The 53,458-nt window shown below is 73.0% G+C and carries 52 protein-coding genes and 4 pseudogenes; 17 read left to right on the plus strand and 39 right to left on the minus strand.

Going from position 1 to position 53,458, the window contains the following annotated elements; translation table 11 throughout:
• The 7 genes and pseudogenes from ACFW6P_RS04130 to ACFW6P_RS04160 form a co-directional block, all read right to left on the minus strand.
• Positions 1-1,720, minus strand: a pseudogene (locus ACFW6P_RS04130) (5,6-dimethylbenzimidazole synthase); the annotation flags it as partial.
• Between the two features lie 368 nt (positions 1,721-2,088).
• Positions 2,089-3,309 carry a precorrin-6y C5,15-methyltransferase (decarboxylating) subunit CbiE gene (gene cbiE / locus ACFW6P_RS04135; protein ID WP_386356297.1) on the minus strand — a complete coding sequence of 407 codons (1,221 nt, stop codon included), beginning with the start codon at positions 3,307-3,309 and terminating at the stop codon, positions 2,089-2,091.
• A gap of 135 nt (positions 3,310-3,444) precedes the next feature.
• On the minus strand, positions 3,445-4,077 hold the full coding sequence (locus ACFW6P_RS04140; RefSeq protein WP_386356300.1) for a GNAT family N-acetyltransferase: 633 nt from the start codon (positions 4,075-4,077) through the stop codon (positions 3,445-3,447).
• A gap of 140 nt (positions 4,078-4,217) precedes the next feature.
• On the minus strand, positions 4,218-5,036 hold the full coding sequence (locus tag ACFW6P_RS04145; protein WP_386356303.1) for a MetQ/NlpA family ABC transporter substrate-binding protein: 819 nt from the start codon (positions 5,034-5,036) through the stop codon (positions 4,218-4,220).
• A gap of 62 nt (positions 5,037-5,098) precedes the next feature.
• A complete protein-coding gene (locus tag ACFW6P_RS04150) occupies positions 5,099-5,806 on the minus strand; it encodes a methionine ABC transporter permease (protein ID WP_386356306.1) in 708 nt (235 codons plus the stop codon).
• Positions 5,803-6,837, minus strand: coding sequence for a methionine ABC transporter ATP-binding protein (locus ACFW6P_RS04155; RefSeq protein WP_386356309.1), 1,035 nt, complete (start codon positions 6,835-6,837; stop codon positions 5,803-5,805). The genes ACFW6P_RS04150 and ACFW6P_RS04155 overlap by 4 nt, the downstream gene beginning before the upstream one ends.
• A gap of 372 nt (positions 6,838-7,209) precedes the next feature.
• A pseudogene (locus ACFW6P_RS04160) lies at positions 7,210-7,332 on the minus strand (HAD family hydrolase); the annotation flags it as partial.
• A 139-nt stretch (positions 7,333-7,471) separates the two neighbouring features.
• On the opposite strand from ACFW6P_RS04160, the gene ACFW6P_RS04165 reads away from it, so the two are divergent.
• On the plus strand, positions 7,472-7,831 hold the full coding sequence (locus ACFW6P_RS04165) for a hypothetical protein (protein WP_386356312.1): 360 nt from the start codon (positions 7,472-7,474) through the stop codon (positions 7,829-7,831).
• Positions 7,812-8,243 carry a hypothetical protein gene (locus ACFW6P_RS04170; protein ID WP_386356315.1) on the plus strand — a complete coding sequence of 144 codons (432 nt, stop codon included), beginning with the start codon at positions 7,812-7,814 and terminating at the stop codon, positions 8,241-8,243. The genes ACFW6P_RS04165 and ACFW6P_RS04170 overlap by 20 nt, the downstream gene beginning before the upstream one ends.
• Positions 8,244-8,336: 93 nt before the next feature.
• Here ACFW6P_RS04170 and ACFW6P_RS04175 read toward each other — a convergent pair whose 3' ends face one another.
• The 3 genes from ACFW6P_RS04175 to ACFW6P_RS04185 all read right to left on the minus strand — a co-directional run bounded on the left by ACFW6P_RS04175 (position 8,337) and on the right by ACFW6P_RS04185 (position 10,650).
• The gene (locus ACFW6P_RS04175) at positions 8,337-8,834 is read right to left on the minus strand and encodes a GNAT family N-acetyltransferase (RefSeq protein WP_386356317.1); all 498 of its coding nucleotides are present in this window, start codon (positions 8,832-8,834) and stop codon (positions 8,337-8,339) included.
• A gap of 57 nt (positions 8,835-8,891) precedes the next feature.
• Entirely contained in the window at positions 8,892-9,386 is a 495-nt protein-coding gene (locus ACFW6P_RS04180; protein WP_386356319.1) for a sigma-70 family RNA polymerase sigma factor, read from the minus strand.
• Between the two features lie 100 nt (positions 9,387-9,486).
• Positions 9,487-10,650 (minus strand): glycerophosphodiester phosphodiesterase, encoded by a 1,164-nt coding sequence (locus tag ACFW6P_RS04185; protein WP_386356322.1) that lies wholly within the window; start codon positions 10,648-10,650, stop codon positions 9,487-9,489.
• Positions 10,651-11,036: 386 nt separating this feature from the next.
• Between ACFW6P_RS04185 and ACFW6P_RS04190 the strand changes: the two genes are divergently transcribed.
• Positions 11,037-11,711 carry a lysophospholipid acyltransferase family protein gene (locus tag ACFW6P_RS04190; RefSeq protein WP_386422977.1) on the plus strand — a complete coding sequence of 225 codons (675 nt, stop codon included), beginning with the start codon at positions 11,037-11,039 and terminating at the stop codon, positions 11,709-11,711.
• Positions 11,712-11,792: 81 nt separating this feature from the next.
• Here ACFW6P_RS04190 and ACFW6P_RS04195 read toward each other — a convergent pair whose 3' ends face one another.
• The 4 genes from ACFW6P_RS04195 to argH all read right to left on the minus strand — a co-directional run bounded on the left by ACFW6P_RS04195 (position 11,793) and on the right by argH (position 16,532).
• Complete coding sequence (locus ACFW6P_RS04195; RefSeq protein WP_386422893.1) at positions 11,793-13,325, minus strand: MFS transporter; 1,533 nt, start codon at positions 13,323-13,325, stop codon at positions 11,793-11,795.
• On the minus strand, positions 13,322-13,873 hold the full coding sequence (locus ACFW6P_RS04200) for a TetR/AcrR family transcriptional regulator (protein ID WP_386356328.1): 552 nt from the start codon (positions 13,871-13,873) through the stop codon (positions 13,322-13,324). The genes ACFW6P_RS04195 and ACFW6P_RS04200 overlap by 4 nt, the downstream gene beginning before the upstream one ends.
• Before the next feature lie 89 nt (positions 13,874-13,962).
• Positions 13,963-14,934 carry an aldo/keto reductase gene (locus ACFW6P_RS04205; RefSeq protein ID WP_386356331.1) on the minus strand — a complete coding sequence of 324 codons (972 nt, stop codon included), beginning with the start codon at positions 14,932-14,934 and terminating at the stop codon, positions 13,963-13,965.
• 164 nt (positions 14,935-15,098) lie between these two features.
• Positions 15,099-16,532, minus strand: coding sequence for an argininosuccinate lyase (gene argH, locus ACFW6P_RS04210; protein WP_386356334.1), 1,434 nt, complete (start codon positions 16,530-16,532; stop codon positions 15,099-15,101).
• A 288-nt stretch (positions 16,533-16,820) separates the two neighbouring features.
• On the opposite strand from argH, the gene ACFW6P_RS04215 reads away from it, so the two are divergent.
• The 3 genes and pseudogenes from ACFW6P_RS04215 to ACFW6P_RS04225 form a co-directional block, all read left to right on the plus strand.
• A complete protein-coding gene (locus ACFW6P_RS04215; RefSeq protein WP_386422894.1) occupies positions 16,821-17,717 on the plus strand; it encodes a hypothetical protein in 897 nt (298 codons plus the stop codon).
• A 141-nt stretch (positions 17,718-17,858) separates the two neighbouring features.
• Positions 17,859-18,280: pseudogene (locus ACFW6P_RS04220) on the plus strand (pyridoxamine 5'-phosphate oxidase family protein); the annotation flags it as partial.
• A gap of 5 nt (positions 18,281-18,285) precedes the next feature.
• A pseudogene (locus ACFW6P_RS04225) lies at positions 18,286-18,468 on the plus strand (hypothetical protein); the annotation flags it as partial.
• Here the strand turns inward: ACFW6P_RS04225 and ACFW6P_RS04230 are convergent.
• Entirely contained in the window at positions 18,455-19,912 is a 1,458-nt protein-coding gene (locus ACFW6P_RS04230; protein ID WP_386422896.1) for a sensor histidine kinase, read from the minus strand. The pseudogene ACFW6P_RS04225 and the gene ACFW6P_RS04230 sit on opposite strands and share 14 nt — an antisense overlap.
• Entirely contained in the window at positions 19,909-20,649 is a 741-nt protein-coding gene (locus ACFW6P_RS04235) for a response regulator transcription factor (RefSeq protein ID WP_386359894.1), read from the minus strand. Before ACFW6P_RS04235 ends, ACFW6P_RS04230 begins: the two co-directional genes overlap by 4 nt.
• A 148-nt stretch (positions 20,650-20,797) precedes the next feature.
• Here ACFW6P_RS04235 and ACFW6P_RS04240 point away from each other — a divergent pair, with 148 nt between their 5' ends.
• From ACFW6P_RS04240 to ACFW6P_RS04260, 5 genes are read left to right on the plus strand one after another with little or no spacing between them, the layout of a single operon-like run.
• Positions 20,798-22,150 (plus strand): ferric reductase-like transmembrane domain-containing protein, encoded by a 1,353-nt coding sequence (locus ACFW6P_RS04240; protein WP_386359897.1) that lies wholly within the window; start codon positions 20,798-20,800, stop codon positions 22,148-22,150.
• Between the two features lie 10 nt (positions 22,151-22,160).
• Positions 22,161-22,613, plus strand: a complete 453-nt coding sequence (locus tag ACFW6P_RS04245) for an FMN-binding protein (RefSeq protein WP_386422898.1) — start codon at positions 22,161-22,163, stop codon at positions 22,611-22,613.
• Between the two features lie 59 nt (positions 22,614-22,672).
• Positions 22,673-24,055 (plus strand): ferric reductase-like transmembrane domain-containing protein, encoded by a 1,383-nt coding sequence (locus ACFW6P_RS04250; protein ID WP_386422900.1) that lies wholly within the window; start codon positions 22,673-22,675, stop codon positions 24,053-24,055.
• A 40-nt stretch (positions 24,056-24,095) separates the two neighbouring features.
• Complete coding sequence (locus ACFW6P_RS04255) at positions 24,096-24,932, plus strand: FMN-binding protein (protein ID WP_386422901.1); 837 nt, start codon at positions 24,096-24,098, stop codon at positions 24,930-24,932.
• Positions 24,933-24,975: 43 nt separating this feature from the next.
• A complete protein-coding gene (locus ACFW6P_RS04260; protein ID WP_386359909.1) occupies positions 24,976-25,716 on the plus strand; it encodes an FAD:protein FMN transferase in 741 nt (246 codons plus the stop codon).
• 79 nt (positions 25,717-25,795) lie between these two features.
• Here ACFW6P_RS04260 and ACFW6P_RS04265 read toward each other — a convergent pair whose 3' ends face one another.
• The 5 genes from ACFW6P_RS04265 to argC are packed head-to-tail and all read right to left on the minus strand — an operon-like array spanning position 25,796 to position 30,629.
• Positions 25,796-26,341 carry an arginine repressor gene (locus ACFW6P_RS04265; protein WP_309096230.1) on the minus strand — a complete coding sequence of 182 codons (546 nt, stop codon included), beginning with the start codon at positions 26,339-26,341 and terminating at the stop codon, positions 25,796-25,798.
• Between the two features lie 7 nt (positions 26,342-26,348).
• Complete coding sequence (locus ACFW6P_RS04270) at positions 26,349-27,551, minus strand: acetylornithine transaminase (RefSeq protein ID WP_386360090.1); 1,203 nt, start codon at positions 27,549-27,551, stop codon at positions 26,349-26,351.
• Complete coding sequence (argB, locus tag ACFW6P_RS04275) at positions 27,548-28,456, minus strand: acetylglutamate kinase (protein ID WP_386360087.1); 909 nt, start codon at positions 28,454-28,456, stop codon at positions 27,548-27,550. Before argB ends, ACFW6P_RS04270 begins: the two co-directional genes overlap by 4 nt.
• Positions 28,453-29,604 carry a bifunctional glutamate N-acetyltransferase/amino-acid acetyltransferase ArgJ gene (argJ, locus tag ACFW6P_RS04280; protein WP_386360084.1) on the minus strand — a complete coding sequence of 384 codons (1,152 nt, stop codon included), beginning with the start codon at positions 29,602-29,604 and terminating at the stop codon, positions 28,453-28,455. The genes argB and argJ overlap by 4 nt, the downstream gene beginning before the upstream one ends.
• Complete coding sequence (argC, locus tag ACFW6P_RS04285) at positions 29,601-30,629, minus strand: N-acetyl-gamma-glutamyl-phosphate reductase (RefSeq protein WP_386360081.1); 1,029 nt, start codon at positions 30,627-30,629, stop codon at positions 29,601-29,603. Before argC ends, argJ begins: the two co-directional genes overlap by 4 nt.
• Positions 30,630-31,906: 1,277 nt before the next feature.
• On the opposite strand from argC, the gene ACFW6P_RS04290 reads away from it, so the two are divergent.
• Positions 31,907-32,350, plus strand: a complete 444-nt coding sequence (locus ACFW6P_RS04290; protein WP_386358195.1) for a DUF6314 family protein — start codon at positions 31,907-31,909, stop codon at positions 32,348-32,350.
• On the opposite strand, the gene ACFW6P_RS04295 is transcribed toward ACFW6P_RS04290, so the two are convergent.
• The 3 genes from ACFW6P_RS04295 to ACFW6P_RS04305 all read right to left on the minus strand — a co-directional run bounded on the left by ACFW6P_RS04295 (position 32,332) and on the right by ACFW6P_RS04305 (position 34,136).
• The gene (locus ACFW6P_RS04295) at positions 32,332-32,925 is read right to left on the minus strand and encodes a histidine phosphatase family protein (RefSeq protein WP_386422902.1); all 594 of its coding nucleotides are present in this window, start codon (positions 32,923-32,925) and stop codon (positions 32,332-32,334) included. The genes ACFW6P_RS04290 and ACFW6P_RS04295 overlap by 19 nt on opposite strands.
• 73 nt (positions 32,926-32,998) lie before the next feature.
• Positions 32,999-33,439: a GNAT family N-acetyltransferase gene (locus ACFW6P_RS04300; protein WP_386358199.1), complete on the minus strand. Its 441-nt coding sequence runs from the start codon at positions 33,437-33,439 to the stop codon at positions 32,999-33,001.
• 40 nt (positions 33,440-33,479) lie between these two features.
• Positions 33,480-34,136, minus strand: a complete 657-nt coding sequence (locus tag ACFW6P_RS04305) for a hypothetical protein (protein WP_386358201.1) — start codon at positions 34,134-34,136, stop codon at positions 33,480-33,482.
• On the opposite strand from ACFW6P_RS04305, the gene ACFW6P_RS04310 reads away from it, so the two are divergent.
• A complete protein-coding gene (locus tag ACFW6P_RS04310; protein ID WP_386422903.1) occupies positions 34,041-34,781 on the plus strand; it encodes a DMT family transporter in 741 nt (246 codons plus the stop codon). The genes ACFW6P_RS04305 and ACFW6P_RS04310 overlap by 96 nt on opposite strands.
• A gap of 92 nt (positions 34,782-34,873) precedes the next feature.
• Positions 34,874-35,074, plus strand: a complete 201-nt coding sequence (locus ACFW6P_RS04315; protein ID WP_356444346.1) for a DUF1918 domain-containing protein — start codon at positions 34,874-34,876, stop codon at positions 35,072-35,074.
• A 1-nt stretch (position 35,075) separates the two neighbouring features.
• Here the strand turns inward: ACFW6P_RS04315 and ACFW6P_RS04320 are convergent, their stop codons facing one another.
• The gene (locus ACFW6P_RS04320) at positions 35,076-36,326 is read right to left on the minus strand and encodes a glycoside hydrolase family 10 protein (protein ID WP_386358205.1); all 1,251 of its coding nucleotides are present in this window, start codon (positions 36,324-36,326) and stop codon (positions 35,076-35,078) included.
• A gap of 180 nt (positions 36,327-36,506) precedes the next feature.
• Here ACFW6P_RS04320 and ACFW6P_RS04325 point away from each other — a divergent pair, with 180 nt between their 5' ends.
• On the plus strand, positions 36,507-37,379 hold the full coding sequence (locus tag ACFW6P_RS04325; protein WP_386358206.1) for a 3-hydroxybutyryl-CoA dehydrogenase: 873 nt from the start codon (positions 36,507-36,509) through the stop codon (positions 37,377-37,379).
• A 32-nt stretch (positions 37,380-37,411) separates the two neighbouring features.
• Here the strand turns inward: ACFW6P_RS04325 and ACFW6P_RS04330 are convergent, their stop codons facing one another.
• Complete coding sequence (locus ACFW6P_RS04330) at positions 37,412-37,639, minus strand: hypothetical protein (protein WP_386358208.1); 228 nt, start codon at positions 37,637-37,639, stop codon at positions 37,412-37,414.
• 219 nt (positions 37,640-37,858) lie between these two features.
• Here ACFW6P_RS04330 and ACFW6P_RS04335 point away from each other — a divergent pair, with 219 nt between their 5' ends.
• Positions 37,859-38,116, plus strand: a complete 258-nt coding sequence (locus tag ACFW6P_RS04335) for a hypothetical protein (protein WP_386422904.1) — start codon at positions 37,859-37,861, stop codon at positions 38,114-38,116.
• Between the two features lies 1 nt (position 38,117).
• On the opposite strand, the gene ACFW6P_RS04340 is transcribed toward ACFW6P_RS04335, so the two are convergent.
• The 10 genes from ACFW6P_RS04340 to infC all read right to left on the minus strand — a co-directional run bounded on the left by ACFW6P_RS04340 (position 38,118) and on the right by infC (position 49,128).
• Positions 38,118-38,663 (minus strand): NUDIX hydrolase, encoded by a 546-nt coding sequence (locus ACFW6P_RS04340; RefSeq protein WP_386358212.1) that lies wholly within the window; start codon positions 38,661-38,663, stop codon positions 38,118-38,120.
• A 104-nt stretch (positions 38,664-38,767) separates the two neighbouring features.
• Positions 38,768-40,108, minus strand: coding sequence for a transcriptional regulator (locus tag ACFW6P_RS04345; RefSeq protein WP_386358214.1), 1,341 nt, complete (start codon positions 40,106-40,108; stop codon positions 38,768-38,770).
• A 255-nt stretch (positions 40,109-40,363) separates the two neighbouring features.
• A complete protein-coding gene (locus ACFW6P_RS04350) occupies positions 40,364-41,395 on the minus strand; it encodes a PP2C family protein-serine/threonine phosphatase (RefSeq protein WP_386422905.1) in 1,032 nt (343 codons plus the stop codon).
• Between the two features lie 348 nt (positions 41,396-41,743).
• Complete coding sequence (pheT, locus tag ACFW6P_RS04355) at positions 41,744-44,281, minus strand: phenylalanine--tRNA ligase subunit beta (RefSeq protein ID WP_386422906.1); 2,538 nt, start codon at positions 44,279-44,281, stop codon at positions 41,744-41,746.
• Complete coding sequence (gene pheS, locus ACFW6P_RS04360) at positions 44,281-45,402, minus strand: phenylalanine--tRNA ligase subunit alpha (RefSeq protein ID WP_386358219.1); 1,122 nt, start codon at positions 45,400-45,402, stop codon at positions 44,281-44,283. The genes pheT and pheS overlap by 1 nt, the downstream gene beginning before the upstream one ends.
• A gap of 157 nt (positions 45,403-45,559) precedes the next feature.
• Positions 45,560-46,702, minus strand: a complete 1,143-nt coding sequence (locus ACFW6P_RS04365; RefSeq protein ID WP_386358221.1) for an ATP-binding protein — start codon at positions 46,700-46,702, stop codon at positions 45,560-45,562.
• A 53-nt stretch (positions 46,703-46,755) separates the two neighbouring features.
• A complete protein-coding gene (locus tag ACFW6P_RS04370) occupies positions 46,756-47,616 on the minus strand; it encodes a TrmH family RNA methyltransferase (protein ID WP_386358223.1) in 861 nt (286 codons plus the stop codon).
• A gap of 90 nt (positions 47,617-47,706) precedes the next feature.
• Entirely contained in the window at positions 47,707-48,090 is a 384-nt protein-coding gene (gene rplT, locus ACFW6P_RS04375; RefSeq protein ID WP_386422908.1) for a 50S ribosomal protein L20, read from the minus strand.
• A 98-nt stretch (positions 48,091-48,188) separates the two neighbouring features.
• Complete coding sequence (gene rpmI, locus ACFW6P_RS04380; RefSeq protein WP_003977225.1) at positions 48,189-48,383, minus strand: 50S ribosomal protein L35; 195 nt, start codon at positions 48,381-48,383, stop codon at positions 48,189-48,191.
• A gap of 106 nt (positions 48,384-48,489) precedes the next feature.
• Positions 48,490-49,128 carry a translation initiation factor IF-3 gene (gene infC / locus ACFW6P_RS04385; RefSeq protein ID WP_229906527.1) on the minus strand — a complete coding sequence of 213 codons (639 nt, stop codon included), beginning with the start codon at positions 49,126-49,128 and terminating at the stop codon, positions 48,490-48,492.
• Between the two features lie 404 nt (positions 49,129-49,532).
• Here infC and ACFW6P_RS04390 point away from each other — a divergent pair, with 404 nt between their 5' ends.
• Positions 49,533-49,889, plus strand: a complete 357-nt coding sequence (locus ACFW6P_RS04390) for a DUF1844 domain-containing protein (RefSeq protein ID WP_386358225.1) — start codon at positions 49,533-49,535, stop codon at positions 49,887-49,889.
• Positions 49,890-50,078: 189 nt separating this feature from the next.
• Here the strand turns inward: ACFW6P_RS04390 and ACFW6P_RS04395 are convergent, their stop codons facing one another.
• From ACFW6P_RS04395 to ACFW6P_RS04405, 3 genes are read right to left on the minus strand one after another with little or no spacing between them, the layout of a single operon-like run.
• The gene (locus ACFW6P_RS04395; protein WP_386422909.1) at positions 50,079-50,807 is read right to left on the minus strand and encodes an SseB family protein; all 729 of its coding nucleotides are present in this window, start codon (positions 50,805-50,807) and stop codon (positions 50,079-50,081) included.
• Between the two features lie 44 nt (positions 50,808-50,851).
• Entirely contained in the window at positions 50,852-52,033 is a 1,182-nt protein-coding gene (mycP, locus tag ACFW6P_RS04400) for a type VII secretion-associated serine protease mycosin (protein ID WP_386358229.1), read from the minus strand.
• On the minus strand, positions 52,030-52,944 hold the full coding sequence (locus ACFW6P_RS04405; RefSeq protein ID WP_386422911.1) for a hypothetical protein: 915 nt from the start codon (positions 52,942-52,944) through the stop codon (positions 52,030-52,032). The genes mycP and ACFW6P_RS04405 overlap by 4 nt, the downstream gene beginning before the upstream one ends.
• Between the last annotated feature and the right edge of the window lie 514 nt (positions 52,945-53,458).

Below are 53,458 nucleotides of genomic sequence, written 5' to 3' on the forward strand. Positions count from 1 at the left end.
GCTCGCCGGGGGCCTCCGGGGCGGCGGAGCCGGCCTCGGGGGTCGCCTCGCCGGGCAGCTGGGCCGGCGTCTCGGCGGCAGCGGCTTGCGGTTCCTGCGCCGGGGTGGGCGCAGCAGGCTCGTCAGCGGGCTCTGCCGCGGCTGCATGCGGCTCCGGTGCCGCGGCCCGGGCGGCGGGCGCGGCCGGAGCCGATGCGTCGGCCTCGGGGGCGACTGCCGGGGCGGCCTCGGCGGGAGGCTGCTCGGCGGCCGGGACGTCGGGCGCCTGGGCGGCGGTTTCGGGCGTCTCGGGGACCGGAACCTGCCCGCCGGCGGCCACGGGTGCGGGGGCAGCGGCAGGGGCCGTGCCGTCCGCGGTCGGCACCTGGTCGGCGGCGGCTGCCGGACCCTCGGTGTCAGGAGCCGGGGCAGCGCCTTCCGCGTCCTCGGTGCTCACGGCCTGCGGGGCCGCCTCGGGGAGAGCCTCGGTGTCCTGCTCGGGCCCGGTGACCGCCTCCGCCCCGGAGGCCCGCCCGGCCTCCGGGGCCACGGTGGGTGCGGCGGGCTGTTCCCCGGCGGCAGCCGCAGGGTCCGCCGCGCCGCCGTCGGCGGGAGCATCGGCCGCAGGCGCCTGGGGGTCCGCGGCACCGGCTTCGGCCGGAGCCGCCTCACCCGCGCCGGGGGCGACGCCGACAGGCTCGGCAGCGGCAGCGGCAGCGCCCTGCCCCGCGTCCGGGACAGCCCCGGCGGGATCACCGGCCGCACCCTCCGCGTGCACGACCGCACCCTGCCCGGTCCCGTCGCCCGCCGCCGGTCCGTCGCCCACGGCGGGTACGGCAGCGGCGGGAGCACCCGCGACCGCCGTGCCCGGCCCCGTTTCGGCGGGAGCCGTCGGCGCGTCGGGAGCCGTCTGGCCGACAACGGCCGGCTGCCCGGCGGCGGCAGCCGCCTCAGCCGCGGGTCCCGTGGACTGCGCGGGCTGCCCGGCTTCGGGCGCCAGGGCGGATACGCCGGGCGCGGCCTCGGGCGCCTGCACCGGCACGGCCTGCGCGGCCGCGGGCACGGACGCCCACGCGTGCACCGCGTCCCCACCCACGGCCACTTGGGCCTGCTCCTGCGCCTGTTCCTGGGCCTGCGCCGCCTCGGCCGCCACGCGGGTGGCGACAGCCTGGGCCATGCTCATCGGCCCCACACCCGGAACAACCGTTTCCGCGGCCGTCGCCCCGGCGCTCACCTGGGGCGCGGGCTGCGCGCCCCACGCCGCGGCCGGAGGCGCCGGCTCGGGCGCACGCGGGGCGTCGAGGTACTCGGGGCCGGACGACGCGGCGGCCGGCTGACGCATCGGCACCTCCGCGGGGCCGCGGTCGGCGAGGGAACGGACCGGGCTGGCGGAGCTGTCGGGAAGCGGCGGGCCGAGGTGGAGCGGACGGCGTGGCGTCACCGGCGGGATCGGCGGCGGGTCGGGCAGGCGGACACCGCCGAGGTCGACGGAGCCGCTGTCGCGGCCGGAGAGCTCGTGCGGACCCGGCTGGTGCACGGTCTCGACGACCGGCTCCGGCGCGGGCGGGGCGACCTCGTTGCCCCAGGCGCCCTGCGCGGCCGGCAGCAGCAGGTCTTCTTCTTCCTCGGCGGGGTGCTCGGAGAGGTAGGTGTACGCACCGTGCGCGGGGGCGCCCGGCTGTTCCACCATGCCTGCGTTCTCCGGCAGCCCCTCGCCCGGGACCTGGCCGGTGTCGGTCATGCGTACCCCTCGCCCATCGGTTAATGCTCCTACGACCAGCTCACCCGGAACGGCGCACCGACCGCCCCACAGTCAAGAACGAGCGTGCGTCCTCAGCGGCACGAACGGCCCGCCCCGAAAAGGCGACAAAGCCATTCACTGGCATTGTTGCGGCCGCGGCACCCTCACGGCAGCTTGATCCGCGACGGTTCCGCTGTGGACTGCGCCACGTTGCGCGCCCTCCGGTATCTGCCGTACCACACGCACCCCAAAACGGGTGGGTTTTCCGGATATTGACCGACGAAGTGCCGGGCGTCCGCGTGTGGTGCAACGATCGGCCAGCCTACCGCGAGCGGTACGACAACCCGATCACGGGGACGGCGGGAGGGTCAGGCGCCGCGCTTCGGCAGCACCCCGCTGAGCAGGAACGCGACGCTGCGTTCCTTCTCCGTCCAGGCCCTGGTGTCGAGTTCGACGGACTGGAGGAGGGCGCACTCGACGGTGTAGCCGTGCTCGGTCAGGTCGCGGCCGACGAGTTCGGCGGCGTCGCGGGTGGCGGCGTGCGTGACGATGCGCTGCGGCCGGCGGTCGGCCACCGCCGAGACGACGGCCGCTCCCCCGCCGCCGACGCGGACGACGTCGGGTTCGGGGAGGTTCTCCAGGATCTGGGGGGCGGTTCCGTGGACGATCTGGAGCTGGACACCGAGGCGGCGGGCGGCGGTGTCGGTGCGGACGCAGGCGTTCAGCTCGCTGTCGACGGCGAGGACCGCGGCGCCGGCGCGCGCCGCCTCGACGGCGAGGGCGCCGCCGCCGCACCCGACGTCCCACACGAGGTCCCCGACCCGGGGCCCGAGGCGGGCGAGTTGGGAGGCGCGCAGCAGGTGGGTCTCGCCCTCGCCGAGGTCACCGTCGTGGGCGTCGGCGGGCAGGGTCCAGCCGCGCGGTCCGGCGGACGGGTCGCGGCCGGCGATCCAGCCGCCGGTCTCCCCCGCGGTGTCGGGGCGCGCGGGGCCGCCGAGGACGATGACGACGTTGGGGTCGCGCCAGGTGTGGTCGGCGGCCTTGTCTGAGGTGACGACGGAGACGCGTTCGCGTGCGGTGCCGAGTTCCTCGCAGACCACGAAGGAGCGGTGGACTCCTTCGAGGAGCAGGCCGAGTTCGGCGGGGCCCGCGCCGGGTGCGGTGAGGACGGCCACCTTGGTGTGGGCCCGGCATACGTTCACCGCGCGGCGCAGCGTGCGGGGGTGTGCGACGACCACTTGTGCGTCGTCCCAGGGCATTCCGGCACGGGCGAAGGCGGCGGCGACTGGGGAGACGGCGGGGACGACCTCGACCTCAAGGCCGAACTCGGGGACGCGCAGGGTGCGTACGATGCCGAAGAAGCCGGGGTCGCCGTCGGCGAGCAGCACGGCCGTTCCGCGGTGGGCGGCGATGCGGCGGGCGGCGAGGGCGACGCTGCCGAGGCGGATGCGCTCGGCGCCGGCGGGGATCTCCGGGAGCGCCAGGTGGTGGGCGGCGCCGGCCACGAGCGTGGCGGCCTGGAGGGCGGCGCGCGCCGCGGTGGTCAGCGGCGAACCGTCCCAGCCGATCACCGTGACCCGGTCGGCCATCGTCCTCAGTCTCCAGGGGTTTTCGCAGGTGGTCTGCGTGTCGTGTGATGAGCTGCCCGCGGTCGGGCTCCGTGAGAGTACCCGGTGCGGCCGGCCCGGGGCGCGGCGGCGGGGTCGCGTTCGGTGTGCGGGAGGTCAGTTCCAGTCGCCGGGGGAGGTGAAGCCGCCGGGCAGCTGGTCGCCGACGCCCTCCAGGTCCTCGGGGAGCAGGCTCCAGACGATCAGGTCGGTGCGGACCTCGGTCCACTCGCCGCTGTCCGTCCGGGCTCTGGCTATCCAGGCGCCGCGCAGCACTCCCTCGCTGATGCAGCCGATCTTCTGGGCCACTTGCTGGGAGGCGGTGTTGTCGGCCGCGGTGCGCAGTTCCAGGCGTTCGAACTTCTGGTCGTCGAAGAGCCACCGCGCGGTGACGAGGGCCGCTTCGGAGGCGTAGCCCTCGCCGCGGGCCCAGGGGGCGGTGACGTAGGAGATCTCGCTGGAGCGGAGCCGCCAGTCGGTGTTCTTGAGGTGGACGACGCCGACGAGGCGCTGGGTGAGGAACTCGGTGACGGCGAAGACGATGCCGCGGCCCTCGGTCCGTTCGGCGGGGGCCTGTTCGGTGATCCAGGAGCGGGCGTGGGCGTGGGTGTAGGGCCGCGGTACGGAGGTCCAGGCGGTGACGAGCTCGTCGTTCATCATGTCGGCGAAGGCCTGGATGTCCGGCTCCTCGAAGGGGCGCAGGACCAACCGCTCCGTACTGATGGAGATGTGGGGAAAGGTGCTCCTCATGCGCGCTCCGTTACCTTCGGTGAACCTTCAGGGCCTGCTGAACTGCCCAGCATGCAGCATGAAAGCACCGATCCGCACCACGGGGTCCTCCCCCTTCCGGGTGAGGGAGGACCCCGTGCGCGACGGTGCCGGGTGCGGCCTCAGAAGGAGGCGAGCACGGAGCCGGCGTACTTGTCCTGGATGAACTTCTTGACCTCGGGCGAGGTGAGGAGCTCGGCGAGCTTCTTCACGCGCGGGTCGTCCTCGTCGCCCTTCTTCACGGCGAGGAAGTTGCCGTAGGGGTTGTCGTCCGGGGACTCCAGGACGAGGGCGTCCTCGGAGGGCTCGAGGTCGGACTCCAGGGCGTAGTTGCCGTTGACGACGGAGGCGTCGACGTCGTCGAGGGAGCGCGGGGTCTGGGCCGCCTCCAGCTCCTTGAAGGTGAGCTTCTTGGGGTTCTTGACGATGTCGGCCGGGGTCGCCTCGTTGCCGACGCCCTCCTTGAGGGTGATCAGCCCGTTGTCGGAGAGGAGCTTGAGGGCGCGGGCCTCGTTGACGGTGTCGTTGGGGATCGCGACGGTGGCACCGCTCTTGAGGTCGTCGGCCTTCTCGACCTTGTTGCTGTAGAGGCCGAGCGGTTCCAGGTGGACCGTGACGACGGGCACGATGTCGGTGCCGTTCTTCTTGTTGAAGTCGTCGAGGTACGGCTTGTTCTGGAAGTAGTTGGCGCCCACGGAGCCGTCCTGCGTCGCCGTGTTCGGGGTGACGTAGTCGGTGAACTCCTTGACCTCGAGGTCCAGGCCCGCCTTCTTGGCCAGGTTGTCCTTGACGTAGGTGAGGATCTCGGCGTGCGGGGCGGGGCTCGCGGCGACGACGAGGGGTCCGCCGGAGCCTGAGTCGCCGGCGCCGCAGGCGGTGAGCCCGAGGGTGAGGGCTCCGGCGGCGAGGGCGGCGGTGGTGATCTTGGCGGTGTTACGCACGAAAAGTGCCTTTCCTTGTGGGCCTTGCGGGTGGTGCGACCCCGTTGCGGGTGACGGGGAGTTCAGGAGGTGGCTTTGAGCAGCCGCAGTTTCGGGGCGGGGCCCGCGTGGGCGCCGCGGCGGTGCAGGGAGCGGGCCGCGTGGTCGCCGGCGAACTGGATGAGGGAGATGACGACGGCGAGGATCGCGACGGTGATCCACATCAGCCGGGTCTCGAACCGCTGGTAGCCGTAGCGGACGGCGATGTCGCCGAGGCCCCCGGCGCCGACCGTGCCCGCCATCGCGGAGTAGCCGATGAGGGCGACGACCGTGGTGGTGGTGCTGGAGATCAGCGACGGCAGGGACTCGGGCACGAGGACCTTGCGGACCACGGTCCAGGTGTTGCCGCCCATGGCCTGCACGGCCTCGACGAGCCCGTGGTCCACTTCGCGGACGGCCGTCTCGACCAGGCGCGCGAAGAAGGGGATGGCGCCGACGGCGAGCGGCACGATGGCGGCCTCACGGCCGATGGTCGTACCGGTGATCCAGCGCGTGAAGCTCATCAGCGCGACCATCAGGATGATGAACGGCAGCGAGCGGGCGATGTTCACGACCTGCCCGATCACCTTGTTGGCGGCGAGGTTCTGGAGCAGGCCGCCACGGTCGGTCAGGACCAGCAGCATGCCGAGCGGGAGTCCGCCGACGACGGCGATGAGGGTGGACCAGCCGACCATGTAGAGCGTGTCCCAGCACGCCTGCTCCAGCAACGGCCGCATCGCGGACCAGGTCACTTGGCACCTTCCTTCACCAGTACGGACTCGTGGCCCAGGACGTCGATGTGCAGGCCCTGTTCGCGCAGGAAGCCGATCGGCACGACGTTGTCCTCGTAGCGGCCGGGCAGTTCGATGCGCATCCGGCCGACCTGGAGGCCGCCGACCGTGTCGATGGCGGCGCCGAGGATCGATATGTCGATGTTGTAGGTGCGGGCGAGCTGCGAGATGACGGGCTGGGTGGCGCTCTCTCCCTGGAAGGTGACGTCGACGACGGTGCGGTCGGCGCCGGAGGCCTCGCCGCCGAGCGGGAACAGGGCGGCGGCCAGCTCGGATCCGGGGGTAGCGAGGAGCTCGCTGACCGTGCCCGACTCGACGATGCGGCCGTTCTCCATCAGCGCGGCCGAGTCGCAGACCGACTTCACGACGTCCATCTCGTGCGTGATGAGCAGCACGGTCAGGCCGAGCTGCCGGTTCAGGTCGCGCAGCAGCGCCAGGATCGAGCGGGTGGTCTCCGGGTCGAGGGCGCTGGTGGCCTCGTCGGAGAGCAGCACCTTGGGGTCGCCGGCCAGGGCGCGGGCGATGCCGACGCGCTGCTTCTGGCCGCCGGACAACTGTGCGGGGTAGGCGCCCGCCGTGTCGGCGAGACCGACCAGGTCGAGCAGCTCCAGAGCCTTGCGGGAACGTTCCTTCCCGGACTTGCCGAGGATCTCCAGGGGTAGTTCGACGTTGTCCTGGACGGTCCGGGAGGACAGCAGGTTAAAGTGCTGGAAGACCATGCCGATCCGGCTGCGCGCCGCGCGCAGTTCCCTTCCGGCGCGCGGGCCGCGGCCGGCCAGGGCGGTGAGGTCCCGCCCGGCGACGGTCACGGTGCCGGAGGTGGGGCGCTCCAGCAGGTTGACGCAGCGGATGAGCGAGGACTTGCCGGCGCCGGACTGGCCGATGACGCCGTACACCTCGCCTTCGCGCACGTGCAGGTCGACGCCGTCCAGGGCGGTGACCTCGCGGCCGCGTGAGCGGTAGACCTTGGTCAGGTCCGTGGTGGTGATCACGTGGGTATCCGTCACAGTCGAGTGCGCGGGCACGGGTGGTCCCGGGCACGGGTGCGTTCGTTCGGGGACGCGCCACGGTTCTCGTGAAGGAGGGAACCGGGGAGAACATGTGCGCGGGCGGCGGTGGTCGCGCGGCGCTCAGGGCGCGCGGACGGGCCGCGGTCTCGCTTCGGGGCGCGAGCTCGGGGTGGTGCGGGGGCCCTCTAGAAGGCGCACATTCGACACGTACCACGAGCACCGGGCGTCATGGTCGCCTCGGTCGCGGGGATGCGGTCGCTCGTCGTGGTCATGCGGCAAGTAAAACACGTGTACGGTCCTGACAAACCGCCGCTGTCCGGATGCTGGACGGCGGTGGACAGGCCGCGGCGCCGGTCAGGGGCGCGTCGAGATCTCCACTCCCTCGGCGGTGACCAGCACCGACAGGGCCGACAGGTCCTCGACCACGAGGTCGGCGTCGAGCTCGTGGGCCCGGTGGGTTGTGGTCAAGGCCACGGTCACCGAGGCGAGGGAGGAGACGAGGGTTCCGTCGTTGTCGAACAAGCAGGGCGTGCGCGTGGCTCTTCATGTCCTCGACCCTGCGGTGCGGGCCGGGGCCGGGAGCATCGGGCCTTTTCGGCCGTAATAAGGTCGCTGCATGCTGAACGCCCTGACGCTGGTGACCGGCGTCGCCGCGCTGCTGCTCGCCGCCTGGTGCGGCTGGGCGGCCTACCGTGACCAGCCGACGAAGGACTGGCACTTCATCGGGATGGCCGTGGTCACCCTGCTGTCGCTGATCCAGCTGGTGGTGGGGATCGTGCTGCTGGCGCGGGGCGAGGAACCCGCGCAGGGCACGACGATCTTCGTGGCGTATCTGCTGGGGGCGTTCGCGTGCGTCCCGGCCGCGGGGTTCATGTCGCTGGCCGAGCGGACCCGGTGGGGTTCGGTGACGGTCGCGGCCGGTGGTGTCGTGCTTGCGGTACTGGAGGTGCGTCTCTATGACATCTGGGGAGGCTGAGGTGAGCCGCCGGCGGCTGACCAGCGGGCCGGGCACGCTGCTGGTGTGGCTGTACGGCGTGATGGTCGTCGGGGCCGTGTCGCGCTCGGTGTACCAGATCGCGACGGAGTTCGACCGGGCGCCGCTGGCGTACTCGCTGTCGGCCGTGGCCGGTGTCGTGTACGGGTTCATCACCTACACGCTCGTGCGGGGCGGGGAGAGGGCCCGACGGGCGGCGCTGGTGTGCTGTGCCGCGGAGTTGGCGGGCGTGCTGACGGTGGGGACGTGGACGCTGGTGGAGCCGTCGGCGTTCCCGGACGCGACCGTGTGGTCGGACTTCGGGATGGGATACCTGTTCATCCCGGTGCTGCTGCCCGTGTCGGCCATCTACTGGCTCAGGGCTTCGCGTTCGCGGGACGGGGACGCCGCCTGAGGTGATCAGGCGGCCGCGGGCCGTGCGCGGTCGCTCGCGCCCACGCGGCGGAGCCGCACCCCGACACGGCCCCGCGCCCTGCGGGGGCGATGGTCAAGCCGTCGCCGCGTACGTACCGGCCGGCTTCTCCAGGACGATCATCGGGACGCCGTCCGCGCCCTGGGAGGTGCCCACCGTCTGGTAGCCGACCTTGCGGTAGAGGCGGAGGGTGCCCTCGCTGCGGTGACCGGTGTGGAGGCGGAAGCGGGTCGCGCCGTGCTGCTCGGCGAGGGCGGACTCGGCGGCGCGCAGCAGCCGGGCGCCGATGCCGTGGCCCTGGAGGCGGGGGTGGACGCACAGCTTGCCGATCGCGGCCGCGCCGTCCTCGGTGACCGAGCCGCGGACCGAGCCGACGACCTCCTCGCCGAGGCGGGCCACGAAGACGCAGTCCCGCGCGACCTCCTCGCGGACCGAGTCGAGCGTTTGGACGAGCGGGTCGATGCGGTAGTTCCCGTACAGCGCCGCCTCCGTCTGGAAGCACAGGTACTGCAGCCTGAAGATCTGCTCCGCGTCCTGCTCGGTCGCCGCAGAGATGGTCACACTCATGCCCATGTGCGCACGCCTCCCGCTCATCTGATCACCGGTGGTCCCCCACTCCTATCCCCGTCCTCAACGGGCCGCAACCTCCGATGTGAGCAATCTGCGGAGACATCCCAGACATCTGGAACGTTCCGGTCCAAGACTGCCCTGTGAGATACCCAACTCCCCTGCGATTTCCCGGTATGTCAGGTCCTTCGGGGAGAGCAGGGCCTCCATGATCCGGGGGCAGCGGCCGGGCAGGCGCCGGACGGCCTCGCGCAGGGCACGGCCCCGGGCCGCGGCGAGGGCGAGTTGTTCGGGGTCGCGGTCACCGTCGTCGACCGGCTCCGCGGCGTACGGCCGCTCGAGGCGGCTCGTCCGGCGGGTGCGGCGGGCTTCGGAGCGGACGGCGCGGCGCAGCCACTCCCGGGGCTCTGCGGGCGGGTTCCCGCCGTCGAGGCGTTCCAGCAGGCGGAGCCAGACCTCCTGCTCCAGGTCGCCCGGCTCGGCCCCGGCGGCATAGGCCTCCGCCGAGGCCTCGGCGGTGAGCAGCGGGTGCAGCGCGGTGACCAGCTCGTGCGTCATACGCGGAGCGACGCGGCCGCCCGGGCGGAGGGTTGCCCGGGCGGCCGAAGCTCACTCGACCGAGTGGGCCCGGCGCGGACGTTGACGCGCCGGGGTCCGCTCAGCCGTTGCGGTAGTCCTCACGGGCCAGCAGACCGGTGTCCGGCTGGTCGGTGAAGACGCCGTCGATGCCGGTCGCGAAGTACGCCCGGTAGGCGCCGAAGACGTCGCCGTAGGCGTCCGCGTCCGTGCCCCTGCGGAACTCCGCCGGGAGGAAGGGGTTCTCGTTGCGCACGGTGTAGGGGTGCAGGAGCAGGCCCACCCGGTGCGCGTCCGCGACGAGCGTGGTCGGCTCGGTGAGCCTGCCCTGGGCGTCGCGCGGGACGACCAGGTCCAGGGTCGGGCCGATGCCCTGCGCGTAGGAGGCGATCTCCCGCAGACCGGCCGGCTTGATCAGGTCGGCGACGGTGCGCGGGTCGCCGTTCTCCACGAAGTCCCAGGGGCGGGAGCCCGCCGACGACAGCAGGACGACCAGGGGGTTGTCGACGAGCTTGTTCATGCGCTCGATGCTCGTCGGCTCGAAGGACTGCAGGACGACCGGGGAGGTGCGCCGGTCCCTGCGGTGCTTGCGCAGCAGCTTGGCGACGCGCTCCTCCAGCGGCAGGCCCTGCTTGCGGAAGTAGGTGGGGTGCTTGAGCTCGGGGTAGATCCACACCTGCCGGCCGCGCGCCCGGCTCTGCTCGTCCTGCCAGCGCAGGACCTCCTCGAAGGTGGGGATCTCCCAGCGGCCGTCGTACAGGGTGTTGTGCGGGCGGTTGGCCGGGATGCGCTCGGTCGCGCGCAGGGTCTTCAGCTCGGCGAGCGTGAAGTCCTCGGTGAACCAGCCGGTGGTGGAGACGCCGTCGAGGAGCTTGGTCCTCTTGCGGTCGGCGAACTCGGGGTGGTCGGCGACGTCGGTGGTGCCGCCGATCTCCGGCTCGTGGCGGCAGACCAGATGGCCGTCCTTCGTCGGCACCAGGTCGCCCGCCTCCACGATGTCGGCTCCCATGTCGAGGGCCAGCTGGTACGAGCCGAGGGTGTGCTCCGGGCGGTAGCCGCTGGCTCCGCGGTGGCCGATGATCGTCGGTCGCGGCAGGCTCTCCAGCCCGCCGCCGTGCCGGGCTCCCTCGGCACGCGCCGTGCCGGTCACGCCGAGCACCGCCCCGCCGGCGCCGAGCACCGCCGCGCCGAGCAGCGCCCGCCGTCCGGTCCCGCCCGTGTTCTCGTTCGACTCCCGCGTTCCCATGAGCGCCCTTTCCTGCCGTCGGCTCGTCAGTGCGGGCCGATCGTAGGGGTGCGCACATGACCGGCGGGAGACCGCGTGCGGAACACGCGGGTGAATCGGGATGTCGTAGTGGCTGGTGGGAGCGGTGAATTGATGGTCCATCGCATCGTGTTCGATTCGGCGTGGCGGTTCTGGGAACGCGTCCGGCAGGCCCGGGGCGATGTGCGTCACATCATGTCGGTCGCGTTACGGACCGTCCGCCGCACACCACCGCAGGTAAACACGCGTCAACACCGAGTAAGACCTCGGTGAAGTCGCCGTGCCCGATGTGCACGATCCCCGGGGCCGCGAGTATCGTCCTCACCTGCACAGACTCATACAGAATCCCCTTGACACCGGAGGGTCCGTTGTCCCGCTTCGCGCTCATCAAGGCAGTGCTCGGCCCGATCATGCGCCTGATGTTCCGCCCACAGGTGGAGGGCGCGGAGCACATTCCCGGCGACGGCCCGGTCATCCTGGCCGGAAACCACCTGACGTTCATCGACTCGATGATCCTGCCGCTGGTCTGCGACCGGCAGGTCTTCTTCATCGGCAAGGACGAGTACGTCACCGGCAAGGGCCTCAAGGGCCGGCTGATGGCGTGGTTCTTCACCGGCGTCGGCATGATCCCCGTGGACCGCGACGGCGGACGGGGCGGTGTGGCCGCGCTGATGACCGGGCGCCGGGTGCTGGAGGAGGGCCGGGTGTTCGGCATCTACCCCGAGGGCACGCGCTCGCCCGACGGGCGGCTGTACCGGGGACGGACGGGTATCGCCCGGCTGACCCTGATGACCGGCGCGCCGGTGGTGCCGTTCGCGATGATCGGGACGGACCGGCTGCAGCCGGGCGGGGCGGGTCTGCCGCGCCCGGGCAAGGTCAGGGTGCGGTTCGGTGAGGCCATGGAGTTCTCCCGGTACGAGGGCATGGACCGGGACCGCTATGTGCTGCGGGCGGTGACCGACTCGGTGATGACCGAGGTCATGCGCCTGTCCGGGCAGGAGTACGTGGACATGTACGCGAGCAAGGCGAAGGAAGCGGCCTAACCGGGCCCGGCCCCGGAGCGAGGGCCGCAGCAGGCGTGCGGGGTGGTGAGGGTGATGATCCCTCACCACCCCGCCGCGCTGTCACGGGTGGTGCGCCCCGCCGCCGTCCAGTCGCTGCCCCCGCAGCAGGAACCACGCCGCCCCGGCCGCGGCCAGCAGGACCGCGGCACCCGCTCCGGCCGCCAGGGCCAGTCCGTCGACGAAGGACGCGCGGGCCGCGTCCAGCATCACCCGGGCGCTGTGGGCGGGCATGTGCGCCGCCGCCTCGACCGCCCCGCCCAGCGACTCGCGCGCCGCGGCCGGCGTGCCCGCCGGGCCTGCGAAGTCGCGGTAGACGCCGGTCACGATCGAGCCGAGCACGGCGATCCCCAGGGCCGCGCCGAGTTCGTACGCCGTCTCGGACACGGCGGACGCGGAGCCAGCCCGCTCCTTGGGCACGCTGGAGAGGATGACGTCGGCGGTGACCGTGAACGACAGTCCGGCCCCGGCCCCGACGACCAGCAGCGCGGCTCCCAGCAGCGGATAGCCGGTGGACCGGTCGATCACGGTGAGCACGGCCAGGGCGAGACCGATCGCCGCGAGACCACCGGAGACCGCGGAGCGGACCGAGAAGCGCCTGGCCACGTGCCCCGCGACCAGGCCGGCCACCACCGCACCGAGCGCGGCGGGCAGTTCGGCCAGGCCCGCTTCGAACGGACGCCTGCCCTGCACGAGTTGCAGGTACTGCGAGAGGAAGAACACCAGTCCGGACAGGCCGAGGATGGTCAGCAGGTCGGCCAGCACCGCCCCGCTGAAGCCGCGGTGCCGGAACAGCCGCATGTCCAGCAGCGGGGCGGGGAGCGTCAGCTGGCGGCGGACGAACCCGTACAGGGCGGCCAGGCCCAGCAGGCAGGCGGCCGCGGCGGTCCAGGACGGGCCGTGCGTCGCGGCCTCCTTCACCGCGTACACGACGCCGACCATGCCGACCAGGGACAGCACGACGCTGACCAGGTCCCAGGGGCCGGGCTCCGCGGTGCGCGACTCGGGCAGCAGCCTGCTGCCGACGAGGACCAGGACGGCCATCACGGGCAGGTTGATCAGGAACACGGAGCCCCACCAGAAGTGCTCCAGCAGGAAGCCCCCGACGATCGGTCCCACGGCCGTACCGGCGGAGGCCGTGGCGCCCCAGATGCCGACGGCGAGACTGCGCTCGCGCGGATCGTGGAAGAGGTTGCGGATCAGGGCCAGCGTGGCCGGCATCAGGGTCGCGCCGGCGACACCGAGCAGCGCCCGGGCGACGATCATCGTCCCGGCTGTGCCGGCGTAGGCGTTGAGCACGGAGATCGCGCCGAACGCCGTGGCGCCCACCAGCAGGATCCGCTTGCGGCCGATGCGGTCGCCGAGGCTGCCCATGGAGACGAGCAGACCGGCGATGACGAACGAGTAGACGTCGCCGATCCACAGCAGCTGCGTGCCGGAGGGCTTCAGGTCCTCGCTGATGTAGGGGGTCGCGAGACCGAGGACGGTCGCGTCGACGGCCACCAGCAGCACGGCGAGCACGAGGACGCCGAGCGCGAGCCAGCGGCCCGGGCGCTTCACCGCCTCGGTCGTCGTCGGCTGCAGGGTGCTGGTCATGATTCCTCTCTTCTGAGTGCGCCGCCGAGCAGCAGCTCGACGATCATGTGCGGGAAGTCCCTGGGGGCGCCCTTGCCGCTCTGCACCAGCCAGGCGGCGGAGGCCAGCAGGCCGTAGAGCGCCTCGGTGAGCCAGGCGGGCGTGAGGTCGATGCGGAACTCGCCGTCGAGCTGGCCGCGGCGGAACAGGGCGGAGATCCGGTCGTCGATCTCGGCCCAGCCCGCGTTCTGCTCCTCGCCCTCGAACAGCTGGTTCTCGGTGTAGAGGAACGCCAGGAGTCCGGCGACCGGCTCGACGCGCACGACCAGGCGGCGTACGGCCTCGCTCGCCGCGCCCTCGTCGAGCCGGGCGGCGTCCAGGGCGGCGCGGCACTCCGCGATGCCGAGGGACTCCAGCGCGCGGACCAGGGCGTCCCGTCCGGCGAAGTTCCGGTGCAGGGTGGCGCGGCTGATCCCGGCGGCCCTGGCGACCTCGTCCATGGTCGCGGTGGACTTGCGGGTCAGCAGGGCGGCGGCGGAGCGCAGCACGTGGTCGGGATCGACAGCCATGAGACGATCGTAGCCCATATGAGACATCACTGTCTCACCCTGGGCGTGGATGACTCACGGCTGCCGTGGCCGGCGGGAGAGGTCGCCGGTCAGTGCCAGGGCAGCTGTGCGCGGCGCTCCCAGTAGGCGTGCGGTTCCTCCGCCAGCGCGGCGAGGCGGTCGAGCTGGTCGTCGTCGAGGTCCACGGCGGCGGCGTGCAGGTTCGAGGCGAGCTGGGTGGTGGTCGCGGCGCCGGAGAGGACGACTCCGGCCCAGGGCCGGCGCAGGACGACGGCCAGCGCGACGGCGTCGCAGCCCAGTCCGGTCCGCGCGGCCACGTCCTTCAGCGCGTCCGGGGCGTGCGGGCCCGCCAGCCGGCCGTTGGCCATGCCTTCCTTGACGATCACGGTGAGGCCGGCGTCGTGGGCCTCCGCGAGGGCGGGGGCGGCGGACGTCTCCAGGGCGTTGTACGTGGACTGGACCGTGCGGAACAGGGGCTCGCCGTCGACGGTCACGGCCAGGGCGGCGCGGACGGCGTCCGCCTGGGCGGGGCCGCTGGTGGAGAAGCCGACGGTCAGACCCTGCGCGGCGGCCTCCGCGAGCCGGGCGTGGAGTTCCTTGTCGGTGAGGGCCGGGCTGTCCGGGGTCACCGAGTGGATCTGGTAGAGGTCGAGCCGGTCGCCGAGCAGCGCGTCGCTCTCGGCGCGCTGCCGTTCGTAGGTGGCGAGGGAGTGGTCCTTGACCTCGTGGGTCTCGGCGTCGGTCGACCAGCCGGCGGTGTAGGTGTAGCCCCACTTACTGCCGACGACGATGTCGTCGAGGCCGGGCCTGCTCCCCAGCCAGTCGGCGAGGAACTCCTCGGAGCGGCCGTAGGAGCGGGCCACGTCGAAGTAGCGGACGCCCTGCGCGTAGGCGGCGTCGAGGAGTTCGTGGGTGCGGGTGCGGAGCGTCTCGACGCTGCGGTCCTCCCCGAGGTCCTCGTCCCGGCCGAGGTTGATGTAGCCGGGGCGTCCGACCGCGGCCAGACCGAGACCGATGTGGCAGGTGGGGGTGGTCGCTGCGGCCAGGCGGGCGAAGGGCATCGGGGGCTCCGTTCGGTCGGCTCCGGTTCGGCTCCGGTTCGGCTCCGACCCAACGTAACCCGCGATGCCCTTCGCCTCAGGGCTCGGCCGTTGCGGTGTTTCGGCGGGCGCGGGGCGTCCTCGCTTGTTCGCGCAGTTCCCCGCGCCCCTGGAGGGCGGTTCCCTCAGGCCCGCTTCCGAGCCACTGCCCACGCGTGCTGGGCGGCCACGTCCTGCTTCACCTCGGCCAGCTGGACGGCGACCGCGCCGGGGGCCGTGCCGCCCCGGCCGTCGCGGGAGGCCAGGGCTCCGGGGACGTTGAGGACGGAGCGCACCTCAGGCGTGAGGTGGGCCGAGATCTTGGCGAACTGCTCGTCCGTGAGCCCGTCCAGTTCCTTGCCCTCCGCCTCGGCCGCCTTCACGCACTCGCCCGCGACCTCGTGGGCGACGCGGAACGGGACGCCCTGCTTGACCAGCCACTCGGCGATGTCGGTGGCGAGGGAGAAGCCGGCCGGGGCCAGTTCCTCCATGCGCTCGCGGTGGACCGTGAGGGTGGCCATCATGCCCGTGAAGGCCGGGAGCAGGACCTCCAGCTGGTCGATGGAGTCGAAGACCGGCTCCTTGTCCTCCTGGAGGTCGCGGTTGTAGGCGAGCGGGAGGGCCTTGAGCGTGGCCATCAGGCCCGTCAGGTTGCCGATCAGGCGGCCGGACTTGCCGCGCGCCAGCTCCGCGATGTCCGGGTTCTTCTTCTGCGGCATGATCGACGAGCCCGTCGAGAACGCGTCGTGCAGGGTCACGAAGGAGAACTCCTTCGTGTTCCAGATGATCACCTCCTCGGCGATCCGGGAGAGGTTGACCCCGATCATCGCCGTGATGAACGCGAACTCGGCGACGAAGTCGCGGGAGGCCGTGCCGTCGATGGAGTTGCCGGCGGAGCCGTGCTCGAAGCCGAGGTCCTTGGCGACCGCCTCCGGGTCCAGGCCGAGGGAGGAGCCCGCGAGCGCGCCCGAGCCGTAGGGCGACACGGCCGTGCGGGCGTCCCACTGGCGCAGCCGCTCGGCGTCCCGGGAGAGGGACTGGACGTGGGCCAGGACGTGGTGCGCGAAGAGGACCGGCTGGGCGTGCTGGAGGTGGGTGCGGCCGGGCATGGCCACGTCGGCGTGGGCCTCGGCGAGACCGATCAGCGCGTCCTGGAGCTCGGCGATCAGGCCGCCGATGGTCCGGGCGTGGTCGCGCAGGTACATGCGGAAGAGGGTGGCGACCTGGTCGTTGCGGGAACGGCCGGCGCGCAGCTTGCCGCCGAGGTCGGGGCCGAGGCGCTCCAGGAGGCCGCGTTCCAGGGCGGTGTGGACGTCCTCGTCGGCGATGGTGCCCGTGAAGGAGCCGTCGGCGACGTCCGCCTCCAGCCGGTCGAGACCGGCGAGCATCCGGTCCAGCTCGTCCTCGGTGAGGAGGCCCGCCTTGTGCAGCACGCGCGCGTGGGCACGCGATCCGGCGATGTCGTAGGGCGCGAGCCGCCAGTCGAAGTGGACGGACGCGGAAAGCCTGGCCAGGGCCTCGGCGGGACCGTCGGCGAAACGGCCGCCCCAGAGCCGGACGTCACCGCTGTTGCTGCTCACCTGGTGTGCTCCTCAATGGGTGTGGGTGTGCCCCTGCCTCCCCCGCGGGCGGGCGAGGAGGCGGTCGTCACGCTACTGCCCGCGCGAGGTCCGGCGGGCCGCTCCGGCGGTGGGCACCGGGCTGCGATCGTCGTTTTGCATGAGTATGCAGACCTCCGCATGATTCGTCAATCGCGAAGAGATCTCGGGCTCCATTGAACGCGCGAAACCGCTTACCCGTACCTCTCGCCGAACGCAGGCGCCGCGTTGCACGACCACCACACCCCCGACCCCTAGTGAGGCACCCGCATGTCCAGGGCTCTTCCGAAGTACAACAAGCGTCGCGTCACGCTCATCGGCGGCGCCGCCGCGGTGGCACTGTCCGGCACGGTGATCGCCGGCTTCGCCCTCGCCGGGGAGCCGTCCGGCAGCGGCGCGACGAGCGCCCGGACGCTGGCGGGTCCCGGCACCATCAGCTGCCCGGACGTGACCGGGCAGCTGCCGGAGATCCCCGCCTCCGCCCAGGCGGAGGTCGACCGCAACCTGGCTGACCTGGACAAGCAGATCCAGGAGGCTGACAAGCGCCTGGCCGACACCGTCGGCCAGGGCGGACCCGACTTCGTCCGGAACGCCATCCTCGGCCCGCTGGAGGACAAGCGCGTCGCCGCCCTGAACCGCATCGAGACCGCCATCGGGCGGGCCGCCGCGAAGCCCGAGGGCCTGGAGGCGTTCGCCCCCTGCCGGCTCGACGCCGACGGCGGCGCCGGAGCGGGCGAGGCGGAAGCCGGCGCGGAGGCGGGCGCGGGCGCCGGGGCCGGTGCGGGCGGCGAGGCCGGTGCGGGCGGCGAGGCCGGTGCGGGCGGCGAGGCCGGTGCGGGCGCCGGGGCCGGGGAAGGCGCGGGGAACGCCGGTGCCGGGACGATCGGCTGCCCGGACGTGGCCTCGCAGTTGCCCGCGGTCCCCGCCTCCGCCCAGGCCGAGGTCGACCGCAACCTGGCTGACCTGGACAAGCAGATCCAGGAGGCCGACAAGCGCCTGGCCGACACCGTCGGCCAGGGCGGACCCGACTTCGTCCAGAACGCCATCCTCGGCCCGCTGGAGGACAAGCGCGTCGCCGCGATCAACCGCATCGCCACCGCCATCGGCCGCACGGCCGAGCGTCCCGCCGGCCTGGACTCGCTGGCCGCCTGCACCCTCACCAAGTGAGGTGACAGGCGCCGTGGCCGCCCCGAGTCAGCGCCGGCCGGGGCGGCCACGGACGAGCGGCCCCCGTGCGGGCGGCCGACGGTCACCGGCCTCCCCTGATTCCTCGGACGGCCGAAGGACCCGCGCCCATCATCGTTGGACATGGGAAAGACTCGTGAGCACACAGGCGGCCGGCTCCGCTCGTTCATCGAGGCGCAGCCGGGCTTCCTCACCGCCACCGCTCCCCTGTCCGCCGACAGCAACCTCTCCCCCAAAGGCCTCAAGGGCTCCTTCGCCGTGCTCGACGCCCGTACGGTGGCCTACCTCGACTTCGCCGGCTCCAACGACGAGACCATCGCCCATCTGCGGGAGAACGGACGGATCACCCCGATGTGGTGCGCCTTCCAGGGCCCGCCCAACATCGTCCGCGTGCACGGCCGGGGCGGGCCGGTCTTCCGCGACGAACCCCGTTTCGGGGACCTGCTCGGCCGCTTCCCGGGCATCGGCCCGAGTCCGCACGGACCGCGCGCGATCACCGTCGTCACCGCCGAACTCGTCCGCGACACCTGGGCTACGCGGTGCCCTCGGACGTCCCGTGCGGAGGCGCGGCGCGGGCATCTTCCTCCACGTCGACGGGCGGGGCGCGACGGCAGGTTGCGTGTCCGTGCCCAGGGACGCGATGCGGCGCATCCTCATCTGGGCGCGCCCCGGGCGCGCGCCGCACCTGGCGATCGGGACCAGCGGCGGACGGACGGCCGTCACGCGGTACTGAGCCGCACGGTGAAGGTGGTCGAGCCCGGTCTGCTGTCCAGCTCCACACCGCCGCCGTGCGCCTGCGCCACCGCGGCCACGATCGACAGCCCGAGGCCCGCGCCGCCGCCCACCGCGTCCGCACGGCGGCGGTGCTCCGCCCGGGTGAAGCGTTCGAAGACCCCCGGCTGGACGTCCTCCGGGACGCCCGGGCCGTCGTCGTGCACCCGCAGGACCACCGAGGTCCCCTCGTCCACCAGGGACACCGTCACCTCGGTGCCGTCGGGGGTGTGCTGGCGGGCGTTGGCCAGCAGGTTCGCCAGCACCTGCTGGAGGCGGTGCTCGTCGCCGGTGACCGTGACCGGCTCGCTGGGGAGGTCCAGGGTCCAGCGGTGACCGGGTCCGGCGGCACGGGCGTCGGTGACGGCGTCCAGGACCAGCCGGGTGAGGTCGACGGGGCCACGCTCCAGGGGACGGCCCGCGTCCAGCCGGGCGAGCAGCAGCATCTCGTCGACCATCTCACCCATGCGGCCCGATTCGGCGGCGATGCGCTCGAGGGCCCGGGTGATCTCGGGGGGCACGGGGCCGGGGTGCAGCAGGGCGAGTTCCGCGTGGCCGCGCACCGAGGCGACCGGGGTGCGCAGTTCGTGGCTGGCGTCGGCGGCGAAGCTGCGCAGCCGCTCCTCGCTCGCGTGCCGCCGGACCAGCGCGCCCTCGACATGCCCGAGCATGCGGTTGAAGGCGGCGGCGACCTGGCCCACCTCGCTGCGCGGGTCGGCGTCGGGCGCTCTCGGCGGCAGGGCCACCTCGCCGCTGGCGAGCGGCAGTTCGCTGACCCGGGTGGCGGTGGCGGCGACCCGGCTCAGCGGCCTGAGCGACCAGCGCACCCACAGTGCGCCGGCCACGCCGGTGACGGCGAGGGCCGCGCCGAAGACGCTCGCGGCGACCAGTTCCAGCCGGTGGACGGCGGCCTCGACCGGCTCCAGGGGCAGACCGGTGATCAGGACGTCGCCGTCGGCCCCCGGGGCGGCCGTCACCCGGTAGGCGTCCAGCGCGGAGAGGTCGACGCTGTGCCCCGCGCCGTCCCGCGGGACCGCGCGCAGCTGCGCGCGGTCGCCCGCGGTCAGGGAGACGGCGGTGACGCTGCCGGGCCGGACCACGGCGGCGTCGGTGACCGTCCCGCCGACGAGGCGTGCGCCGAAGGTGCCCGTCGGCTGCCGGCGGGTGTCACCGCGCTCGTCGCCGTCGTGGTCGTCGGGCAGCCGGCCGCCGTGCTCCAGGCTCTCGGGGAAGCGGCTGCCCACCTGGGCCAGCTGCTGGTCGAGCCGGTCGACGAGGAAGCCGTTCAGCTCGACCACGGCGGCCAGCCCGACCGCGGCACAGCTCACCGCGAGCAGCACGACCAGGCCGAGGGTCAGCCGGGCGCGCAGGGTGTGCGGGCGCGGCAGGGGCCGTACGCCCCTCACCGGGCCACCGGCTTGAGCAGGTAACCGGCGCCGCGCACGGTGTGGATCATCGGCTCGCGCCCGGCGTCGATCTTCTTGCGCAGATAGGAGATGTACAGCTCCACGACGTGGGCCCGGCCGCCGAAGTCGTAGGACCAGACCCGGTCGAGGATCTGCGCCTTGCTGAGGACGCGCCGCGGGTTGCGCATCAGGAAGCGGAGCAGTTCGAACTCGGTGGGTGACAGCTCGATCAGCTCTCCCGCGCGGGTGACCTCGTGGGAGTCCTCGTCCATGACCAGGTCGCCGACGGTGAGCCGGGGTCCGTCCTCCGGCTGACGGGCCATGCCGGCGCGGCGCAGCAGTCCGCGGAGCCGGGCGACGACCTCCTCCAGGCTGAAGGGCTTGGTCACGTAGTCGTCGCCGCCCGCCGTGATGCCGGCGATCCGGTCCTCCACCGCGTCCCGCGCCGTCAGGAACAGCACGCAGACGTCCGGCTTCACGGCGTGCAGGGAGCGCAGCACCGCGAAGCCGTCGGTGTCCGGGAGCATCACGTCGAGGACGACCGCGTCCGGCATCAGTTCCCGGGCCCCGGCGACGGCGGAGGAGCCGTCGGCGGCCGCGTGGACCTGCCAGCCCTCGTAGCGCAGGGCGCCGCAGAGCACCTCGGCGAGGTCGGGGTCGTCGTCGACGACGAGGACGCGCAGCGGGCTGCCGTCGGGGCGGGTGAGGGCGGGGCGTCCGGATCTGGTGGTGTTCATCTCCCCTCCAGGATCGCTCCCCGCGCGCGGGAGGACGGGCGGCGACGCTCTGAGTTTCCTCTGAGTCGGGCGGCCGGGGGCCCGTTCAGAGGGTGCTCAGAGGTTGCGGCGGCACAGTGGCGTCCCGGACCGGCGAAAGGACGTGCGGATGACGACCGTGGACGAGCGGAGAACGGCGCAGGCCCCGGGGACGCCCGGGCGGCGCTCCCCCGCGGGCGCCGTGCAGGCGCTGCTGTGGGGTGGGGCGGCGGCGGTGGTCGCCCTGTGGTGGGCGGACACCGGGCAAGTGGTGGGCGCGGCGGGCTGGCTCACCGGGGCCGGGCGCATCAGCGGGCTGCTGTGCGGATACGCCTGCGCGGTGCTCGTGGGGCTGATGGCGCGGGTGCCGGTGCTGGAGCGGCGGATCGGTTCGGACCGGGTGGCCCGCTGGCACGCGAGGGCGGGCCGCTACACGATCGGGCTGCTGCTCGCGCACGTCGTACTGATCCTTCTCGGGTACGCCGCCCAGGACGGCGCCTCGCTCGTGCACGAGACGCTGACGGTGGTCCTGGACTACCCGGACATGCTCAAGGCGACCGCGGGCACGGCCGTGCTCCTCGCGGTCGGTGTCACCTCCGCGCGTGCCGTGCGCCGCCGGACCAGCCACGAGTTCTGGTACCGCGTCCATCTGCTCACCTACGGCGCGGTCTTCCTGGCGTTCTTCCACCAGGTGACCCTCGGCAACGACCTCAGCGGGCATCCCCTGGCCACGGCCGTCTGGTACGCGCTCTACGTGGGTGTCGCGGCCCTGGTGCTGTGGTACCGGATCCTGGTGCCGGTGCGGCTGAACCTGCGGCACCGGCTGCGGGTGGAGTCGGTGCACCCGGAGGCGCCGGGCGTGCACTCCGTCGTCGTGCGGGGACGGCGGCTGGAGGAACTCGGGGCGCGGTCCGGGCAGTTCTTCCGCTGGCGGTTCCTCGGCGCGGGCCTGGGCGGGACGTCGACGCCGTACTCGCTGTCGGCGCCGCCGCGGGGGGACCGGATGCGCATCACGGTCAAGGCGCTGGGCGACCACAGCGCGGCGGTGTCCCGGCTGCGGCCCGGCACCCGGGTGTGGGCGGAGGGACCGTACGGCGCGATGACCGGGGACCGGCGGACCTCGCCGAAGTCGCTGCTGGTCGCCGCCGGCGTCGGCATCACGCCGCTGCGCGCCCTGTTCGAGACGCTGCCCGGCGAGGTCACCCTTGTCTACCGGGCCCGGACCGCCGAGGACCTGGCGCTGGCCGGGGAGCTGGAGGCCATCGCGCACCGGCGCGGCGCGAAGCTGCTGTACGCCCTCAACACCCCGGACGGCCGGCGGCCCGCCCTCACCGCCGGGAACCTGCGCGCGGCCGTTCCCGGCCTGGCCGGTCACGACGTCTACGTGTGCGGCCCGCACGGGTTCGCCCGCGATCTGTACGAGGCGCTGCGCACCGCCGGTGTGCCGGACCGCCGTATCCACCACGAGTCGTTCGAACTGTGAGGCGGCACGCGTGCACCCGTTGAAGAAGGACCGACCGCTGCGCCGGATCGTGCTGGCGAGTGCCGCCACCGTCTCCGGGGTGGTGCTGCTGCTGTCGCTGAAGCCGCACACGCCGCCGGAACCCGCCCTGGCGGTGCCCGTCCCGTCCGCCAGTGCCGGCACGGCGGGCGGGTCCGGGGCCACCGGCACGAAGACCGTCACCGGGGACACGGCGCAGACCCGCTGGGGCCCGGTCCAGGTCCGCATCACCCTGGTGAACGGCCGGATCACCGACGTCACCGCCGTCCGTCACCCGGCGGACAACCCGCGGGACCAGGAGATCAGCCGCTACGCCCTGCCCCGGTTGCGCGCCGAGGCGCTGCAGACCCAGAGCGCGGGCATCGACTCGGTCTCCGGAGCCACCTACACGAGCGACGGTTACCGGCGGTCACTCCAGTCCGCCCTGGACTCGGCGCGCGGCTGAACACACCGGCTTCGGCGCACGTATCTGTGGGCCAAGGGTCAAGTCCCCACGGAGGAACCGTGACCACCACGCTCGCAGGCGGACGTGCCGCCCGCCGCCAGACGATGCGCCGCATCCGCCCGCGCCGCTCCCCGGCCGTACCGCTGCTGACCGCCCTGTGGGCCGGGGCGGCGGCCGTGCTGTGGCTCTGGTGGGACAACACGCCGGCCCTCGCGGACACCGCGAGCAGGATCCTGGCGGCCGGCCGGATCACGGGCCTGCTCGCCGGGTACCTGATGGCGCTGGTGGTGCTGCAGATGGCGCGGGTGCCGGCGCTGGAGCGGCGGGTGGGCACCGACCGGGTGGCGCGCTGGCACGCCATGACCGGCCGCTACACGCTCTGCCTGGTCCTCGCCCACGTCTTCCTCACCATGTGGGGCTACGCCCTGCAGGCGGGCAAGGGGCTCGCCGACGTCGTGCAGCAGACCGTCGACTCCGTCGACCAGCTGCCGGACACGGGCAAGGCCGCCCTCGGCACGGGTCTGCTGGTCGTCATCGGGATCCTGTCGATCGGCGGGGTCCGCCGGCTGATCGGGTACGACACCTGGTACCACGTGCACCTGCTCACCTACGTTGCGGTGTACATGACGTTCTGGCACCAGATCACGAACGGCAACGAGTTCGCCGTGGAACCGGCCGCCAGGACGTTCTGGTACGGGCTGTACGGCGTGGTGACCGCACTGGTCGTCTGGTACCGGATCCTCACCCCGATCCGGCTGAACCTGCGGCACCGGATGCGGGTCGAGGCGGTCATCGAGGAGACTCCGGGCATCGTGTCCGTGCTGATCGGCGGCCGCAGGCTGCACCGCATGGGCGCGGAGGCCGGGCACTTCTTCCGGTGGCGGTTCCTGGCGCCGGGCATGCGCTTCAGCTCCCACCCCTACTCGCTGTCGGCGGCGCCCCGCCCGGACATGCTGCGGATCACCGTGAAGGCGATGGGCGACCACACGTCCCGGCTGCGCGAGCTGACGCCCGGCACCCGGGTCTGGGCGGAGGGCCCGTACGGCGCGATGACCGCGCAGCGCCGCAGCCGCGGCAAGGTGCTTCTGGTGGCGGGCGGCGTGGGGATCACCCCGATGCGGGCGCTGTTCGAGACGCTGCCCGGCGCGTCCGGTGACATCACTCTCCTCTACCGCGCCAACAGCACCCAGGACCTGGCGCTGTGGGGCGAGCTCGCCAGGATCGCCGACGAGCGCGGCGCACGGCTGATGTACGCGGTGAACAGCCCCGACGGGGAGCGTCCCGACATCTCCGCGGAGTCCCTCCGGCGGAAGATCCCGGACATCGGCGACCACGACGTCTTCATGTGCGGGCCGCCCGGCTTCGCGCAGTCGGTCTACGAGGCACTGCGCGGCGCGGGAGTCCCCGCGCGCCGTATTCATCACGAGTCGTTCGAGATGTGAGCGACGGGACACCAACGGCCCTTCAGGAGTCTGGGAAACGATGAGGAAGTCTCACCCCGTCCGGCGTGCCGTGCTCGCCGGGGCAGCCACCGTCTCCGGGATCGTGCTGCTGCTGTCCCTGAAGCCGGCCTCCGACCCGGGCGCCGCCCAGGCGGCGGGCGGGCAGGTGCCGCCGGCGGCGGCCGGGCAGGCCCCGCAGGGCGGCGTGAACGGCGCGGTCACCGGTGACGCCGCGCAGACGGAGTACGGCGCGGTCCAGGTCCGCCTGACCATGAGCAACGGCAAGATCGCCCGGGCGGAGGCGGTGCAGGCGCCGAAGGGCGGGCGCAGCGACCAGATCACCGCCAGCGCGGTGCCCCGCCTCAATCAGGCGGCGGTCGCGGCGCAGAGCGCGGACCTCGACGCGGTGTCGGGTGCCACGTACACCAGCGCGGGCTACAACAAGTCCCTCCAGTCCGCCCTGGACAAGGCCAAGACCTCGGGCGGTACCGCCCGGGGTTCGGGCGAGGCCCCGGGCGGTGCCGCCCAGGGCTCGGGCGAGACCCCGGGCGGTGCCGCCCAGGGCTCGGGCCAGAGATCCGATCGGGGCGCCGGCCAGGCGCAGGCGCAGACCCTCACAGGCAGCGTGGCGCAGACGGAGTACGGCCCCGTCCAGGTCCGCATCACCGTCGCGGGCGGGAAGATCACCAAGGCCGAGGCGGTCCAGGCGCCCAAGGGCGGGCGCAGCGACCTGATCACCTCCACCTCCGTCCCCCGCCTCAACCGGGCGGCCGTCGCGGCAGGAAGCGCGGACATCGACGCGGTGTCCGGGGCCACGTACACCAGCGCCGGCTACAAGAAGTCCCTCCAGTCTGCACTGGACCAGGCCGGTGGCTGACACCGTGGCCGACTCCGCCGAGGTACGTCATGTCGAGGAGACGATGGGGACCGTCTTCTCCCTCGACGTCCGCGGCGGGGAACCGGCCGCCGTGCGCGCGGCCGTGGACGAGGTCGTCGCCGGACTGCACCGGGTCGACGAGGTGTTCAGCACCTACCGCGACGACAGCCAGGTCTCCCGGTTGCAGCGCGGGGAGCTGGCCGTCGAGGAGTGCGATCCCGAGGTCGCCGAGGTGCTCGGCCTGGCGGCCGAGGCGGAGCGGCTGAGCGACGGCTGGTTCAGCACGTCGTACGGGGGCCGCCTCGATCCGACCGGCATCGTCAAGGGCTGGGCGGTCGAGCGGGCGGCGCGGCGGCTGGCCGCGGTGCCCGGGGTGTGCGGGGTGAACGTCAACGGCGGCGGGGACGTGCAGCTGCTGGGGACGCCGGGCGGGCAGCGGCCGTGGCGGGTGGGGGTGTCCGACCCGTTGCGGCCGGGGGGTCTGGCGGCGGTCGTCTCGGCGGCCGGGGTGGGGGAGCTGTCCGTGGCCACGTCCGGCACGGCGGAGCGCGGGGCGCACATCGTCGATCCGCGGACGGGGCGTTCGGCCGTGAGCGACCTCGTCGCCGTGACGGTGGTGGGGCCCCGGCTGACCTGGGTGGACTGCTGGGCCACGGCGGCGTTCGCGATGGGGTCGCGGGCCGGGCTGGCGTGGCTGGAGTCGCTGCCGGACGTCGAGGCGCTGCTCATCACGGCCGGTGACGAGGTGTGCTGCACCGGGGGGCTGGCGGCGCGGCTGGGGTGAGGCGAACCGGCTCAGGGCGCGGGCGGGGCGCCGGCCACGGATCACCCGCGCCCGGCGCCCCGCCCGCGCCCCCGAGGCGCTACTGCCCGTTCTGCGCGAGCCTCAGCAGGTGATCCGCCAGCGCCTGCCCGCCCGTCGGCTCCCGGCTGATCAGCAGCAGGGTGTCGTCTCCGGCGATCGTCCCGAGGATGTCGTGCAGCTCGGCCTGGTCGATCGCCGAGGCGAGGAACTGGGCCGCGCCGGGCGGCGTGCGCAGCACCACGAGATTGGCCGACGCCTCCGCGGAGATCAGCAGCTCCTGGGAGAGCCGCCGCATCCGCTCCTCCTTCGCCGACCCGCCCAGCGGAGCGCGCGGGGTGCGGAAACCGCCCTCGCTCGGCACCGCGTAGATCAGGTCGCCGTCGGTGTTGCGGATCTTGACCGCGTTCAGCTCGTCCAGGTCGCGGCTGAGCGTCGCCTGCGTGACGCTCAGTCCGTCGTCGGCGAGCAGCTTGGCCAGCTGGCTCTGCGACCGCACCGGCTGCCGGTTGAGGATGTCCACGATCCGGCGGTGGCGTGCGGTGCGGGTCTGCGGCACGGCGGGCCCGTTCGCCCCCGGCTGCTCGTGGTCCTGCGCCTGGCTCATCGTCGTCTCATTCCCCGGATCGTCCTTCTTGCCCGCCGGCTGCCTGGAGGATGCCGGGCAGCGCTCCCAGGAACGCGTCCACCTCGTCGTCGCGGAGATTCAGCGGCGGCATCAGCCGGACGACGTCGGGGGCGGGCACGTTCACCAGGAAACCGGCCTCCTGAGCCGCCTGCCGCACCTGGGGCGCGAGCGGCTCGGTGAGCACGATACCCAGGAGGAGTCCCGCACCCCGGACGAAATCGATCAACTGGTGGCCGAGGCCCTCGATTCCTTCGCGCAGCCGCTCGCCCTGCCGCTTGACGTTCTCCAGCAGCCCCTCGTCCTCGATGGTGTCGAGGACGGCGAGCCCGGCGGCGCAGGCCACGGGGTTGCCGCCGAAGGTCGTGCCGTGCTGGCCGGGCCGGAGCAGCTCCGCGGCCCGGCCGAAGGCGACGGTCGCGCCGAGGGGCAGCCCGCCGCCGAGCTGCTTGGCCAGGGTGACGACGTCGGGCAGGACGCCCTCGTGGGCCTGGTACTCGAACCAGTGCCCGGTCCGGCCGATGCCGGTCTGCACCTCGTCGAGCACGAGGAGCGCCCCGGTGGCGGCGGTGATGGCGCGGGCGGCCCTGAGGTAGCCGGCGGGCGGGACGACGACGCCGAGCTCGCCCTGGATCGGCTCGATGATGACCAGCGCGGTCTCGTCGGTGACGGCGGCGGCCAGGGCCTGCGCGTCGCCGAACGGCACGTGGGTGACCTCCCCGGGCAGCGGCAGGAACGGGTCCCGCTTGCCGGGCTGGCCGGTCAGCGCCAGGGCGCCCATGGTCCGCCCGTGGAAGGCGCCCTCGGTGGCCACGACGTGGGTCCGCCCGGTCAGCCGGCCGATCTTGAAGGCGGCCTCGTTGGCCTCGGCGCCGGAGTTGCAGAAGAAGACCCTGCCGTCCCGGCCGAAGAGGCGCAGCAGCCGCTCGGCGAGGGTGACGGTCGGCTCCGCCATGAAGAAGTTGGAGATGTGGCCGAGGGAGCCGATCTGCCGGCTCACGGCCTCCACGACCGCCGGGTGGGCGTGGCCCAGGGCGTTGGTGGCGATGCCGCCGACGAAGTCGAGGTAGGACCTGCCGTCGGCGTCCCACACCGTGGTGCCCTCACCGCGGACGAGGGGCAGCAGCGGGGTGCCGTAGTTGTTCATGAGCGCGCCCCGCCACCGCTCGGCGAGTTCCTCGCTGGCGGTCATCCGGCATCCCCCTTCTCGTCGGGCACGACCATGGTGCCGATGCCCTCGTCGGTGAAGATCTCCAGCAGGATCGAGTGCTGGACCCGCCCGTCGATCACGCGGGCGTTGGTCACGCCGTTGCGCACGGCGTGCAGGCAGCCCTCCATCTTCGGCACCATGCCGGAGGACAGATCGGGCAGCAGCCGCTCCAGTTCGGATGCGGTGAGGCGGCTGATCACCTCGTCGCTGTTCGGCCAGTCCTCGTAGAGGCCCTCGACGTCGGTGAGGACCATGAGGGTCTCGGCGTCCAGTGCCGCAGCGAGCGCCGCAGCAGCCGTATCAGCATTGACGTTGTAGACATGTCCGTCGTCCTCGCTCCGGGCGATCGAGGAGACGACCGGGATGCGGCCGTCGGCGAGCAGGGCCTCGACGGCGCCCGTGTCGATCGCGGTGATCTCGCCGACCCGGCCGATGTCGACGAGTTCGCCGTCGATCTCGGGCTGGTGCTTGGTGGCGGTGATGGTGTGGGCGTCCTCGCCGGTGAGACCGACGGCGAGCGGGCCGTGCCGGTTGAGCAACCCGACCAGCTCGCGCTGCACCTGCCCGGCCAGCACCATCCGCACGACGTCCATGGCGTCCTCGGTGGTTACCCTGAGGCCCGCCTTGAACTCGCTGACGATGCCGTGCTGGTCGAGGGCGGCACTGATCTGCGGTCCGCCGCCGTGCACGACGACCGGCTTGAGGCCGGCGTGGTGCAGGAAGACGACGTCCTGGGCGAAGGCGGCCTTGAGGTCCTCGTCGACCATGGCGTTGCCGCCGAACTTGATGACGACCGTCTTGCCGTTGTGCCGGACCAGCCAGGGCAGCGCCTCGATGAGGATCTGCGCCTTGGGCAGCGCGGTGTGCTTGCGCGTCGGTGTGCTCATGAGCTGTAGGCGCTGTTCTCGTGGACGTAGTCGGCGGTGAGGTCGTTGGTCCAGATGGTGGCGGTCGCGGACCCGGCGGCGAGGTCGGCGACGATGTGCACCTCGCGGTAGCGCATGTCGACCTTGTCGCGGTCCTCGCCGAAGCTGCCGTTCTTGCAGACCCATACGCCGTTGATGGCGACGTTCAGCCGGTCCGGTTCGAAGGCGGCGCTCGTCGTGCCGATCGCGGAGAGCACCCGGCCCCAGTTGGGGTCCTCGCCGTGGATCGCGCACTTGAGGAGGTTGTTGCGGGCGATGGAGCGGCCCACCTCGACGGCGTCGTCCTCGGTCGCGGCGTTGATCACCTCGACCTTGATGTCCTTGCTGGCGCCCTCGGCGTCCCGGATGAGCTGCTGCCCGAGGTCGTCGCAGACCTGCCGTACGGCCTCGGCGAACTCCTCGTAGGCGGGGGTGATGCCGGAGGAGCCGGAGGCGAGCAGCAGCACGGTGTCGTTGGTGGACATGCAGCCGTCGGAGTCGACCCGGTCGAAGGTGACCTTCGTGGCGGCCCGCAGGGCGCTGTCCAGGGTGTCGCCGTCCAGGTCGGCGTCGGTGGTGAGGACGACCAGCACGGTGGCGAGGCCGGGGGCGAGCATGCCCGCGCCCTTGGCCATGCCGCCGACGGTCCAGCCGTCCTTGGTCACGACCGACGTCTTGTGGACGGTGTCGGTGGTCCTGATGGCGATGGCGGCCTTCTCGCCGCCGTGCTCGGAGAGCTGGGCCGCTGCCGTCTCCACGCCCGGGAGCAGCTTGTCCATGGGCAGCAGGACGCCGATGAGGCCGGTGGAGCAGACGGCGATCTCGATGGCGCCCCGGCCGAGGACCTCGGCGGCCTTCTCGGCGGTGGCGTGGGTGTCCTGGAAGCCCTTGGGGCCCGTGCAGGCGTTGGCGCCGCCGGAGTTGAGGACGACCGCGGAGGCCTGGCCGCTCTTGAGCACCTGCTCGGACCACAGGACCGGCGCGGCCTTCACGCGGTTGGAGGTGAAGACGCCGGCTGCGGCGCGGCGGGGCCCGGTGTTGACCACGAGGGCCAGGTCGGGGTTGCCGTTCTCCTTGATCCCGGCGGCGATGCCCGCCGCCGTGAATCCCTTCGCTGCGGTCACGCTCACGGCGCAACTCCGATCGTCGTCAGTCCGGTGGTCTCGTCGAGACCGAGGGCGAGGTTCATGCTCTGGACGGCACCGCCCGCGGTGCCCTTGGTGAGGTTGTCGATGGCGCTGATCGCGATGATCCGCCCGGCGGCCGCGTCGTACGCGACCTGCACCTGAACGGCGTTCGAACCGTAGACGGACGCCGTGGCCGGCCACTGGCCCTCGGGGAGCAGGTGCACGAACGGTTCGTCGGCGAAGGCCTTCTCGTAGGCGGCACGCAGGGTCTCGCCCGTGACGCCGTCGGCGGCCTTGGCGCTGCACGTGGCGAGGATGCCGCGCGGCATCGGGGCGAGGGTCGGGGTGAAGGAGACGGAGACCGGCTGCCCGGCGGCCGCGCTGAGGTTCTGGGTGATCTCGGGGGTGTGACGGTGCCCGCCGCCGACGCCGTACGGCGACATCGAACCCATGACCTCGCTGCCCAGCAGGTGCGGCTTGGGCGCCTTGCCCGCGCCGGAGGTGCCGGACGCGGCGACGATCACGGCCTCGGGCTCCGCCAGGCCCGCCGCGTAGGCCGGGAAGAGGGCCAGGGAGACGGCGGTGGGGTAGCAACCGGGTACCGCGACGCGCCTGGACCCCTCCAGCACGGCGCGGGCACCCGGCAGTTCGGGAAGGCCGTAGGGCCACGTGCCGGCGTGGGGCGAGCCGTAGAACGTCTCCCACGCGGCGGCGTCCGTGAGCCGGAAGTCGGCGCCCATGTCGATCACCAGGACGTCCGGGCCGAGCTGCTCGGCGACCGCGGCGGACTGCCCGTGCGGCAGCGCGAGGAAGACGACGTCGTGGCCCGCGAGGACCTCCGGCGTGGTCTCCCGCAGCACCCGGCCGGCCAGGGGCAGCAGGTGCGGCTGGAGCGCGCCGAGCGTCTGCCCGGCGTTGGAGTTGCCCGTCAGGGCGCCGATCTCGACCTCGGGGTGCGTCAGGAGCAGACGCAGCAGTTCCCCGCCCGCGTATCCGCTCGCTCCGGCCACTGCCGCACGTACCGCCATGGATCCTCCTTCGTGATGGCATGACTATACGTATCAATGCACGTTTATGCAATGCCGTGCCGAGCTGTTGCGCGCGGGCGGCGGGTGGCCGAGCAGCCGGATCACGTCGCCGTGCCCCTGGCCCGGAACCGGACGTGCGGGCCCGCCCCGCGTCCGGCCCGGGCGAGCGGCGCGGGCCCCGCGGGTCGGACGGTTCCGCGGCCCGTCCGTCGTCATTGGCCGACGGCGGCCGCCGGAAGGGCCACGAGGAGAAGGGCGGCCCTTCGCCCGTGCCGCCCGCCGTCTCATCGGTTGCCGTCGGTCAGGCCCTGGCGCACCGTCCGCAAGCCGCGCGCCCAGCGTGCACGGTGTGTGCTGTGCGGGTAGCCGGGGGCGCCTGTGGTCGAGCGGGGCGGCGCGGGCGTCAGGATGCCGTGGGGGTGCTGCGCCGGCGGTGGTGCTCTGCCGGTGCGCTGCGCGGGTTGAATGAGCGGTCGACTGCGGACACTTCACGGCGTGTCGCCTACCGTGAGTGGTGCAGGTGAAGCATCAGGGGCCGAGTTCAGCGCCCCCCTCGCGATGGAATCGGCACCCGCGAGCCGACGGTCGGGGCCCGGGGCGTGACGCCGCTCTCACCGACGGGACCGGCAACGCCTTCGAACGGGCGCTGACCGAGGTCCGCGACGCCCCCGGGAACGCGATGCGCTACCGGTACGCCCGCGTCGAGGACCCGGGCGTCGAGGGCGGTACCGGACCGGGGAGCAACCTGTACCTCCGGAAGATCGCCCGTACCGGCGGTGCGCCGCGGCGGATGTGATGTCGCCGGGTGGAAGTGTGATGCCCTGGGGGGTGTCAGTCAGCGGTGCGGAAGAAATTCCGGAAACCGTCCCCCGACCCGCCGTTCGAACCACCCGGTATGAGGTCTGCCCGTCGTATGCATGGGCCATCAGGAAGTTCACCGAACGGTACCCTGGGGTCAGCGTGAGAACCCTGTCGGAAAGTGGAACGGTCCGCGGGTATCCGGTCACGAGGTCGTCGTGGACAGGGAGCTCGGCACCGGTCTTTGATACTCCAAGCTGCAGTTCGTGATCTCGCTGGTCGGGCCACGAAGAGCACCACGGCCACCCGAGGCCTGCCGCCCCTGGTCTTCACCAACACCCTCGACGCCGCCCTGGCCGGCAAGTGGATCGCGGTGGACCGGGACATACCACGGGTGGGGCCGCGCACGGCGAAGAGGAAAGGGGCTCAGGACATCCATGGGCCGCCCCGCGGCGGAAGGGAACACAGGAGGGGACGCCATGGCCGAATTCCGGCCGGTGCCCGAGGTGTTGGACTACCTCGCGGGGAGCTGGCGCGTCGAACGCTCGGTGCGGGATCTGGCCGGCGGGGACGAGGGGCGGTTCTCCGGGACCACCGGGTTCAGCCCGCTGGCCGGCGGCGGCCTCCTGCACCATGAGTCCGGCACCTTCGTCTGGCAGGGCGTCGCCCGGCCCGCCGAGCGGACGCTGCGGTTCCTGCCGGGGAGGGCGCCGGGTACGGCGGACGTGCGGTTCGCGGACGGGCGGCCCTTCCATGACCTGGACCTGAGGTCGGGGCGGCATGTCGTCGGCCATCCGTGCGCGGCGGACCTCTACCGCGGCGAGTTCACCGTCCTCGACGCCGACCGCTGGCGGACGGTGTGGCGGGTGCGGGGGCCCGCCAAGGATCTGGTCCTGCGCACCGGCTACACCCGCGAGGGCTGAGCGGACGCCCCGTCGAACCGCAGGTTCCAGCGGCCCGCGCGGCCCGTCACGCAGATCGTCGACAACGGCCGGACATCGATGTTCCAGTACGTCGAGGGCGGTGCCTTCAGGGCGTAGACCAGGGCGGCACGGATCACCGACGGCTCGGCGACCGCCACGACCCGGCAGCCGTCCTCCACGGGCCGGGTGTCGAGCCAGCCGCCGACCCGGGTGATGAAATCCACCAGCGACTCACCGCCGTGCGGGGTGGCCCGGGGGTCGGCGAGCCAGCTGTCCACGGCTTCGGGCTCCCGGGCCATCGCCTCGCCCAGGGACAGCCCCCGCCAGCGGCCCATGTCGCAGTCGCGCAGGGCGAGCTGCACCAGCGGCGCGTAGCCGAGCCCGTCCCCGGTCGCACGGCTGCGCGGGGTCGGCGAGCAGTAGCGCAGCTCGGCCGCGGCGAGCGGCAGCAGGTCCCGGGCCGCGCGCTCCACCTCGGCCCAGCCGGCCTGGTCCAGCGGCTGGGCGTCCTCGAAACGCTCGGCGAGCGGCGGTGCGCCGCGCGCGGCTGCGACGAACGTGACCCGAAGTGACATGCGGCGATGGTGGGCGCAGCACGTGAGCCGGTCAAGAGGCGCCGTCGAGGCGTTACCGAGGGTGCCGCCGGTCTCACCGGTCGAAGACGAGCGCCATCCAGTGCTCGGGCCGCTCCAGTGGCGCGAACCCGATCTTCGCGTAGACCCCGTGCGCGTCGTGCGTGGCGAGCACCACGCGCCGCACGCCGTAGGACCGCGTCTTCTCCCGGACGGCGGTCGCGAGGGCGGATCCGAGGCCCTTGCCGCGCACCGAGGGGTCGACGTACACGTCGCACAGCCATGCGAAGGTCGCCCGGTCGGTGACGACCCGGGCGTACGCGACCTGCTCCCCCGACGCCTCCTCGTACACCCCGAAGTTGAGCGAGCCCTCGATGGCCCGGTCCTGCTTCTCCCTGGTGCGGCCCAGCGCCCAGTAGGCGTCGGTGGACAGCCAGTGATGCACGCGCGTGGCGTCGACGCGGGCGGGGTCGGTGGAGATCTCGTAGCCCTCGGGCAGGGGCGGGGTGCCGGTCATGGCGCGATGCTCGCAGGCGGGCCCGAGGCTCGTCGAGTGGTTATCCCGGCGCCTCGTCCCAGGCCCTGCGCAACCGCCGTACGCCGTCGGTGATCTCCTGGGTGGTGGCGACGGCGGCGAAGCTCAGCCGGAGGTGGGCGGCCGGCGGCTCGGCGCTGAAGTAGGGGCGGCCCGGCGTGATCGCGACACCGGCGCGCAGGCCCGCCGCCACCAGGGCCGCCTCGTCCGTACCGTCGGGCAGGCGCGGCCACAGGTGGTAGCCGCCGGACGGGACGTGCGCCAGGGCCAGTTCCGGCAGGCGCAGGGCGAGCGCGGACGTCATCGCGTCCCGTCGGGCCTTCAGCTCGGCGGAGACGGCCCGCAGATGACGGGGCCAGGCGGGCGAGCCGACGAGTTCGAGGGCGGCCTCCTGCAGCGGCCTCGGCACGAAGAAGGTGTCGACGATCTGGATGGCGCGCAGCCGCTCCAGGACCGGCCCGCGCGCGGCCAGGGCGCTCACCCGGAAGCTCGGCGAGGTCGCCTTGGTCAGCGAGCAGACATGGACGACGACGCCGTCGGGGTCGTCGGCGGCCAGCGGACGCGGCAGCGGCCCCGCGTCCTCGTGCACGAGCCGCCGCACGAAGTCGTCCTCGACGACGAACGCGCCGGCCTCGCGGGCGATGCGCAGCACCTCGGCGCGCCGCCCGGGCGCGAGCACGGCACCGGTGGGGTTCTGGAAGAGCGGCTGGCCACGCTGGCGCTGCGGACCTCGACCACCGCGCACGCCGCCGTCGTGGTCGGGCTGCTCCCCCTGACCACCGCGCTCTTCTCCGCCCTGCGCGTCGGCACCCGCCCCTCGCGCACGTTCTGGGCGGCGGCCCTCGCGGGCGCCGCGGCGGTGCTGGCGTTCACCGCGCAGCAGAGCGGCGGCGCCCTGACCACGGCCGAGCTGTATCTCTTCGCGGCGCTGGTGGTGTGCGCGGCCGGGTACACCGAGGGCGGCCGGCTGGCCCGGATCATGCCGGGCTGGCAGGTGATCGGCTGGGCGCTGGTGCTGTGCCTGCCGGTGGCCGTACCGGTCGCCGCGCTCGCCCTGGCGCAGGAGCCCGTGCGGCTCACCGCGCACAGCGTCACCGGGCTCCTCTGGGTCGCGGCCGGTTCGCAGTTCCTCGGGCTGGTCTTCTGGTACCGGGGCATGGCGGCCGTCGGCATCCCGAAGGCCAGCCAGTTGCAGCTCGCACAGCCCCTGCTCACACTGGTGTGGTCGGTGCTGCTGCTGGGCGAGCACCTGACGGTGGCCGCGCCGCTGACGGCCGCGGCGGTGCTGGTCTGCATCGCCGTCACACAGCGGGCGCGCGGCTGAGCCCCGGCGCGTACGGCCGGCCGGGGCGACGCGCTCCTCACCGCGGACGCGTGGCCACGGACCGATGCCCCACACCGTCTGAGGAGGCCCAGATGCGCGCAACCGTGGGTGACCAGCTTGTCCAGCACGGCAGGGTGGTCGGTCAGCACGACAAGGTCGGCGAGATCGTCGAAGTACTCGGCGAGGAGGGCGGCCCCCCGTACCGCGTCCGGTTCGAGGACGGGCACGAGGGCATCTGCTCGCCGGGACCCGACACGGAGATCCGCCACCGGGAGACCACCACCGGGCCGTGACTCAGCGCGGGGGCGGCGTCGGCTGTCCGTAGTGGTCGTCGACCACCCTCGCCATGGCCCCGACCCGATCGGCCGCCACGTCCCCGGCGGCGAAGAAGACGTGCCCGCGCACCTGCGCGTGCCCGCCGGCCAGCGTCAGGTGCCGGGACAACTCCGCGGTCTCCTGCCAGGCCGCGGGCTGCGCCGGGTCACCGGCCTTGTACAGCGCCTCCCCGACGTACAGGCGCGTCGAGCTGCCGCGCGCGACCTCCGCCCACCAGGGCACGAGCTGCGCGTAGTCGGCTGCGGCGAAGCCGATGTTCCAGTACAGCTGCGGGACGACGTAGTCGATCCAGCCCTCGCGGACCCAGGTGCGCGTGTCCGCGTGCAGGTCGTCGTACGTCTGCACGCCGGCCCTGGTGTCGGAGCCGAGCGCGTCGGTTGCCCTGTTGCGCCACACCCCGAACGGGGAGACACCGAAGTCGGCGTTCGGCCGGGCCTCCTTGACCCGGTCGGCCGTCTCGCGCACCAGCCGGTCGATGTTGTCGCGCCGCCACGCGGCCCGGTCGGGGAACCCGGCGCCGTGCTCCTCGTAGGCCGCATCGTCGTCGAAGGTCTGCCCGGCCACCGGGTAGGGGTAGAAGTAGTCGTCGAAGTGGACGCCGTCGACGGGGTACTTCGCCACCGCGTCGAGCATCGCGTCCTGGACGAACGCGCGCACCTCGGGCAGCCCCGGGTCGTAGTAGAGCTTCCCGCCGTACGCCACCACCCAGTCCGGGTTCCTGCGGGCCGGGTGCGAGGCCGCGAGCCGGGACGGGTCGGCGTGGACGGCGACCCGGTACGGGTTGAACCAGGCGTGCAGCTGCAGCCCGCGGGCGTGGGCCTCCTCGACGGCCGTGCCCAGCGGGTCCCAGCCGGGGTCCTTGCCCTGGATGCCGGTGAGGTACTGCGACCACGGCTCCCAAGGCGAGGGCCACAGCGCGTCGGCCGCGGGCCTGACCTGGAAGAACACCGTGTTGAGACCATTGCGGACGGCCGCGTCGAGGTGGGCGAGCAGCTCCGCGCGCTGCCGCGCGGCGGACAGCCCCGCCTTCGAGGGCCAGTCCCGGTTGGCCACGGTCGCCAGCCACACGCCCCGCATCTCCGAGGCCGCCCGGCCGCCGCCCTTGCCGTCCGCCGTGTCACCTCCCTTGGGCGCGGCCGACGCCGGAGGCATCATCGTGAAGGCCGACAGCGCCGCGACAGCGAACGCCCTGCGTGACACTCGTCCCATCCGCATGCCCCAAAAGCCGCGGATCCGCCCGGTCGCGGATCGCTCCGGGGCCCAGCATGCCGGACGTCGGGGCGCCCCCGGCGATCGATCATCGATACTTGGGAGTAACGTGCACGAACGGAGCAGGCACCGGGACCCGGCGAGCCTGCCCGGACGTGGATCAGCAGCGAAAGGGACGATGTGACGGACATCCCAGCGGGAGACATTGCACGCGTCGGAGTCGTGGGCTGCGGTCAGATGGGCGCGGGCATCGCCGAAGTGTGCGCCCGGGCCGGCCTGGACGTCATGGTCGCCGAGACCACCGGCGAAGCCCTGGAGATCGGCCGCACCCGGCTGTTCAACTCCCTGGCCAAGGCGGCCGAGCGCGGCAAGATCACCGAGGAGGAGAAGGAGGGCACGCTGGCCCGCCTGAGCTTCACCACGGACCTCGGCGAGTTCGCCGACCGTGACCTGGTGATCGAGGCTGTCGTCGAGAACGAGCAGGTCAAGACCGAGATCTTCCAGGTGCTCGATCAGGTCGTGACCCGGCCCGACGCCATCCTGGCCTCCAACACCTCGTCCATTCCGCTGGTGAAGCTGGCGGTGGCGACCTCCCGGCCCGACCAGGTGGTCGGCATCCACTTCTTCAACCCGGCCCCGGTGCAGAGGCTCGTCGAGCTGATCCCGGCGCTCACCACCTCCGAGGGCACCCTGAGCCGGGCCCAGCTGTTCACGGAGAAGCTGCTGGGCAAGCACGCGATCCGCGCCCAGGACCGCTCCGGCTTCGTGGTCAACGCGCTGCTGATCCCGTACCTGCTCTCCGCGATCCGGATGTTCGAGACGGGCATCGCCAGCCGCGAGGACATCGACAACGGCATGGAGATGGGCTGCGCCCACCCGATGGGCCCGCTGAAGCTGTCCGACCTCATCGGACTGGACACGGTCGCCTCGGTCGCGCAGTCGATGTACGAGGAGTACAAGGAGCCGCTGTACGCCGCTCCCCCGCTGCTGCAGCGCATGGTCGACGCGGGCCGGCTGGGCCGCAAGACGGGGTCGGGCTTCTACTCGTACTGACCCCGCCGACGGCCCCGGGCGGGGCCCGCGCCTCAACGCCGCCGCTCCTCCGGCCACGGCCGGACGCGGCGGCGTAGCCATTCCGCGGTCTGCTCGTTCGTACGGCCGCGCAGCCAGCCCATCCAGAGGGCGAGCGGAGTGGCCACGAGACCGAGCAGCAGCGCCGTGCCCCACCCCTGGCCGGCGGAGAGCCGCATGATCACGACCGCGAGCGCGTAGCAGACCAGTGCGTAGGCCGCGTTCTTCCGCCACTTCGTCATGGTCTCCCGGATACCACAGAGGTCCGGTTACGGACGGTCAGATTTCGGCCAGGAGGCGGGCCCGGCACCTGGGTCGGTGCCGGGCCCGCGGCATTCACACACCGTGTGAGCACCGGGCTCGCATATGCCCCGCGCACACGGTTACCTCGCGCCCACCAGGCGAGTTGACTCCTGAGCGCACATCAGGGATGTGACCTGACCACGGATAGGAGTCCACTCGTGACCGCCGAGCCCGAGCATCGGGTCGTCCCTGGAGAACTCGCAGAGTTACGACGCCGCCTCGATGTGGCGTACGCCCGCGTCGAAGGCGGGCTGGCCCTGCTCAGCCCCCGCACCGAGGAGACCGCCAAGGAGATCGAGGAGCTCGACACCCGTATCCATACGCTCGAACACGCGCGATGGCCGCTGCCCGCGGTCGCCGCCGTCACAGCCGTGGGTGCCCTGGTGATGGCGATGTGGCAGGCGTTGGGACGCTAGCTCAGGGCAAGTCGTCCTGACCGAGTCTGAGATGGTGCAGCAGGAGTAACGCGGCGGCCATGGTGGCGGCCGGGACCTCGCCGCGGGCGACCAGGTCGGGGACGAGCTTGAGGGGCACCCATTCCCGGCGGTCCGACTCGAAGTCGTCCACGGGGTGCCCGACGTACTCGCCCTCGGCGGACCAGTACACGTGGTGCCGGGCGTCGGTGAGCCCGTTGGACGGCTCCACGCTCATGAGGTGGTGCAGGGGTCCCGGCCGCCAGCCGGTCTCCTCCTCCAGTTCCCTGGCGGCCGCGCGGGCGATGTCCTCGCCGTCCTCGACCACCCCGGCCGCGAGTTCCCACCCCCAGCTGTCCGTGATGAAGCGGTGCCGCCAGAGCAGCAGCACCTCGTTGGCCTCGTTCACCACCGTGGCCACCGCGACGGGCCGCAGCCGTATGAGGAAGTGGTCGAGGTTCCGGCCGTCCGGCAGTTCGACATCCGCGAGATTGACGCTGAACCAACGGTTTGAGTACACAGTTTGTTCGTTGTGTTTCGTCCACTGCATGGTTCTGCCACCTTCCGTCGAGTAAGGGGCAATATCGCAGCAGGGACGTCAGGACAGCAGGCGCACGGCGAGCGGCTCGGGGAGGTGGGCACCCCTGGCCGGACCTACAGCGGTACGCGCAGGGCCCCGTCGATGAGTTCGGCGGCCTCGGCCGTGCCCGCGCACCCGTTGCGCACCAGGTGCTCACGCACCGCCCGCAACCGGTCGCGCAACCGCTGTGACTCCATGCCGCGGGCCTGTTCGGCCATCTGCACGGCGATGGCCACCGCCTTGTCGGCATTGCCCTGCCGCAGCTCGATGGTGCTGAGCATGGCGAGCCGGTGCACCCGTCCCCGGTCGTGCGCCGGGGTGTCGACGGCGGCCGCGGCGTGCTCCCCGGCGGCCGCGATCTCCCCGAGGCTGAGCAGGGCCTCCGCCACCTGGACGTTGACCAGGCCCGGCTGGACATAGCCGGTCTCGTCGGGCTCGTGGCCCCGGCGGATGCGCTCGGCGGCCTGCTCGGCCCGCCGGATGCACGACAGGGCGCTGCCGCCGTCACCGAGATGCGCGTACGCCTTGGCCTGCATGGCGTACAGGTCGGAGGCGAGCGCCGGGGTGATGCGCCGGCCGGCGGCCCGCAGCGCGGCCTCCGCGAACGCCACGGCCTGCCGGTACTCGCGCATGAACAGCGACTGGTTGACGAGCAGCGCGATGACGTACGCGCCCAGTCCGCGGTCCCCGCTGGCCTTGGCGAGCCGCAGCGCCTGGTGGAAGTAGCGCTGGGCGAGCCCGTGCGCGTCGGAGTCGTAGGCGCAGATGCCGGCGACCGCCACCAACCCGCCCGTGGCGCGGTGCAGCTGACGGCCCGTCTCGTCGGTGTAGCTGCCGCGCAGCAGCGGCGCGGCCTCGGCGTTGAGGAATCCGACGATACGGGCGCGCGTCGCGATGCCGCCGGCCTTGCGGTACATCTGCTCGTAGTGCGTGCGGGCCGCCCGCAGCATCTCCAGGTCGCCCGGGGTGACCCGGTGTCCGCCGCCCCGGGAGACGTCCACGTCCTCGGGCGGGTTCTCCCACTCCCACACGGGCATCACGGCGGGCGTGCCGGTGAGCGCGGGAGCGCCCAGGAGGTGCGGGCGCCGCTGCTGGTCGGAGCGCCACAGGGAGGTGGCCCGCTCGACGAACCCGGACAGCGAGCCGGTGTGCGGGGCGGACGGCTCGCCGGGCACACCGAGGCCGATGTCGTCGAGGGTGACCTGCCGCCGCAGCCGCGCCGCGAGCACCTCGCAGATCAGGTCGGGCACCTGGCCCCGGGGGCGCTGCCCCTTCAGCCACCGCGCCACGGCGGTGTGTTCGTAGCGCAGGGACAGGCCTCGTGCCCGCCCCGCCTGATTGACGTGTGCGGCCAGCCCCGCGTGCGAGATCCCCGCCTCGTCCAGGATCGCGTCGAGCAGAGTGTTGGGCTGCATGTGGGCCCCCGGGTGGCTCGGTGCGGCCAGGTTAGTGGTTCCGTCTTCACACGGGGTGTGAACGGAGTGCTCGAATCCGCGCTGTGTGCGCGCTGTCGCTCACAGTCGCCGGCCGGTTGACTCGGTTGCCTCGAAAGAGGCCGGCCGGGCCGCCGGCTCCCCCTCGTACAGTCCGGCGGCCCGCTCCGCCGTCCGCCCCACCGCCTGCCCGACACTCCGTGGTGGGGCGGGCGGCATCGCCGGCCGTACGGGCGCTCACCACGAGGCCAGGGGTGTGTCGCCGGGTGCGTCGGCGCCGTGGCCGCTCGCGCGGTTCCCCGCGCCCCTGAGCGGCGTGTTCCGGCCGTTGGTGAGCATCAGCAGGGCGATGTCGTCCGCCGGGGTGCCGCGGATGTGGTGCCGCAGCGCCGTGGAGACCCGGGTGAGGACCTCTCGCGACGAGACCGGCTCGTGCCGCGCGGCGCTCTGCAGTACGGCCGGCAGCGGAAAGAACCGGCCCCGTCCGTCCCGGGCGTCCTGAGCACCGTCCGTGTAGAGGAACAGGGCGTCACCGTGCTCCAGGCAGCCCAGGCCGACAGCGGACACGTCGGCATCCGGCAGGGGGAACAGGCCCAGGGGCGGGTAGGGGTCACCGGGGGCGAGCTCCGCCGCCCGCGTGCCGCTCAGCCGGTACGGCCAGGGATGGCCGCAGTTCAGGGCGACGATCTCGCCGTCGGCCCGGATCTCCACGAGCAGCAGGGTCACGAACTCCTCCGCGTCGTCGGCGGGATGCTCCTGGAGCAGATGCCGGTCCAGGGCACGCTCCAGCCGGCGCAGCACCCCGCCGAGGTCCTTCTCGTCGTGCGCGGCCTCGCGGAAGCAGCCGAGCACGGCGGCGACGGTGCCGAACGCGCCGATCCCGTGCCCGCGTACGTCGCCCATCACGACGCGGACGCCGTACTCGGTGGCGACGACCTCGTACAGGTCCCCGCCGACCGCGGCGCCCCGCTCGGCCGAGAACCGCACCGCCGCCACATCGAGCCCGTCGACGCACGACGGCGGGGGCCGCAGCAGCGCGTCCTGCGCGGCGTCGGCGACCCGGCGCAGCCGCCGCAGCTCACGCGTCAGCGACCGCCGCGCGTGGAGGATCAGCCCCGTACCGACCGCGAAGAACACGGCGCTGGTGACGATCCGCGCCGAAAGATCGTCCTGCTGGGCGAGCGGACGGGTCAGCTCGTACGTGACGGCCGCCGCGCCCCACACCGTCGCCAGTCCGAGCCCACGCACCCGGCCGCTGATGCGGATCATGCCGATGGCCCCCCATCAGGCCCCTGACACAGAGAATCGGGCCCGCGCGCGAATGCCCGGGCGGTTGGGTGGGGCCGGCCCCGCCCAAACGCCGGGGGCCCCCACCTCACCCCACAAACCTGTGTGGTGAGCCCCCCACGGCACCACCGACCCCGCGCCGCGCCCCCAGCCCGCCCCCCCCCCCCGGGCCGCGGATGCGCACCAGCCCGCGCCCCCCCCCACCGCCCCCCCCAACTCACACCCGCCCCCCCCCTAACCGCCCGGCCCGATTCTGTGGGACAGTCCGCCCGAAACGGCGGGATCACCGACCATCACCACTCAAACGAGTGAGGTGACCCGCCCTCGGCACTAGCTCCGCAGCTCGGCCCCCAGCCGCTCACCGGCCAGGGCGACCGCCGCGTCCCGGGCCGCGGAGGCCTCGTCGACGGTCAGCGTCCGGTCGGCCGCGCGGAACCGCAGCGCGTACGCGAGGGACTTCCGTCCCTCCCCCAGCTGCTCGGCGTTCTCGTACACGTCGAACAGCCGGATGGACTCGAGCAGCTCACCGGCTCCGTCCCGCAGCGCCGCCTCGACGTCCGCGGCCGGCACGAACGCGTCGACGACCAGGGCGACGTCCTGGGTGGCCACGGGGAACGTGGAGATCCGCGGCGCCGCGACCATGGCGTCCCCGGCGGCCTCCACCGCGTCCAGGTCGAGTTCCATCGCACAGGTGCGGGCGGGCAGGCCGAGCGCCTTCACGACGCGCGGGTGCAGTTCACCGGCGTGGCCGACGACCCGCTCGGCACCGTCGGCGGTGACCGCCAGTTCGGCGCAGCGGCCCGGGTGCCACGGCCCGTACTGCCCCTTGCGGATGACCAGTTCGGCACCGGCTTCCCGGGCGACGGCCCGTGCCGCCTCGACGGCGTCGGCCCAGTCGGCCGGACGGCCCTTGCCCCACCAGCCGGCCTGCTCCCGCGCGCCGGCGAGCACGACGGCGACGTGCCGCGGCTGGTCGGGCAGCGCGGCGTCCAGCTCGGCGAGCTCCTCGTCGCTCGGACGGCCGTCGACCGGCAGCACGGCGGCGATCCGCTGCTCCTCGCGCGGCCGGAAGACCAGACCGGACTCGAACAGCGCGAGGTCGTGCGAGCCGCGGCCGTCGTTGCGGCGCAGGGCGGCGAGCAGACCCGGCAGCAGCGACGTGCGCAGCGCGGGCTCCTCGTCGCTCAGCGGGTTGCTGAGCTTCACCACCTTGCGGGCCGGGTCGTCCTTCTCCAGGCCGAGCTGGTCGAAGACCTGCTCGGCGATGAACGGGTAGTTCAGCGCCTCGACGTACCCGGCACCGGCCAGGGCGCGGCCGACGCGGCGGTGCAGCCGCTGCCGGTCCGTCAGGCCGAGGCCGGCCGGAGGCCTGGGCAGCGTGGAGGGCAGGTTCTCGTAGCCCTCCAGACGGATGACCTCTTCGGCCAGGTCGTTCGGGTCGGTGAGGTCCGGCCGCCAGGACGGCACGGTGACGAGCAGTTCATCCTGCCCGGACACCACGCAGCCGATCTCCTGCAGCCGCCGGACGACGGTCTCGCGGCCGTAGACGACGCCCGCGACCCCGTCCGGGTGGTCGGCCGGGATGGTGACGGTGCGCGGCGCGGTCGGCGCGGCGACCTCGGTGACACCCGCCTCGGCGGTGCCGCCGGCCAGCAGGACCAGCAGGTCGACGGTGCGCTGCGCGGCGGCGGCGGCCGCCTGCGGGTCGACGCCGCGCTCGAAGCGGCGGGACGCCTCGGAGGACAGCTTGTGCCGGCGCGCGGTGCGGGCGATCGACGTGGCGTCGAAGTGCGCCGCCTCGATGACGACGTCCGCCGTGACGTTCTCCACGTCGTTGGGGGTCTCCCCTGCTCGGGCGGAGTCGTCCGCGATCTCCGTGTTCGCGCCGCCCATGACACCGGCGAGCCCGATCGGGCCGCGGTCGTCGGTGATCACCAGGTCCTCGGCGTCCAGCGTGCGCTCGACGCCGTCGAGGGTGGTGAGCTTCTCGCCGGCCTCGGCGCGGCGCACGCCGATCGTGCCCTGGACCAGGCTCCGGTCGTAGGCGTGCAGCGGCTGGCCGATCTCCATCATCACGTAGTTGGTGACGTCGACGGCGAGGGAGATCGGGCGCATGCCGACCTTCTGCAGCCGGCGCTGGAGCCAGATCGGGGAGCGGGCCTCGGCGCTCAGACCGGTCACCGTGCGGGCGGTGAAGCGGTCGCAGCCGGTGGGGTCGGAGATCCGCACCGGGTAGCCGTAGGCGTTCGGCGCGGGCACGTCGAGCAGGGCCGGGTCGCGCAGCGGCAGGCCGTAGGCGGTGGCGGTCTCGCGGGCGACGCCGCGCAGCGACAGGCAGTAGCCGCGGTCGGGCGTGACGGCGATGTCGAGGACCTCGTCGACCAGTTCCAGCAGCTCGATCGCGTCCCGGCCGACCTCGGTCTCCGGGGGCAGCACGATGATGCCCTTGCTGCCGTCGTCGCCCATGCTCAGCTCGTCGCTGGAGCAGATCATGCCGCGGGACATCTTGCCGTAGGTCTTGCGCTCGGCGATCTGGAAGTCGCCGGGCAGGACGGCGCCGGGCAGGGCCACGACGACCTTGTCGCCGACGGCGAAGTTCCGGGCGCCGCAGACGATCTCCTGGGGCTCGCCGGTGCCGTTGGCATGTCCCACGTCGACGGTGCAGAAGCGGATCGGCTTCTTGAACTCCGTCAGCTCCTCGATCGTCAGCACCTGGCCGACGGCCAGGGGGCCCTTGAGGTCGGCGCCGAGCTGCTCGACGGTCTCGACCTCCAGACCGGCAGAAATGAGCTTGGCCTGGACGTCCCGGCCGGTCTCCGTCGCCGGCAGCTCGACGTACTCCCGCAGCCAGGAAAGCGGGACCCGCATCAGATCTCCATCCCGAACGGCCGGGTGAACCGGACGTCACCCTCGACCATGTCTCGCATGTCCTCGACGTTGTGGCGGAACATCAGCATCCGCTCGATGCCGAACCCGAAGGCGAAGCCGCTGTACTTCTCCGGGTCGACACCGCAGGCCCGCAGCACGCGGGGGTTGACCATGCCGCAGCCGCCGAGCTCGATCCAGCCCTCGGAGGAGCAGGTGCGGCAGGGGCGGTCGGCGTTGCCGACGGACTCGCCCTTGCAGACGTAGCAGAGCATGTCCATCTCGGCGCTCGGCTCGGTGAAGGGGAAGAAGTTCGGCCGCAGCCGGGTCTTCATGTCCGCGCCGAACAGCGACTGGACCATGTGGTCCAGCGTGCCCTTGAGGTCCGCCATCGTCAGGCCCTCGTCCACGGCGAGCAGCTCGACCTGGTGGAACACCGGGGTGTGGGTGGCGTCCAGCTCGTCGGCGCGGTACACGCGGCCCGGGCAGATGACGTAGACGGGCAGCTCGCGGTCGAGCAGGGAGCGGATCTGCACGGGCGAGGTGTGCGTGCGCAGGACGACACCGGATTCGGCGTCGCCGTTCGGGCTCTGCACGAAGAACGTGTCCTGCTCGCCGCGGGCCGGGTGGTCCGGGCCGATGTTGAGCGCGTCGAAGTTGAACCACTCCGCCTCGACCTGCGGACCCTCGGCGACCTCGTAGCCCATGGCCACGAAGACGTCCTCGATACGCTCCGACAGCGTGGTCAGCGGGTGCCGGGCGCCGGACGGCACCCGGTCGTAGGGCAGCGTGACGTCCACCGCCTCCTCGACCAGCACCCGGGCGTCCCGCTCGGCCTCCAGCTCCGTCTGGCGGGCGGCGAGGCCCTTGTTCACGGCGCCGCGGGCCTGGCCGACGCGCTTGCCGGCGTCGGCCTTGGCGTGCGGGGGCAGCGCGCCGATCTCACGGTTGGCGAGGGCCAGCGGGGAGGCGGGGCCGGTGTGGGCGACCTTGGCCTCGTGGAGCGCGTCGAGGGAGTCCGCGGCGGCGAAGGCGGCGAGCGCCTCGTCCCGCATGCGCTCGATCTCTTCCGGTTTCAACGTCTCGACCTCGACCGGGTCGTACGACTTATTCGGTGCCGACATCTCTTCCCGTGCTTCCGATTGTCCCCCAGCTGTCGCTGGGAGGTGCCCCCAGGCTGAAGGTCCCCGTCACCGGCTCCGACGGCCGTCTGGAGGGACACAAAGGTGCCAAGGGCCGAGTCTAACGGGGTGGACATAGGCGAATGCGCCCGCGGGCGGCTCAGGCCAGGTAGGCCGGAGCGCTCACGGGCAACGTAAATCGGAACTCGGCGCCCGCGCCCGGGGCGCGGCCGACCGTGATGGTGCCGCCGTGGGCCTCGACGATGCCCTTGACGATGTAGAGCCCGAGGCCCGTGCCGCCACGCTTGCTGCCCCGCCAGAAGCGGGTGAAGACGCGGTTCATCGACTCCTCCGGGATGCCGGGCCCCTCGTCGCTCACCGTGACCGACGTGCCGGCGTCCTCGCCCTCGCGGGGGGACGCCGTGGCCGTGATGTCGATCGTGACAGTTCCCTCGCCGTGCCGCACGGCGTTTTCCAGCAGGTTGCCGAGCACCTGGTCGATCTTGTCGGGGTCGGCCCACAGGCCGGGCAGCGGCTGCTGGACACGCAGCAGGAACCGGTCGGCGCTCTGCCCGGCGGCGACGTACGCCTGGATGTGCCGGCCGACGGCGGCGCCGATGTCGACGGGCTGGCGGCGCACCTCCAGGCGGCCGGAGTCGATGCGGGAGATGTCCAGCAGCTCGGCGATGAGCCGGGTGACGCGGTCGGCGTCGGCGTCGACGGTCTCCAGCATCAGCCGTTTCTGGTCGTCGGTGAACCGTTCCCACTTGGCGAGCAGGGTGGCGGTGAAGCCCTTGACGGAGGTGAGCGGGGAGCGCAGCTCGTGGGCGACGGTGGCGATCAGCTCAGCGTGGCTGCGCTCGGTGCGGCGACGGGCCTCGGTGTCACGCAGGGTGACGACCAGGCGGCGGAGAGGTCCGGTGGGGCGGCTGCGGACGTAGCGCGCGGAGACCAGCACCTCGCGCCCGCCGGGCAGCAGCAGGTTGCGCTCGGGCTGTCCGACGCGGATCGCGAGGCCGCCGTAGGGATCGGTGAGCTGCCACCAGCGCCGGCCCTCCAGGTCTTCTAACGGCAGGGCCTTCTCCAGACGCCGCCCGAGGGCGTCCTGGGCGCGGACGGCGGTGATGCGCTCGGCGGCGGTGTTGAAGCAGACGACGCGGCCATGCTCGTCGGCGACGACGAGTCCGTCGGGCAACTGGTCGGGGCCGATGCCGAGGCCGACGGGATCACCGCACGGCCCGGACGCGGCGGGCGGGCTCCCGGCGTCCGGGGCCCCCGGTGCGCTGCTCGTGCCGACGCTCATCCCCGTACCCCACCTCTCAGGCTCCGCGGAGGGTCCCTGAGCTGGTCACCCTACTAGCTCCCGGTGACGGAGCGGCACCCTCCGGGGGCGCGCTGTGCACGCGCCGACGCATACAGACATACGGCGGCGGCGGTGGCGAGGTTCAGACTCTCGGCCTTCCCGTGGATCGGGACCCGGACGACGGCGTCGGTGAGGGCGCGGGTCTCCTCCGGCAGCCCCCAGGCCTCGTTGCCGAAGACCCAGGCGGTGGGCCCGCCCATGGTGCCCTTGTCGAGTTCGTCGTCGAGGTCGCGGTCGCCGGCCCCGTCGGCGGCGAGGACGCGCACACCGGCGGCCCTGAGCCCCTCGACGGCCTGCTCGACGGGGACACCGACGGCGACGGGCAGGTGGAACAGGGAGCCGACGGAGGCGCGGACGGCCTTGGGGTTGTAGACGTCGACGGAGGCGTCGGTCAGGACGACGGCCTCGGCGCCGGCGGCGTCGGCGCAGCGCAGCACGGTGCCCGCGTTGCCGGGGTCCCGGACGTTGGCGAGCAGGGCGACGAGCCGGGGGCGGGCCCGCAGCACGTCCTCGAAGGGCGTGTCGAGGAACCGGCAGACCCCGACCAGCCCCTGGGGGGTGACGGTGGTGGAGATGTCGGCGATGACCTGCTCGGAAGCCAGGTGCACCCGGGCTCCGGCGTCCCGGGCCTCCGCCACGATGTCGGCGTACCGCTCGGCGGCCTCGAGCGTCGCGAACAACTCCACGAGCGTGGCCGTGTCCCCGGCCCGGTGCCCGGCGGCCTCCCGCACGGCCTGCGGTCCCTCCGCGAGGAACAGCCGCTCCTTGCCCCGGACGTTCCGCTTGGCCAGCCGCCGCGCGGCCAGGACGCGGGGGGAGCGGGGCGAGATGAGCTCGGGGGTGGCAGGGGACATCCGGTTCGCTTTCTCCGTAACTCCTACACAGCAGGACCCGCAGGCCGTCCGGCCTGCGGGTCCTTCAGTCGCCTGGGCTGAGCGCCGGCGTCAGGCCACCTTGGGGGCGTTGACGTCGCTCGGCAGCGCCTTCTGGGCGACCTCGACGAGGGCCGCGAAGGCGCCCGCGTCGTTGACGGCCAGCTCGGCCAGGATCTTGCGGTCGACCTCGACGTTCGCGGCCTTCAGACCCTGGATGAAGCGGTTGTAGGTCATGCCGTTGGCGCGGGCGGCGGCGTTGATGCGCTGGATCCACAGCTGGCGGAAGTCACCCTTGCGCTTCTTGCGGTCGTTGTAGTTGTAGACCAGCGAGTGGGTGACCTGCTCCTTGGCCTTGCGGTACAGGCGCGAACGCTGACCGCGGTAGCCGGAGGCCTGCTCGAGGATCGCCCGGCGCTTCTTGTGGGCGTTGACTGCCCGCTTGACGCGTGCCACTTCTTAACTCCTTGTAGCGGGGCCGCGGTGATCCTCACACGGCCCGAAATCGATTGGGTCCCGGTCTGACGTGCGTCCGGCGCTCACGCGCCGGGGCGTCACTTGCCGAGAAGCTTCTTGATCTTCGCGGCGTCGCCCGGGGCCATCTCGGCGTTGCCGGTGAGGCGACGCGTCACACGGGACGACTTGTGCTCGAGCAGGTGGCGCTTGCCGGCGCGCTCGCGGAGCACCTTGCCGGAGCCGGTGATCTTGAAGCGCTTGCTGGCACCGCTGTGCGACTTGTTCTTCGGCATAGCGCCGTCTCTCCTCGTCGGTGGCGCTCCGGTGCCCGGTCGTGAAACCGGGCACGGTGGAGCGTCGTCTTGTTTCGGTTGTTTCCTGGGACTGGCGTCCCGGGGGTCACGCCTCGGCGGGCTCCTCAGCCGGCGCCTCGGACTCCGCGGCGTTCTGCGACTTGCCGGGGTTGGCCTTCGCTTCCGCCTTGCGGGCTTCCTGCGCCTGGCGAGCCTCGGCCATCGCCTCGGTCTTCTTCTTGTGCGGACCGAGGACCATGATCATGTTCCGGCCGTCCTGCTTCGGGTTCGACTCCACGAAGCCAAGGTCCTGGACGTCCTCCGCGAGACGCTGCAGCAGCCGGTAGCCCAGCTCGGGCCGGGACTGCTCGCGACCACGGAACATGATCGTGATCTTGACCTTGTCGCCCTGCTTGAGGAACCGGACGACGTGACCCTTCTTGGTGTCATAGTCGTGCGGGTCGATCTTCGGCCGGAGCTTCATCTCCTTGATGACCGTGTGCGCCTGGTTCTTGCGCGCCTCACGGGCCTTCATGGCCGACTCGTACTTGAACTTCCCGTAGTCCATGAGCTTGCACACGGGCGGACGGGCGTTCGCCGCGACCTCGACCAGGTCCAGGTCGTACTCCTGCGCAAGCTCCAGTGCCTTGGCCAGGGGGACGATGCCCACCTGCTCGCCACTGGGACCGACAAGTCGCACCTCGGGAACGCGAATCCGGTCGTTGATGCGGGGCTCGGCGCTGATGGATCCTCCTCGGTAGCACCACGCGGCGGTCTGGCGGACGGCCGCGTAACGTCTGTGTTCGTTAGACCTAACCGCGCAGAGGCAACAAAAATGCCCCGACGATTCCCAGGCGGGGCTCCTCGAACTACCGGAGCACCGCCGCAGGGACCGCGGGGCGCGCTTTCGGACGGATCGCCGTCGCGGGACGGGACCGTCTGACCGGTGACCCGCCGCCCTGAGAGTGGTCGGGTGGGAGTTCGAAAACCTCCACTTGTGGGCCGGGCTCGTGGGCTGTGAGGCATACGTGTCCGGCCGGTCGTTACCCGAGATTACCAGCAAAGGCCAGGAACGGCTAATTGCGGGCCCTCGTGGAGGGGCCGGGGTCCGGTGCGGGGTGCGCCCGTGCTGCACCTATCGTGAGGGGCATGAGTGACACCCCTCCTGAGTCCCCCGACTTCGACGCCATGGCCCGCGACATCGCGGAGGTCCCGGCGGTCGAGGTGATCGTGACGGTCGCCGTCAACCTGATGAGTGCCGCCGCGGTGAAGCTCGGTCTGACCGAGGAGGGCGAGAAGCACAAGGACCTGGACGAGGCCCGCAAGCTGGTGCACGCGCTGGCCGGTCTGCTGGACGCCTCCGCCACCGAGATCAGCTCGTTCCACGCGGCGCCCCTGCGCGACGGCCTGAAGTCGCTGCAGCTGGCCTTCCGCGAGGCCTCGCTCGTGCCGGACGAGCCCGGTCAGGGCCCGGGCGAGAAGTACACGGGCCCGGTCTACGGCTAGGGCCTGTCGTGTGGATCAGGTCGCAGGAAACGGACCGTGCTGGTCAACGCCGGTGAGCGGGGTCTGGTGCGTGCAGATGCAAGGCGGAGGAGGGAGTCGACACGGAGCGTCGGCGACTGACGACAACGCGGTAGATGCGCGTGCCAGACCCTCCGTCTGCGGGCTGATCCAAACGACAGGCCCTGGGGGTCAGCGGACGTAGAGGGGCTCGCCCGGGGGCGTCGCCTCGGCCGGCAGCAGTGCCAGGTCGAGACCGCGCACCAGGCGGGCCCTCAGTGTCTCGTCGGCGGCCAGGCGCCCGGCGACGGACCGGGCGGCCTCGGCGGGAGCCGCGGACGGGTCGAGGACCAGGGCGAGGGTGCCGTCGGCCCGTCCGGGCCCGAGGTGCGCGCGCAGGACGGCGGGCTCGCCGGCCACGGCCGCGCGTACGGCGTCGACCACGGCCGGGTCCGCGAGCGGATCGGTGGTGTCGCGGCCCTCCGCGAGGGCGAGCAGGGCGGGTCCGGTCAGTTCGAACGGCACCGGACCGGCGAGGTCCAGCACGACCGTGTCCGCCTTCTCGTGCACGGCGGCCTGCAGGGCCTGGTGCAGGGGTACGGCGACGGGCCGGGCGGCCGGGTCCCAGCGGGCGAGGGAGTCGGTGGAGGTGAAGGCCGGCAGAGCGGTGCGGTTACCGGCCTTCAGGGTCGGTACGGCCATGTCGCTGGTCTTCTCGCGGCGCAGTCCCCGCTCGTCCTCCTCGACCTCGCCGAGCACGGCGACGACGGGGACGAGCAGCCGGGCGCCCTTGAGCGCCTCCAGGACGGGTCCCACGGCGGTGCGGTCCTCGGACCAGGCGGCGAGCGCCGCGCTCAGCCGGGGGTCGGCGGAGCCGTCGTCGTCGGAGAAGCCGGGGTCGGGGATGTTCTTGTTCGCCACGGTCGTCGACCCTATCGGCAGGGTGCGCGGTCCCCGGCGGCGGCTCAGCAGTCCTCGCGGCCCGTGCGTCGGCCGCGCCACAGCACCACCGCGGCGACCAGCAGGACTCCGCCGGCGCTGCCCGCGAGGGGGGCGGCCCAGTCGGCGGTGCCGTCGTCCGAGGACGCCTCGTCCGGGCCGTCGCCGAAGTACTCCGCGCCGTAGGACACCGACCTGAGGCCGCCGTCGTCGAGGCGTTCCGCCTCCTTGATGGCGGCGGCCGGGTCGATGAAACCGAAGCCGCGGGAGTCGTCGCGGCCGTCGACGGGGGCGTTACGGGCGGTGTCCTCCAGGAGCGACTTGACCTGGGCCGGTGTCAGGTCCGGGTGGGCCGCCCTGACCAGGGCGGCGGCGCCGGAGACGAAGGCGGCGGCGGCGCTGGTGCCCCAGCCCTCGTAGTACTTGTGGTCCGGGTCGGCGATGACGACGTCGACGCCGGGGGCGCTGACGGTGGCGTACCAGCGGCGGGTGGAGAAGGGGGCGCGGGTGCCGGCCCGGTCGACGGCCGTGGCGGCGATGACGCCGGGGTAGGCGGCCGGGTAGGAGATGCGGTCGCCCTTCTCGCCGCCGTTGCCGGCGGAGGCGACGACGACCACGCCCTTCCTCAGGGCGTACTGGATGGCCTGGTCCTCGGTGGGCTCGGGGTGCGCGGAGGCGGAGTCGTCGCCGAGGGAGAGGTTGATGACGTCGGCGCCGTGATCGGCGGCCCAGCGGATGCCCTCGGCGAGGGCGTTGCCGCGGGTGCTGCGGGCCTTGGCGCGGGACGGGTCGCCGTCCTCCAGGATCACCCGGACGGGGAGGATCCTGGCCTCGGGGGCGATGCCCAGGACGCCTTCGGAGTTGCCCGGGCCGTGGCCGTGGCCGGCGATGATCCCGGCCATGGCCGTGCCGTGACGGGCCCAGGCGCGGTCGCCGCGCTCGGCTCCGAAGCCCACCAGGTCCCGGCCGGGGAGGACGTTGCCGGCCAGGTCGGGGTGGTCCTCCTCGACCCCGGTGTCCAGGACGGCGACGGTGACGCCCGCGCCCTTCGTGGTCTGCCAGGCCTCCTGGGTGTGCATGGCCTCCAGGGCCCACTGCCGGTTCCGGATGCCGTCGGCGTGGGCGGTGACCGGCGGGACGGCCAGAACGAGGCCGGCGGTGAGGAGGACGCTCAGGAGCCCGCCCTTGCGGGACACGACGGCTTTCACGACGGCTGCTCCGTGGCCGAGCGGACGTTCTTGCGGAGGTCGCGTTCGATGCGGTCCGCCAGGCCCTGCGCCTCGTGGCCGAGGCCGGCCTGGGCGGGGGCACTGGTGGCGCCGGACGCCAGGGCGTCCTCGGCGGGCTGCGGGTCGTCGACGGAACGGCCGTCGGCCCAGCCGGACACGGCGTAGACGACGACCGGGGCATCGGTGAGTACCGAGACGGTCCAGGAGGCGCGCTGCCCGGCGCCGAAGTCCGCGGCGGGGGTGCCCTTCGCGGCGTACGGCAGGGGCATGAGGTCGGTGCGGCGGTCCAGGCGCTCCTTGCGGAAACGGTTCGCGAGGGAGGTCATGCCCGGGGCGTCGGCCGTGGTGAAGAGCAGACCGACGGTGGTCACGTGGCTCTCGGTGGCGTCCGTGTAGGTGGCGCGCAGGAGGCGTGCGCAGCCGACGGGGGCGAGGACCTTGTGCAGCAGCGGGTCGAAGGCGTCCTTGCAGCCGCTGTCCGGGGCGACGGCGATCCGGGTCCAGGCCCGGTCGGCGCCGCCGGGGCCGGCGCCCCGGCCCTGCACGGTGGGCGGGAACAGCTGGTCGACCGGGACGCTGTGCCAGAGGCTTCCGGCGGCGGTGTAGGTGCTGCGCGTGCCCTTCTCTCCGGGGTCGCCGACGAGCCAGCTGCCGGTGACCGCGCCGGAGACGAGGCCCAGCCCGAGCACGAGGCAGACGGCGGCGGCGGCGGTCTGCGAGGCTCCCCGCCGTCCGAGCGGCCGGGGCCGGGCGTCGGCGTCGTAGCCCTCGGGTTGCCCGAACGACACGACGGGGCGCGTGTGGCCGGGGACGCCGCCGGGGGTGAGGGGGGCGCTCCAGGACAGCGAGGGGTCGGGGGCGACGGTGGGGGCGGAGGGCCCCGGCGGCACACGAGTGCCCTGACCGGCCCCGGCGGCCGCTCCCGGCTGTGGCTCTTGCGGAGGGTGGGGCGGGGTGCCCGGGCGCGTGGCGGTGCTGGGTCCGGCCGGGTGGCCGAAGGACGCGGCGGGATCGGCGGGCACGGGCCGCAGGCGTGCGGTCGTCTCGGACGCCTGCTCGTCGGGGGCAGCGCCTGCGGGGCGGGGCGTGGGAAGACGGGACGGGCGGCGGTCGGTCGTCCCCGGTGGGCCTTCCACGGGGGCGCCCTGGTGGCCCCGCCGGTCCGGCGACGTGTTCGGCGATGTCGTGGCGCGGTCGTCCGGGCCGTGGCCAGGGGCGGGAAAGCCGAACAGGCGATCGGTCGCCTCCGGCGAAACTCCCGCCGGGGTCCCCTGACGGCCCCGCCGGTCCGGCGACGTGTTCGGCGACGTCGTGGCGCGGTCGTCCGGGCCGTGGCCAGGGGCGGGAAAGCCGAACAGGCGATCGGTCGCCTCCGGCGAAACTCCCGCCGGGGTCCCCTGACGG

Source organism: Streptomyces sp. NPDC058741 (genome assembly GCF_042746715.1).
Classification (GTDB): domain Bacteria; phylum Actinomycetota; class Actinomycetes; order Streptomycetales; family Streptomycetaceae; genus Streptomyces.

Coding starts and splice junctions, on each gene's coding strand:
- cbiE (WP_386356297.1), bottom strand. CDS start 3,309: ATGGCCGACCGGGTCACGGTGATCGGCTGGGACGGTTCGCCGCTGACC.
- ACFW6P_RS04140 (WP_386356300.1), bottom strand. CDS start 4,077: ATGAGGAGCACCTTTCCCCACATCTCCATCAGTACGGAGCGGTTGGTC.
- ACFW6P_RS04165 (WP_386356312.1), top strand. CDS start 7,472: ATGCTGAACGCCCTGACGCTGGTGACCGGCGTCGCCGCGCTGCTGCTC.
- ACFW6P_RS04170 (WP_386356315.1), top strand. CDS start 7,812: ATGACATCTGGGGAGGCTGAGGTGAGCCGCCGGCGGCTGACCAGCGGG.
- ACFW6P_RS04175 (WP_386356317.1), bottom strand. CDS start 8,834: ATGGGCATGAGTGTGACCATCTCTGCGGCGACCGAGCAGGACGCGGAG.
- ACFW6P_RS04180 (WP_386356319.1), bottom strand. CDS start 9,386: ATGACGCACGAGCTGGTCACCGCGCTGCACCCGCTGCTCACCGCCGAG.
- ACFW6P_RS04185 (WP_386356322.1), bottom strand. CDS start 10,650: ATGGGAACGCGGGAGTCGAACGAGAACACGGGCGGGACCGGACGGCGG.
- ACFW6P_RS04195 (WP_386422893.1), bottom strand. CDS start 13,325: ATGACCAGCACCCTGCAGCCGACGACGACCGAGGCGGTGAAGCGCCCG.
- ACFW6P_RS04200 (WP_386356328.1), bottom strand. CDS start 13,873: ATGGCTGTCGATCCCGACCACGTGCTGCGCTCCGCCGCCGCCCTGCTG.
- ACFW6P_RS04205 (WP_386356331.1), bottom strand. CDS start 14,934: ATGCCCTTCGCCCGCCTGGCCGCAGCGACCACCCCCACCTGCCACATC.
- ACFW6P_RS04215 (WP_386422894.1), top strand. CDS start 16,821: ATGTCCAGGGCTCTTCCGAAGTACAACAAGCGTCGCGTCACGCTCATC.
- ACFW6P_RS04235 (WP_386359894.1), bottom strand. CDS start 20,649: ATGAACACCACCAGATCCGGACGCCCCGCCCTCACCCGCCCCGACGGC.
- ACFW6P_RS04240 (WP_386359897.1), top strand. CDS start 20,798: ATGACGACCGTGGACGAGCGGAGAACGGCGCAGGCCCCGGGGACGCCC.
- ACFW6P_RS04255 (WP_386422901.1), top strand. CDS start 24,096: ATGAGGAAGTCTCACCCCGTCCGGCGTGCCGTGCTCGCCGGGGCAGCC.
- ACFW6P_RS04260 (WP_386359909.1), top strand. CDS start 24,976: ATGGGGACCGTCTTCTCCCTCGACGTCCGCGGCGGGGAACCGGCCGCC.
- ACFW6P_RS04265 (WP_309096230.1), bottom strand. CDS start 26,341: ATGAGCCAGGCGCAGGACCACGAGCAGCCGGGGGCGAACGGGCCCGCC.
- ACFW6P_RS04270 (WP_386360090.1), bottom strand. CDS start 27,551: ATGACCGCCAGCGAGGAACTCGCCGAGCGGTGGCGGGGCGCGCTCATG.
- argB (WP_386360087.1), bottom strand. CDS start 28,456: ATGAGCACACCGACGCGCAAGCACACCGCGCTGCCCAAGGCGCAGATC.
- argC (WP_386360081.1), bottom strand. CDS start 30,629: ATGGCGGTACGTGCGGCAGTGGCCGGAGCGAGCGGATACGCGGGCGGG.
- ACFW6P_RS04290 (WP_386358195.1), top strand. CDS start 31,907: ATGGCCGAATTCCGGCCGGTGCCCGAGGTGTTGGACTACCTCGCGGGG.
- ACFW6P_RS04295 (WP_386422902.1), bottom strand. CDS start 32,925: ATGTCACTTCGGGTCACGTTCGTCGCAGCCGCGCGCGGCGCACCGCCG.
- ACFW6P_RS04300 (WP_386358199.1), bottom strand. CDS start 33,439: ATGACCGGCACCCCGCCCCTGCCCGAGGGCTACGAGATCTCCACCGAC.
- ACFW6P_RS04315 (WP_356444346.1), top strand. CDS start 34,874: ATGCGCGCAACCGTGGGTGACCAGCTTGTCCAGCACGGCAGGGTGGTC.
- ACFW6P_RS04320 (WP_386358205.1), bottom strand. CDS start 36,326: ATGGGACGAGTGTCACGCAGGGCGTTCGCTGTCGCGGCGCTGTCGGCC.
- ACFW6P_RS04330 (WP_386358208.1), bottom strand. CDS start 37,639: ATGACGAAGTGGCGGAAGAACGCGGCCTACGCACTGGTCTGCTACGCG.
- ACFW6P_RS04340 (WP_386358212.1), bottom strand. CDS start 38,663: ATGCAGTGGACGAAACACAACGAACAAACTGTGTACTCAAACCGTTGG.
- ACFW6P_RS04345 (WP_386358214.1), bottom strand. CDS start 40,108: ATGCAGCCCAACACTCTGCTCGACGCGATCCTGGACGAGGCGGGGATC.
- ACFW6P_RS04350 (WP_386422905.1), bottom strand. CDS start 41,395: ATGATCCGCATCAGCGGCCGGGTGCGTGGGCTCGGACTGGCGACGGTG.
- pheT (WP_386422906.1), bottom strand. CDS start 44,281: ATGCGGGTCCCGCTTTCCTGGCTGCGGGAGTACGTCGAGCTGCCGGCG.
- pheS (WP_386358219.1), bottom strand. CDS start 45,402: ATGTCGGCACCGAATAAGTCGTACGACCCGGTCGAGGTCGAGACGTTG.
- ACFW6P_RS04365 (WP_386358221.1), bottom strand. CDS start 46,702: ATGAGCGTCGGCACGAGCAGCGCACCGGGGGCCCCGGACGCCGGGAGC.
- ACFW6P_RS04370 (WP_386358223.1), bottom strand. CDS start 47,616: ATGTCCCCTGCCACCCCCGAGCTCATCTCGCCCCGCTCCCCCCGCGTC.
- rpmI (WP_003977225.1), bottom strand. CDS start 48,383: ATGCCGAAGAACAAGTCGCACAGCGGTGCCAGCAAGCGCTTCAAGATC.
- ACFW6P_RS04390 (WP_386358225.1), top strand. CDS start 49,533: ATGAGTGACACCCCTCCTGAGTCCCCCGACTTCGACGCCATGGCCCGC.